This window comes from Alteromonas sp. KUL106, assembly GCF_009811415.1.
Taxonomy (GTDB): Bacteria; Pseudomonadota; Gammaproteobacteria; order Enterobacterales; family Alteromonadaceae; genus Alteromonas.
In genome coordinates this window covers 1-42447 of sequence record NZ_BLIG01000043.1, presented here as the reverse complement: position 1 = coordinate 42447, position 42447 = coordinate 1, and the positions used below count along the sequence as shown (strand labels likewise).

General features: G+C 45.4%; 38 protein-coding genes. 14 read left to right on the top strand and 24 right to left on the bottom strand.

Annotated elements, in window-relative coordinates:
- Window positions 1-252: 252 nt before the first annotated feature.
- Both GVO63_RS14930 and GVO63_RS14925 read right to left on the bottom strand, forming a co-directional pair.
- Window positions 253-555, bottom strand: a complete 303-nt coding sequence (locus GVO63_RS14930) for a 4a-hydroxytetrahydrobiopterin dehydratase (RefSeq protein WP_159492749.1) — start codon at window positions 553-555, stop codon at window positions 253-255.
- 163 nt (window positions 556-718) lie between these two features.
- Window positions 719-3412: a TonB-dependent siderophore receptor gene (locus GVO63_RS14925; RefSeq protein ID WP_159580932.1), complete on the bottom strand. Its 2694-nt coding sequence runs from the start codon at window positions 3410-3412 to the stop codon at window positions 719-721.
- Window positions 3413-3830: 418 nt separating this feature from the next.
- Here GVO63_RS14925 and GVO63_RS14920 point away from each other — a divergent pair, with 418 nt between their 5' ends.
- The gene (locus GVO63_RS14920; RefSeq protein ID WP_159580930.1) at window positions 3831-4817 is read left to right on the top strand and encodes a mechanosensitive ion channel family protein; all 987 of its coding nucleotides are present in this window, start codon (window positions 3831-3833) and stop codon (window positions 4815-4817) included.
- Between the two features lie 17 nt (window positions 4818-4834).
- A complete protein-coding gene (locus tag GVO63_RS14915) occupies window positions 4835-4999 on the top strand; it encodes an entericidin A/B family lipoprotein (protein ID WP_159492752.1) in 165 nt (54 codons plus the stop codon).
- A gap of 160 nt (window positions 5000-5159) precedes the next feature.
- Here GVO63_RS14915 and GVO63_RS14910 read toward each other — a convergent pair whose 3' ends face one another.
- Window positions 5160-5624 carry a MaoC/PaaZ C-terminal domain-containing protein gene (locus tag GVO63_RS14910; protein WP_159580928.1) on the bottom strand — a complete coding sequence of 155 codons (465 nt, stop codon included), beginning with the start codon at window positions 5622-5624 and terminating at the stop codon, window positions 5160-5162.
- Window positions 5625-5856: 232 nt separating this feature from the next.
- On the opposite strand from GVO63_RS14910, the gene GVO63_RS14905 reads away from it, so the two are divergent.
- The 4 genes from GVO63_RS14905 to GVO63_RS14890 all read left to right on the top strand — a co-directional run bounded on the left by GVO63_RS14905 (window position 5857) and on the right by GVO63_RS14890 (window position 8954).
- Window positions 5857-6759: a LysR family transcriptional regulator gene (locus tag GVO63_RS14905; RefSeq protein WP_159580926.1), complete on the top strand. Its 903-nt coding sequence runs from the start codon at window positions 5857-5859 to the stop codon at window positions 6757-6759.
- Between the two features lie 169 nt (window positions 6760-6928).
- Complete coding sequence (locus GVO63_RS14900; protein ID WP_159492755.1) at window positions 6929-7321, top strand: DUF3718 domain-containing protein; 393 nt, start codon at window positions 6929-6931, stop codon at window positions 7319-7321.
- A 605-nt stretch (window positions 7322-7926) separates the two neighbouring features.
- Window positions 7927-8325, top strand: a complete 399-nt coding sequence (locus GVO63_RS14895) for a DUF3718 domain-containing protein (RefSeq protein ID WP_159580924.1) — start codon at window positions 7927-7929, stop codon at window positions 8323-8325.
- A 230-nt stretch (window positions 8326-8555) separates the two neighbouring features.
- Window positions 8556-8954, top strand: coding sequence for a DUF3718 domain-containing protein (locus GVO63_RS14890; protein WP_159492757.1), 399 nt, complete (start codon window positions 8556-8558; stop codon window positions 8952-8954).
- Between the two features lie 93 nt (window positions 8955-9047).
- Here GVO63_RS14890 and GVO63_RS14885 read toward each other — a convergent pair whose 3' ends face one another.
- The 4 genes from GVO63_RS14885 to GVO63_RS14870 all read right to left on the bottom strand — a co-directional run bounded on the left by GVO63_RS14885 (window position 9048) and on the right by GVO63_RS14870 (window position 15348).
- Window positions 9048-9932, bottom strand: coding sequence for an alpha/beta fold hydrolase (locus GVO63_RS14885; protein WP_159580922.1), 885 nt, complete (start codon window positions 9930-9932; stop codon window positions 9048-9050).
- Window positions 9933-10084: 152 nt separating this feature from the next.
- Window positions 10085-11884, bottom strand: coding sequence for an acyl-CoA dehydrogenase C-terminal domain-containing protein (locus GVO63_RS14880; RefSeq protein ID WP_159580920.1), 1800 nt, complete (start codon window positions 11882-11884; stop codon window positions 10085-10087).
- Between the two features lie 9 nt (window positions 11885-11893).
- On the bottom strand, window positions 11894-13075 hold the full coding sequence (locus tag GVO63_RS14875; RefSeq protein WP_159492760.1) for an acetyl-CoA C-acyltransferase: 1182 nt from the start codon (window positions 13073-13075) through the stop codon (window positions 11894-11896).
- Between the two features lie 152 nt (window positions 13076-13227).
- Complete coding sequence (locus tag GVO63_RS14870; protein ID WP_159580918.1) at window positions 13228-15348, bottom strand: 3-hydroxyacyl-CoA dehydrogenase NAD-binding domain-containing protein; 2121 nt, start codon at window positions 15346-15348, stop codon at window positions 13228-13230.
- A 246-nt stretch (window positions 15349-15594) separates the two neighbouring features.
- Here GVO63_RS14870 and GVO63_RS14865 point away from each other — a divergent pair, with 246 nt between their 5' ends.
- From GVO63_RS14865 to GVO63_RS14855, 3 genes are all read left to right on the top strand, one after another.
- Complete coding sequence (locus tag GVO63_RS14865; RefSeq protein WP_159580916.1) at window positions 15595-16527, top strand: haloalkane dehalogenase; 933 nt, start codon at window positions 15595-15597, stop codon at window positions 16525-16527.
- Between the two features lie 45 nt (window positions 16528-16572).
- Window positions 16573-17337 carry an SDR family NAD(P)-dependent oxidoreductase gene (locus GVO63_RS14860; RefSeq protein WP_159580914.1) on the top strand — a complete coding sequence of 255 codons (765 nt, stop codon included), beginning with the start codon at window positions 16573-16575 and terminating at the stop codon, window positions 17335-17337.
- Between the two features lie 238 nt (window positions 17338-17575).
- The gene (locus GVO63_RS14855; protein ID WP_159580934.1) at window positions 17576-17851 is read left to right on the top strand and encodes a hypothetical protein; all 276 of its coding nucleotides are present in this window, start codon (window positions 17576-17578) and stop codon (window positions 17849-17851) included.
- Window positions 17852-17937: 86 nt separating this feature from the next.
- Here GVO63_RS14855 and GVO63_RS14850 read toward each other — a convergent pair whose 3' ends face one another.
- On the bottom strand, window positions 17938-18303 hold the full coding sequence (locus GVO63_RS14850; protein WP_159580912.1) for a DUF4870 domain-containing protein: 366 nt from the start codon (window positions 18301-18303) through the stop codon (window positions 17938-17940).
- 382 nt (window positions 18304-18685) lie between these two features.
- Here GVO63_RS14850 and GVO63_RS14845 point away from each other — a divergent pair, with 382 nt between their 5' ends.
- The 3 genes from GVO63_RS14845 (at window position 18686) to GVO63_RS14835 (ending at window position 24543) form a co-directional block, all read left to right on the top strand.
- On the top strand, window positions 18686-20506 hold the full coding sequence (locus GVO63_RS14845; RefSeq protein ID WP_159580910.1) for a M2 family metallopeptidase: 1821 nt from the start codon (window positions 18686-18688) through the stop codon (window positions 20504-20506).
- Window positions 20507-20658: 152 nt separating this feature from the next.
- Window positions 20659-23613 (top strand): ligand-binding sensor domain-containing diguanylate cyclase, encoded by a 2955-nt coding sequence (locus tag GVO63_RS14840; protein WP_159492766.1) that lies wholly within the window; start codon window positions 20659-20661, stop codon window positions 23611-23613.
- A 297-nt stretch (window positions 23614-23910) separates the two neighbouring features.
- Window positions 23911-24543 carry an SDR family oxidoreductase gene (locus GVO63_RS14835; RefSeq protein ID WP_159492767.1) on the top strand — a complete coding sequence of 211 codons (633 nt, stop codon included), beginning with the start codon at window positions 23911-23913 and terminating at the stop codon, window positions 24541-24543.
- Between the two features lie 161 nt (window positions 24544-24704).
- On the opposite strand, the gene GVO63_RS14830 is transcribed toward GVO63_RS14835, so the two are convergent.
- The 14 genes from GVO63_RS14830 to yceD form a co-directional block, all read right to left on the bottom strand.
- Window positions 24705-25262 (bottom strand): pyridoxamine 5'-phosphate oxidase family protein, encoded by a 558-nt coding sequence (locus tag GVO63_RS14830; protein WP_159492768.1) that lies wholly within the window; start codon window positions 25260-25262, stop codon window positions 24705-24707.
- A gap of 35 nt (window positions 25263-25297) precedes the next feature.
- On the bottom strand, window positions 25298-26080 hold the full coding sequence (locus GVO63_RS14825) for a TatD family hydrolase (RefSeq protein WP_159580908.1): 783 nt from the start codon (window positions 26078-26080) through the stop codon (window positions 25298-25300).
- Window positions 26081-26140: 60 nt separating this feature from the next.
- Window positions 26141-27028, bottom strand: a complete 888-nt coding sequence (holB, locus tag GVO63_RS14820) for a DNA polymerase III subunit delta' (RefSeq protein WP_159492770.1) — start codon at window positions 27026-27028, stop codon at window positions 26141-26143.
- Window positions 27028-27702: a dTMP kinase gene (gene tmk, locus GVO63_RS14815; protein WP_159492771.1), complete on the bottom strand. Its 675-nt coding sequence runs from the start codon at window positions 27700-27702 to the stop codon at window positions 27028-27030. Before tmk ends, holB begins: the two co-directional genes overlap by 1 nt.
- Window positions 27703-27774: 72 nt before the next feature.
- Window positions 27775-28794 (bottom strand): endolytic transglycosylase MltG, encoded by a 1020-nt coding sequence (gene mltG / locus GVO63_RS14810; RefSeq protein ID WP_159492772.1) that lies wholly within the window; start codon window positions 28792-28794, stop codon window positions 27775-27777.
- Window positions 28795-28951: 157 nt separating this feature from the next.
- Window positions 28952-29803: an aminodeoxychorismate lyase gene (pabC, locus tag GVO63_RS14805; RefSeq protein WP_159492773.1), complete on the bottom strand. Its 852-nt coding sequence runs from the start codon at window positions 29801-29803 to the stop codon at window positions 28952-28954.
- A 323-nt stretch (window positions 29804-30126) separates the two neighbouring features.
- Entirely contained in the window at window positions 30127-31365 is a 1239-nt protein-coding gene (gene fabF / locus GVO63_RS14800) for a beta-ketoacyl-ACP synthase II (protein ID WP_159580906.1), read from the bottom strand.
- 79 nt (window positions 31366-31444) lie between these two features.
- A complete protein-coding gene (gene acpP, locus GVO63_RS14795) occupies window positions 31445-31684 on the bottom strand; it encodes an acyl carrier protein (protein ID WP_012518211.1) in 240 nt (79 codons plus the stop codon).
- A 199-nt stretch (window positions 31685-31883) separates the two neighbouring features.
- Entirely contained in the window at window positions 31884-32624 is a 741-nt protein-coding gene (gene fabG / locus GVO63_RS14790; RefSeq protein ID WP_159492776.1) for a 3-oxoacyl-ACP reductase FabG, read from the bottom strand.
- 9 nt (window positions 32625-32633) lie between these two features.
- A complete protein-coding gene (fabD, locus tag GVO63_RS14785) occupies window positions 32634-33563 on the bottom strand; it encodes an ACP S-malonyltransferase (protein WP_159492777.1) in 930 nt (309 codons plus the stop codon).
- A 68-nt stretch (window positions 33564-33631) separates the two neighbouring features.
- Window positions 33632-34597, bottom strand: coding sequence for a beta-ketoacyl-ACP synthase III (locus tag GVO63_RS14780; RefSeq protein ID WP_159492778.1), 966 nt, complete (start codon window positions 34595-34597; stop codon window positions 33632-33634).
- Entirely contained in the window at window positions 34594-35619 is a 1026-nt protein-coding gene (gene plsX / locus GVO63_RS14775; RefSeq protein WP_159492779.1) for a phosphate acyltransferase PlsX, read from the bottom strand. Before plsX ends, GVO63_RS14780 begins: the two co-directional genes overlap by 4 nt.
- A 15-nt stretch (window positions 35620-35634) precedes the next feature.
- Window positions 35635-35805: a 50S ribosomal protein L32 gene (rpmF, locus tag GVO63_RS14770; RefSeq protein ID WP_012518206.1), complete on the bottom strand. Its 171-nt coding sequence runs from the start codon at window positions 35803-35805 to the stop codon at window positions 35635-35637.
- A 3-nt stretch (window positions 35806-35808) separates the two neighbouring features.
- Complete coding sequence (gene yceD / locus GVO63_RS14765) at window positions 35809-36342, bottom strand: 23S rRNA accumulation protein YceD (RefSeq protein WP_159492780.1); 534 nt, start codon at window positions 36340-36342, stop codon at window positions 35809-35811.
- Window positions 36343-36484: 142 nt separating this feature from the next.
- On the opposite strand from yceD, the gene GVO63_RS14760 reads away from it, so the two are divergent.
- Window positions 36485-37105, top strand: coding sequence for a nucleoside triphosphate pyrophosphatase (locus tag GVO63_RS14760; RefSeq protein ID WP_159492781.1), 621 nt, complete (start codon window positions 36485-36487; stop codon window positions 37103-37105).
- 51 nt (window positions 37106-37156) lie between these two features.
- On the opposite strand, the gene GVO63_RS14755 is transcribed toward GVO63_RS14760, so the two are convergent.
- Together GVO63_RS14755 and rluC are read right to left on the bottom strand one after the other, a co-directional pair.
- The gene (locus tag GVO63_RS14755; protein ID WP_159492782.1) at window positions 37157-37864 is read right to left on the bottom strand and encodes an HAD family hydrolase; all 708 of its coding nucleotides are present in this window, start codon (window positions 37862-37864) and stop codon (window positions 37157-37159) included.
- Window positions 37865-37867: 3 nt separating this feature from the next.
- Entirely contained in the window at window positions 37868-38809 is a 942-nt protein-coding gene (gene rluC, locus GVO63_RS14750; RefSeq protein ID WP_159492783.1) for a 23S rRNA pseudouridine(955/2504/2580) synthase RluC, read from the bottom strand.
- A 790-nt stretch (window positions 38810-39599) separates the two neighbouring features.
- Here rluC and rne point away from each other — a divergent pair.
- Window positions 39600-42447: ribonuclease E (gene rne / locus GVO63_RS14745; protein WP_159580904.1), on the top strand; the 2848-nt coding region annotated here is incomplete at its 3' end.

Genomic DNA, 42447 nt, shown 5'->3' with positions numbered 1-42447 from the left:
AGAAAATAATCGTTTAAAGCGAATCGTTTAATGCCTCGCCTCAACGTGGTGCGTATTATACATAGGGACTTACTCAACACAAGTGCTTAACAACGAAATATTTCATTTTTCTGACTGTTCGCAGCTTAATTGAGCAATATGTGCAAAGTTAGTACTACAACGCGATTTTTATTCCTTAAAACCTAGGGCGTGTTGAACTTTACAGCAAAAATGCACAGCAAAGTTCAACACGCCCTAGAGGACTACGCCAATTTATTTAAATTTTTCCATCTTTTCAGCCAGTGAAAAGTCGAGTTCAGTCAGCCCACCGGCATCATGAGTCGTTAGCGTCACCTCTACTTTGTTATAAACGTTAAACCACTCGGGGTGATGTTTAAGCTTTTCGGCCCAAATTGCTATTTGCGACATCCATCCAAATGCTCGGATAAAACTTTTAAATTTGAACGTTTTTTTTATGCTGTCGCCATCTCGTTCCCAATGCACATCATCGGTAACTAGGTCGTTCAGCTCATTCAGTTTGTTAGCAATAGCATCATCTGCTAGTTTCGTCGGCATGCTCATCTCCATGTATCTTTTTTTGTAAGTCTTGTATCGTTACTTTAAATAATGTGAATGAGATTAGAAAACAGATGCACGGAAAACGTGAAAAGATGTGTGGTGTATTTAGTTTACAAAAAAGCCGGCTTTAAAAGCCGGCTTCATCTAACAAGCAATAAACTTAAAATTCTATTGCTAACCTTGCGTAAATTTGACGACCACGTGGATCGTGTACTTTCGAATCGAAGCCACTGTTTGTAAACACTTGCGGTGGTTCTTCATCAAATAGATTGATTCCACCCAACGTCAGTACATAACTTTGATCCGTATCAAATACGCTACCTAAGTCAATGTTGTACTGAGCATCAACCGTCAACATGCTGTCAATTTCATAGAAACCATTTGCACATCCACCGGTGTTACTCGTGCCATCTGCACAGTTTTGATCATCGTCGTAAGAAGAGACATAACGCAAGAACAGGTTTGCAGCATGTACATCATTCTGCCAGTTGAGGCCAATATTCATGCGTAACTCTGGCGATGAAACACCGATGTTATTAAAGTTACGGCGACCCGCACCATCGATATCCCCGGCTTGAGGATCGTTCAAGTCATACTTGGTAATGTAAGTAGCTTGAATGGTAGGTGTAAAGTTCCCAAGCTCTGTTTCCATTTTGTAGCTTGAAACGAAGTCTATACCCGATGTTTCCAGTGAACTTGCATTAACATACGTGTTGTTAATCTGTAATACTGGCCCTGATACAGGGTCACCTGCACGTACAATCCGCGTAGTATCGGTCGGATCAGCATTCAGCAACGCTTGCGCGTTTTCTTGAATGATCAAATCTTCAAATTCAAAGTTCCAATAATCGACCTCAATTGATAAGTCTCTGAACGGCTCGTAGGAGAAACCTATATTGTATGCTGTAGATTCTTCAGGTTTTAAGTCCTCATTACCTGATGTACGCACAGCAACAAATGCCTGTGCACCTTGGACGGGGTCAACAACTTGTTGTAAAGAGGTAGCGCCCCCTTGTGCTAGGAATACAGTCGGAGCTCTGAACGATGTAGATATAGAGCCGCGTAGTGAAAACTCGTCGGAAGCGCGCCATGATATCGCTAGCTTAGGATCGACTGTACTACCGATGCTACCGCCGTAATCTTCATAACGAACGGCCAACTGCACATCGAGTTCGTCATTTACCGGTAATGCTAGTTCTCCAAAGGCTGCCCAAACATCTTGGCTTCCATCTAAATCAGGGTTACCAATGACAAAGGTAAAACTATCTTGGTTCGATAACTCATCGTAATCCTGTCTCAGGCTGTTTTCACGATATTGAACCCCGAGTGCAAGCGCTGCATAACCGCCGCTCATTTCGAAGGTATCGAACGAGGTAAACGCTTCGAATACCTCTAAATCAGACTTAGAGTCAATAACTTGCTTGCCCGTAAACGAACTAATTACATAGTCTGAATTAGGCGCGCTCGTGTAAGACGTTGCAAATGGATTGAAGAACTGGCAGCTCCCCTCACCTGGCGTTCCCAATACTGGGTTACAGTCTGAACCACCGAAACCTAACAACGCGAGTTGAAATTCAGTGTTCATTACATCGGGTACTGAAAATACAAAGTCATTGACTGCTCTTGTGTAACTGACTTCCCAGAAACCGCTGTCAGTAACACCCTGTAAGTTTGTGCTAAAGCGGAAAGTATCTGACTCAGTGTTTGCAGCATCACCAGGCTGTCCATTCCCTTCAGCTCGGCCAAAGAATGCAACAGAACGTCCAAAGGGGTTTTGTGGGTGATAATCTGGCACCACCGGTGCAGTCAAAATAGGGAAGCTCGGTGCACCGCCGCGCTCAGCGCGGTTTCGTGCCATGCCAATTTCGGTTGTCCATGTGATGTCGTCTGTAAATTCGTACTCAGCACGTGTGTACGCATTGATACGGCTTTCATCAGGCACATAAGAATAGTAGGGCCCAAAGTCGAAACCACAGAGGCCAACATCAAGCCCAGGAATTGTGCCTGCTGGCGCTAATACTTGCGGGAAACCTCCGAACTCTTCACACCCAAACGGATCAATAACAGGCACGCCTGGCGCGATGAAGAAACTCGCAGGATTACCCAGTGCACTGGTATCATCTTGGGGGCGGCTTAAGCGTCTATCGCTAATGAAGAGTGGAGAGCGATTCGTATAACTAATAGCGGCTATGACATTACCTTTGTCGCCCGTTGCGCCCCACAGACCCTGAAGGACATATTCTTTATTATCGCCGTGTGCACCATCTTGGTAGTCAACACTTACCATAGCACCTTCGTAATTTCGTTTGGTGATGAAGTTCACCACACCGGCGACAGCATCAGAGCCGTACAACGCAGAAGCACCGTCTTTCACTACTTCCATACGATCAATAGCTATCATAGGAACTAGTGAACTCGTATCGACAAAGTTTAGACCTTCGTTTGTTGGCTGAGCGTTAACAACCTGACGTTTGTTGTTTAACAATACTAATGTAGAGGCAACGCCAAGACCGCGAAGGTTAATATTCGATGTGCCCGCAGTCGCATTTTGCGTAAACGCGTCAGGGTTATTTTCCGCGCCTGTATTAATGGTGAGTGTTTGGGTGATATCGGCGATGTTTTTCGCACCAATAGAATCAATGGCGACACTGTCGACAACCGCTAGCGGCGAAGGAGATTCAAAATTCTCGCTTCGACGAACAAAGCTTCCGGTAACAAGAATGAGTTCAACGTCTTTCTTAGCTTCTTGCTCGTTTTCTACTTCAGCTTCTTGGGCTGATGCAAGATAAGGAGAACAAAATAAAGCAGTACCAACCATGGCGGCAACTGCTGTCTTACGCGTTTTAAATTTCATAGTGTGATTCCAAATCTGGGCTTATCACTACCGGCACTACTACCCACACTTTCCGCTAGCAACAGGCTGTTCGATTTTGTGTTGTTATATTGATAGGCCATCCACAAATTGTGACCTACCCGATTGATACTATGCCCGATATCCATGTTTGTAAATTTATTGTGAATAATATGTTTACATTAATTTTACACATGGTCAGACCAGATAGACTTATGGCTAATACCGAGACGTTTCCTATAAAACCTCCAACACGTTTATAGGAACATGTTTCAATACGTCGGTAATTCATACACACCTGCTTTTCTCCAACGTCCGAAAAATAAAATAAAACAATTAAATTTCAGAAGGATAGAGAATCTAAATTGTAGGAATGAAATTTGAAAGATATGGGTTAATTTAGACGGTGATTGAGAGGGTTATGGAGTTTCCAAAGGTCGATGAGGTATATAAGCTCTTAAGCGAAAAGCTTGAAAGTTGGGTCGAAGGAGGCATTACACTGCTCCCAAATATCGTGGTCGCTTTTCTTATCGCTATCTTATTTGGCATTGTTGCAAAGGTCATAGGCAATGTGGTGGGAAAGCTTATGCGACGTACCTTCGAGTCACGTCAAATAGCAGGCCTCCTCACGTCTATCATCAAAGCCATTATTCTGGTCGCAGGTATTTTCATTGCGTTAGATTTTGTTGGCCTCAAAGGGACCGTAACATCACTTTTGGCCGGTGCGGGTATTGTCGGCTTAGCCGTTGGCTTCGCTTTTCAAGATATGACAGAAAACTTTATTGCCGGTGTAGCAATGGGAATCAGAAAACCCTTTGACATTGGTGACGTCATAGAGGCTGAGGGCGTGTTCGGAAATGTGAAAGAAATCAACCTCCGAAACACATTGGTTGAGACGTTCTACGGACAGTTAGAAGTTATTCCTAACAAGATATTATTTCGCAATATATTAACCAATTACTCATATTTGGGATACAGAAGAATAGAGGTGCCGGTTGGTATCTCTTATGCAGATGACATTGAACAGGCAGCAAAAGTCATCACAGAGGCAATGAATACTAAAGATTACGTTATTAAAAAAGAGGAAACCGCGGTTTACGCAGAATCTTTCGGCGATTCTAGTATAAACCTCCTCCTTTGGTTTTGGATTCGATATCCAGGTGACCCTGGCTTCATGGTGGTTCGCCATGATGCCATTAGCACGGTTAAGACGGTATTAGAGGAAAACGATATTCTTATTCCATTTCCTATCAGAACATTGGATTTCAATGCCAAAGGCGGCGACAAGCTTGATGCCATGATCAATCGACAACAAGCACGCGAAACAGTTAGTAATAGTTCAACTTCGACACAATCAAGGTCGGAAAAAAAAGCAGGTAACGATTCAAGTCAACCTAGTGAAGAGTAAATAGAAAGGAGAAACCCATGGAAATGTTAAATTCAAATACACGTAAGCATGCATTCCTAGCGCTTATCATTGCAGCAAGCCTAGGTAGTTTTGGTGGCTGCGCAACAATTGAAGGCGCAGGCAAGGATATTCAGAGCGCTGGAGAAGCGGTAGAAGAAGGCGCGGAAGAAGCTGCAAATTAAACCTCGTGAAACGCCCAAGTGCAGAGGGCAATTCATTAAAAAAGCCTGAAGAGTAGCGCACGCCTCAGTCAGGCTTTTCTATAAGGCCATCCCCTTAGACAAACCATAAAAATGGGTACACGAGTACAAAGGGATATCCGTTCACAACGGGCCGTAATGTTTATCTATGCGGACTGGTATTGTTCAAAACTGCTAGCATCAAAAAGCTGCCGACTAAAGCAGGGTTGCCACTCGACTTAAGCAAACATGATGCATCAACTTTGAACAGTTTACCCTGGGGCTTTTCAGTCACCTCGACAAGACTAAACTGGTATTTGATTGAATCATTGCTTTTAACCGGTTCAAGGAAGCGCAATTTGTCGATGCCATAGTTTATCATTGAAGCAATCATATCACTGGGTGCTATCACTTCAGCAAATGCCTTCGGCATAAGACTAGCGCTTAGAAACCCGTGCGCAATTGTAGACTTAAAGGGGCTTTCTTGTTCGCAACGAGCGGTGTCTAAGTGGATCCATTGATGATCGCCTGTTGCGTCTGCAAACTGGTTAATCATGTCCTGAGTCACCATTAGCCACTCAGGCTGTTCTAGCTTCTCACCTATCGACAAATCCAAAAGTGTTTTCATTTTCACGTCTCATTTGTATTCAATAATATCAAAACTACTATTATTCACTTGAATGTTTCAATTAACTTTTAATAATAGGTATTTATAAATATTCTTGTTACACTAAGGTAAATTAATCGTAGATGCTATGTAGCAATACCGTAATGTGTTGCAATTATTTACGCTGAGCCGTTATCCAGCGCTTTTTCATCTATTGGCTTTTTTCAGGGCATTCGCTCTTAAAGGATTAGTTATGAATCTCAATAGAATTGACTTGAACTTATTCGCAGTATTCGACGCCATCTATACGGCGGGGAGCTTAACCAAGGCTGCTGATGTATTGTGTATCACCCAACCGGCGGTGAGTAACTCTCTAGCAAGATTGAGAGAAATGCTCAACGATCCGCTTTTCGTACGAACTGGGCACAGCATGACACCTACACCCGTTGCGCAAAATATCATTGTACCTGCGCGACAGGCGTTAGCGCTTCTTCGAAAAAGTGTGCAGGAAAGCCACACGTTCGATCCACTTACGGCAGAGAAGTCTTTTAATTTTGCCAGCCGAGATTTACTAGAGGCCAGTATCATGCCTCGATTAGTTGCAAGACTTCAAAATCTGGCTCCAAACATAGGCTTAACCAACTACGAAATCCCCCGAAGCCAAGTGGTATCTGCTATGGCAGCGGGAACACTCGATTTTTTTGCGGATGCATCAACCTTTACTGACCCTCATTTGTGCAAGGAAAAAATAGCGCAGGACAGGTTTGTTGTCTTGGCACGTAAGAATCATCCTGCACTTAAAAACGGTTTAGACTTAAATACTTTTCTTCGATTAGGTCATATTAACGTTTCTCAACGGAAATCCGGCGCAGGTCCTATTGATGTTGCTCTAGACAAAATGGGAAAGAGAAGAAAAGAAGTCATGCGCGGTCAGCACTTCCTTACTGTCCCAAGCACAATTGTAAAAACCGATTTGATAGCGTGCTTGCCATTTCATTTAGCGAAACATTATGACCTTGCTATTTATGAGATGCCCTTCGATCTTCCTCCGGTGGAATATTATTTATATTGGCATGTCAGCGCAGACCATGATTATGCACACATGTGGATGCGTGAACAGATAATGGAAGTCGCGAGCAACTTTAAGCCGCACTGATTGTGTCTTGATGTATTCTATAACGCCCCACTGGGGCGTTTTTTGCCTCCAAAAAAAGGGTATACAACGGTATACCTGAGTATCACCCTCGTTGTATTCAAGCGTTTAATTATGTCGTTTAATCTTCGCCAACAAATAAACTAACTTTGAAATACCTGAGGAATTAACCATGTTGAAAATCGTTAAAACTTCTCTTGTTATCGCTGCGACATTCGGTGTGTCGGGCGTGGCACAGGCTGACTTGAGCGAGGCGCTTGCAAATATATGTACCATCGTGCAAGCAGACGATAAAGGCGAACTGCGCAAAAAAATGCGTTCTGTAGAATCAGATTATCGCATGAAGCTGAAAGACTATTACTCAGGTATTAGCTGCAGTGGAAACAGTCTCATTCGCACAGCACTTCTTAGCAATGCTGTTGAAGCTGGCGAACTACTCGTTAAAAAAATGCCGAAAAGTGATTTAGAAGCACCGGAAGCTGACGGGAAGACGCTACAGGCTTGGGTGGCTGAAAATGGTCTTCAAGACAACCCTATTGCAGCAGTAATTAAAGATCGACTGTAACCTTTTTCACACCATGTGAACCCATTCAACATGGTTGCAGAGTAATCTGCACTTTAAAGGCGACCTTCGGGTCGCTTTTTTCTTGGCTATATACACTTCAAAAGCCTATCGCAAGACAGCTGCTTTTTTGTACCAGTTTTTCTGTATAAGGCTTTTGGCGCTCGGCTCTTAGCACACAGCTTTATACGCTTGGCTATCTTAACAATCTTATCGAAGTATTATCATCAGACTGCCATAACTTGTTTTCGACATACTTAGATTGAATTGCCATGAAAACGTCGCTTTCGTCCAAGCTCCTTTTGTTATGGATACATGCTCTGTTTGTTTTTGTTTAGTGCAAATAACGCGAAAAAAACAAAAAAACCTTGTTTTACACATCTTATGTCTACTTTTTCGTCGGCGCCTTTCCTTAACAAAAAAAGGGTCCAGCCCTTTAATACTAAAGGCTAAGAGCAACATATCTTCTCTATAGCCTTTAGTATAAGGTATAAAGCTCTATACCCTGTTATTCAAGTGGCTATTTTTCATTCATTCTGGTTGTTTTTTAATTAGAGGCGAACAAACAAACTCTCTGATCAAACTAAACAAACGAAGGAAATTTAACCATGTTGAAAATCGTTAAAACTTCTCTACTTATTACTGCATCAACACTTGCTTTCTCTAACGTTGCTCAAGCTAACGACATAAATGAGGCGCTTGCTAATATTTGTACTATCGTTCAAGCCGATGACAAAGGCGAACTTCGTAAAAAGATGCGTAGTGTCCAGTCGGACTTCAAGTTAAAGCTGCGCGATTACTACTCAGGCATTTCTTGCGGTGGTCAGAGTTTAATTAGAACTGCTCTTAGCAGTAATGCTGTTGAAGTAGGTACGCTTCTTGTCAAACAAATGCCAAGTAAAGACCTCTCTGAGCCAGAGGCAGATGGTAAAACACTGCAAGCTTGGATTGCTGAGCAGGGTCTACAGGATTCTCCAATTTCTGCCGAGCTTAACGATAGAATCTAGGTAAAATTTCACACGACCATGTGAACTGATTCAACATGGTTGCAGCGAATGCTGCGCGCTAAGGCCCCACTGCTACGGGGCCTTTTTTATTGGTCTGATATCGCTTGATGCTTAGAGTATACTTTTGTATACCCTGTTATTTTACCGCATGTTTTTCAATCGCTTAGATTAGGGTTTAATACATCTCAACGAACAAACACTAACTTAACAACAACCGAAGGAATTTAACCATGTTGAAAATCGTTAAAACTTCTCTAGTAATTGCAGCATCAACTTTAGCTTTTTCTAACGCAGCGCAAGCCAACGATATTAACGAAGCACTTGCAAACATCTGCACTATCGTTCAAGCGGATGACAAGGGTGAACTTCGCAAGAAAATGCGTAGCGTTCAATCAGATTACAAATTAAAGCTTCGCGATTACTACTCTGGCATTTCATGCAACGGCCAAAGCCTTATTCGCACCGCCCTTACTAGCAACGCTGTTGAAGTGGGTACGCTACTTGTAAAGCAGATGCCTAGTAAAGACTTGGCAGAGCCTGAGTCAGATGGCAAAACACTACAAGCTTGGATCGCTGAGCAAGGCCTTCAAAGCTCTCCAATTTCGGCTGAAATAAACGGCAGAATTTAATAAAAAATATAGTCACACCATGTGATGCAACACTTCAACATGGTAGCGGCAGGATGCCGCACTAGAGGCCCCTTTTAGGGGCCTCATCCCTTTCTAAAGCTTCAAAAAACCTGTTATCTTTTGCGCGACCCAATCGGTCTCTTCTCTATGTAACCAATGCGAAGCCGATTTATTAAAATGCTTTTCTAGCGATGGCACATAGTGCTCAATATTGTCCAACACGCTCAAATCAAAGGCGTCGTCCTGCTCACCCCAAAGCAATAAGACAGGCAGATAAATAAACACCTCTGGAACGCGGAGATCGTCAAGTTCTGTTTGTGTGGCGTTTAAAGGAGGCACTTGCTGTGGCATTTGGCGATAATAGCTGAGCATTGAATTAAGCGTATGAGGTTCGCTCCAATCTTCAATCAAAGCCTTCCCATACTCTGTATTTTCCTCAAAAAGCGATGCGCCTATCATTCTTTTCAATAACTCAAAATTTGTTTCATTGAGCGTTTGCTGCGCAGTGTCATCTATTAGTGCGTGGATATACTGACTTTTCTCTCGCTGAAGCGGAGAAGTTTTAAGTGAATGAGTAAAGGTAGACGGGTGGGCAGCATTAATAATGATTAGCTTTTTGAAAAGATCTTGGTGAAACGCAGCTAAAGGCCACGCTATTGCACCACCCCAATCGTGACCGAGCAAAATTACGTCTCTATCTTCTTTCACTAAACGAATGAAGGAAGCAATTCGCGTTATGAGCAAAGGAACTTGATAATCTGTTTCACGGTTCAAGGGGCTCGATAAGTGATACCCGGGTAAATCTGGCGCAATCACGTCAAGCGTAGACGGCAATACGTTTATCAATGATTCCCACGTCTGCGCATTTTCGGGAAAGCCGTGAAGCAAGACTAATAGGGGATTGCTTGTCTGCGTTCCTTCACGAGACAGATAATGAATGGCACAACCACCTACCTCAATATATTTAGACGCTATCACAGCCACCTCTTTTCTTTCTCTTTGTTTTAATTAAAAACAAAAAACCGAGCTAAACAATGTACCCAAATATCACTTGGTTACCTCATTTGCTCGGTTTTACGTGCGCCTTTCAATGGCGCACCAATTTTACACTGAACCTTGTTACTGCGCGGTTACTCGATAGCAAACATACTTTCTGGCATAGACATTAAGTTGTCTGCGCCCGATTGCATTGCAGAAACAAGAGAGCGAGTGCGTGTTAACAAACGGTCGAAATAGAAGCCCGTCGTCAAAATCTTACTCTTATAGAATTCAGTTTCTGTGCTACCCGCATCAAGCTGCTCTTGCGCTTTCACTGCCATTTTAAGCCAGAAGTAAGCCACGGTGACATAACCTGAGTACATTAGGTAGTCAACAGATGCCGCACCAATTTCATCTGGATTAGATGCTGCAGCCTTACCGATGTCCATCGTAATTTGCTGCCACTCGTCAAGGTGCGAGTTAAGCGCATTGGTCCAAGCACTAAATTGCGCCCTGTCCCGCAATGAATTACAGTAATCACGGACTTCCTGCACAAACACGTTAAGCAATTCACCGTTAGAGCCCATCACTTTGCGACCCAATAAGTCAACTGCCTGAATACCCGTAGTCCCTTCATACATAGTACAAATGCGGGTATCGCGCGCCAACTGCTCCATGCCCCACTCTTTAATGAAGCCGTGACCACCGTATACCTGCATGCCGTAGCTGGTTGACTCTTGAGCGGTCTCAGTTAAGAAAGCCTTCACGATAGGCGTCAAGAAGGCAAGCTTCGCTTCCGCAACTTGCTTCTCAGCAGCGTCATCGCCGTAAAGGGTAACGTCTACTAACTGCATACAGTAGGCTGCGAGTGCGCGGTTGCCCTCTGCAAACGCCTTTTGCGTTAACAGCATACGTCGTACATCCGGGTGCACAATGATAGGGTCGGCTGGACCATCCGGGTTTTTACGACCGGTGAGAGAACGGAACTGAATACGATCTTTCGCGTAACGTAACGCGCCTTGGAAAGCCGCTTCAGACGCTGCTAAGCCCTCAAGCCCTGTACCAATGCGCGCTGTATTCATAAAGGTGAACATGCAGTTCAAACCACGGTTAGGTGGTCCAATCAAAAAGCCTTTCGCACCGTCGAAGTTAATCACACAGGTGGCGCTAGCTTTAATACCCATCTTATGTTCGATGCTGCCGCAGCTCACAGCATTTCTGTCTTGCTTTTCACCCTCTTCAGATACATTGAATTTAGGTACGACAAATAATGAAATGCCTTTGGTGCCTTCGGGTGCGTCAGGCAAGCGAGCCAGTACGATATGTACAATATTTTCTGACATATCATGCTCACCAGCAGAGATAAAGATCTTCGTACCGGTTAAGCTGTAACTGCCATCATCCTGGGGCTCGGCACGACATTTCAGCATGCCTAAATCCGAACCGCAGTGCGCTTCAGTCAGACACATTGTGCCTGTCCACTCGCCGCTGATCAGTTTTTCAAGAAACATTTTTTGCTGCAGCTCGGTACCGTGCGCTTTTAGCGTTTCCATACAACCCTGGCTCAGACCAGGATACATTGCCCAAGAGTGGTTTGCGCCTGAGAACCACTCAGCAATAATAGAAGACAACGAGTACGGTAGCGCCTGACCGCCGAACTCTTCTGGATGAGACATACTCGGCCAGCCGCCTTCAACGTAAGTTTTATACGCTTCTTTGAAACCTTTTGGCGTAGTGACTTCACCATCAACCCACTTACACCCTTCTTCGTCACCCGAGGCGTTAATAGGTGCTAATACATTTTCTGAAAACTTGGCCGCTTCGGCAAAAATGGCCGACACCAAATCTTCGGAAGCTTCGTCGAAACCCAGCTTTTGATAATGATTTTGATAGTTCAGTAGCTCATGCGTTACAAACATGGCGTCACGTTGTGGAGCTTTATAACCTTCCATACCCAATACCTATATAACTTCAAATAGACCAGCAGCGCCCATGCCGCCACCGATACACATGGTGCAAACAACATACTTCGCACCGCGTCGTTTACCTTCGATGAGTGCGTGACCCACCATGCGAGCACCGCTCATGCCGTATGGGTGACCAATAGAAATGGCACCGCCGTTAACATTTAATAATTCGTCTGGAATGCCTAACTTATCGCGGCAATACAGTACCTGTACCGCAAACGCTTCGTTAAGCTCCCATAGACCGATATCGTCCATGGTTAATCCATGCTGCTTTAATAGCTTAGGGATGGCAAAAACAGGGCCAATTCCCATCTCATCTGGCTCGCAGCCTGCTACTGCAATACCGCGATAAATACCAAGCGGCTGTGCATTCCCTTTTGCCGCTGACTGCTCATCCATGATGACAGTTGCGCTTGCGCCGTCAGAAAGTTGGCTGGCATTACCTGCAGTGATGCAGCCGCCTTCGATAACAGGGTTCAACGCTTTTAAACCTTCAAGGGTAGTTTCTGGGCGATTACCTTCGTCTTTTGACAACGTCACCTCACGTTCAGAAGTTTCACCCGTCTCCTTGTTAAATACAGCTTGCACTGCTGTAATCGGGACGATTTCATCGTCAAATTTTCCGGCCTCTTGTGCAGCTGCCGTGCGCATCTGACTTTGATAACCGTACTCGTCTTGTACATCACGACTGATGTTGTAGCGCTTACCCACCACCTCAGCAGTTTGAAGCATAGGCATGTAAATATCTTTGTGTTTTGCAACGAGTGCAGGATCCACGGCGCGGAACATATTCATGTTCTTGTTTTGCACCAAAGAAATAGAATCTAAACCTCCGGCAACCATAATGTTGGTATCGCCGGTTCGAATCGAATTTGCAGCCGTGGCAATGGCATACATCCCAGAACTGCATTGACGGTCAAGAGTCATGCCCGCTACAGTCACAGGTAATCCGCCAGCAAGGCCCGCTAGGCGGCCGATGTTCATACCACCACTGCCTTGGGTAAGTGCTGCGCCCATTACCACATCATCAATACTGGCCGGGTCAATGCCCGCTCGAGCAACGGCATGTTTGATTGCATGGCCACCTAAAGAAGGGGCTGGCAGGTTGTTAAGTGCGCCTTTGTAGGCTCGCCCTATGGGAGTACGTGCTGTACTTACAATAACTGCATCACGCATTGTTACATTCCTTTCAGTTGGGCTGAAAGTTCAGCCAAAATTTAGTTAGCGCTACGCTCTTTTATCAGTGACCTAGCGCTATTAATTGATTATCGAATCGACAAGACGCAACGAATATTAGCTACGTCTTTTACTCTCTAAACCTTTCTCTGTTACGCTTTATAACTTTTAAACTTGCCGCCCTCTTGCGCCAACTTCACTAGAAGATCACTTGGCTCAAGCCACATCTTTCCGTATTCGCCAAGCTGGTCACGATAGCTGGTAAGCTTATCGAGAATGGTGCCAAGCCCTACTTCGTCAGCGTATTGCATGGGGCCTCCGCGATAGACAGGGAAGCCATAGCCGTAAACATAAATGACATCGATATCGCTAGATTTTGCTGCAATCCCTTCTTCCAAAATGGCTGCACCCTCGTTTATCAATGAATACATCACGCGAACAAGAATTTCCTCATCAGTGATGTCTGAACGCTGGGTTACACCTAAACGCTCAGCTTCTTGTTTCGCTATTTCAAGGACCTCAGGGTCAGGAATAGGAACGCGACTGCCAGGCTCATAGTTGTATGCACCACGTCCTGTTTTCAGTCCGTTTCTGCCCATTTCTACTAAGCGATCTGCAACCGCGCCGTAAGCGGGGTCATGTGAGATATGTTCTTGGCGAGATTGACGTACGTAATAACCGATATCTAACCCAGCCATGTCGCCCATGGTGAACGGTCCCATTGGCATGCCAAATTCAGTTAATACGCGATCAACCTGCTCAGGTGACGCTCCTTCAAGCAATAAGCGGTTAGCTTCACGACCATAAGGCTCAATCATGCGGTTACCCACAAAACCGAAACAAACCCCGACGAGCACCGCTACTTTCTTGATGCGTTTCGCCATCTTCATACAGGTTTTGATGACTTCAGCAGACGTTTTCTCTGCTTTTACCACTTCTAACAGCCGCATTACATTCGCGGGCGAGAAGAAGTGAAGACCAATCACATCTTCAGGGCGCGAAGTAGCTGTCGCAATTTCGTCAATATCCAGCGTTGACGTATTCGAGGCCAAAATAGCACCAGGCTTACATACTTTATCTAGCGCAGAAAACACGGTTTTCTTGACTTCCATCTTCTCAAACACGGCTTCAATGACAAGATCAACATCAGCGAGATCATCATACGACGTCGTGCCAGAAAGTAGCGCCATTCGGCTCTCTACCTGCTCTTGGGTCAACTTTCCTTTCTTCGCCGAGTTTTCGTAATTCTTTCTAATGAGCGCTAACCCCTTCTCTAGCGCTTCTTCTTTAAGCTCAAGCATTGTGACCGGGATGCCAGCATTCGCAAAATTCATCGCGATACCGCCACCCATCGTGCCAGCACCGATAATTGCTACTTTTTCTATACTGCGCTCAGGGGTATTTTTATCGAAATCACTCACGTGACCTGCTGCGCGTTCGGCGAAGAAGAAATGCTGTTGAGCACGCGCTTGCGGCGTATTCATGCACTCCATGAAGAGTTTACCTTCATTTTTAAGGCCGTCTTCGAACCCAAGCGTATAAGCACCGCGCACGGCTTCAATACATTTTAATGGTGCAAAAAAGCCACGAGACGCTTTTTTAGTTTGTGCCGTTACAGCATCGAACACGGCCTCAGTCTCTTTGGACATAGTCAATGTGATATCACACGTGCGCTTGACCGCCTTCTCTGGCGTCAACGCTTGTAAATACGCTTTTGTATCTTCGAGTAAGTGATCAGGTTTATCTGAAATTTTGTCAAACACACCAGGGAGCTTTAGGACTGACGTCGGCTTTCCGGTAACAATCATCTCCAATGAGGTTTGAACATCGGCAAGACGAGGAAGTCGCTGAGTTCCGCCCGCACCAGGAAGAATACCGAGATTAACCTCGGGCAATCCCACCTTATTGTCTGCAAAGGTAATGCGATGATGACAAGCAAGCGCTACCTCTAAACCACCACCAAATGCAGGCCCAGGAAGCACAGCAATAACGGGCTTAGACGCATTTTCTATTTTGTCGAGTACTTCAGGCAACATAGGAGATAGGTCGCCGCCGGAAAATTCACTAATATCAGCACCGCCGGAAAAGATGGGCAGTGAAGAGGTAATAACAATCGCGCTAACGCTATCATCGTGTAATGCGTTGTCGATCCCTTCAATTAGCCCTATTCTGATAGCGCGTGACAGCGCATTGACCGGCGCACTTTGCATTGTTAGTGTGGCGACGCCTTGTTGTACCGCATAATCGACGGCTTTATTTCCTATCTCTGTCATAACCATGTCCTGTTTATCACGTTAACTGGATGTTATTGCAGTGTTGCCAATCATCCAAGTTTATTGGTGTTATAGACATTTATCATAATATTTAATATTTACCGCCAGCCCTTTTGTGAATTCATTTCTCTACGCAGAGCTTGTCTTTCCTCGCCTTAGGTTTATTTGACAGAGAATAAAACCAGTGTTTTTGTTAACTAAGCACCACTTGTTATTACATTTTATTTACAATAAGGATGATTGGCTATGCAAGTGCTCAAAACACCGGAAAGCGCCTTCGAGAAGATCACAGACTTTCCTTACTCCCCCTGTTTCACAGAGATAACAGACACAGTAAGCAGTGAAATAACCATGGCGCATTACCAAAGTGGGCCAGTAGACGGCCATACCGTGCTTTTGATGCATGGCGAACCAACATGGGCATACCTTTACCGCAAAATGATGCCGCTACTTGCTAACGCTGGGTTCAATGTCGTAGCACCTGACTTAATTGGTTTTGGACGCTCAGATAAGCCCGTAAGAAAGGAAGATTACTCCTATGCACGTCACGTGATATGGCTTAAAGACTGGTTTTCTCAAGTTACGAAGGGCCCAGTAACCCTATTCTGCCAAGATTGGGGAGGACTATTAGGACTACGGCTAGTTGCTGACATGCCTGAGCGTTTTTCGGGCGTAATGGTGTCTAACACGGGGTTGCCAACGGGAGACCACCTTCCAAGCGATGCCTTCATCAAATGGCGCCGATTCTCGCAAGACGTTCCGATATTTCCTACATCAACGATCATTCAAAATGCCACCACATCTGACTTAGATGCGGCGACACTTGCCGCCTACGACGCCCCCTTTCCAGACGAACGTTACAAAGTGGGAGCGCGCATGTTTCCACTTCTTGTGCCTGCAAGCCCTGATAACCCAGAAGCGCAGGCAAATAGAAATGCTTGGGAGAAGCTCAAGCAATTCCAGAAACCTTTCATTACCGCTTTTGGTGATAGCGACCCTATTACAAAAGGGGGCGATAAAGTATTTCAAAAGCTCGTCCCTGGCTGTAACGACATGGCACATACTTCGATAGAAAACGGCGGTCACTTTATTCAGGAAGATAAAGGAGAAGAACTCGCTCGTTTACTTATTCAATTTATTGAACAAACACAACTGAATTCGTCACACGACATAGTCTAAAAAACACAATTTCATCAGTCACAAAATAAACAAGAGGAATTTACTATGGATGCTCTACTCGATTTTACAGGACAAGTTGTACTAATCACGGGCGCGGGCAGCGGCTTTGGCCGCTTACTGTCTCTTGGGCTTGCTAACCGAGGTGCTAAGCTTGTTCTTTCAGATATAAACGAAACAGCCCTCGAAGAGACGATGAAGGATGTAAAAGCCTTGACGGAGGTAGCAACACTATCGGGCAATATTGCAAGCGAAGCCCTTAACAAAGCATTAGTTGATACCGCAATGGATACCTTTGGCCGACTCGATATAGCCGTGAATAACGCGGGCATAGCACACAATCCTGCGCCCGTGCATCAGATGACTGAAGAGATCATGGATTCACAGTTTGCTGTAAACGTGAAAGGGGTGATGTTTGGAATGAAATACCAAATTCCCGTTATGCTTGCGCAAAAGCAAGGTCATGTACTCAACGTTAGTTCGCTCGCAGGGCTTGGCGGAGCGCCAAAGGGCGCAGCTTACGCTGCAGCTAAACACGCTGTGTCAGGGATAACCCGAACTGCCGCTGTAGAGTACGGTCGCAAGAATGTCCGCGTTAATGCTATTTGCCCGTTTTACAGTCCAACCAATATTCTTAACGTGGACGGTTACAACACACCAGAGGCACGCGAGCAACTTGGTATGGGAAGCCCAATGAAACGTCTTGGTGAACCCCAAGAAATTGTCAATACCATGATGCTTATGTTGTCACCGGGTAATAGCTATATGAATGGACAGACAATCGCCGTAGACGGCGGGGTTACAGCGTGGTAGTACCCTTACGTTGCTGAATAAGGAGTAATTTCAATCCGCATAAACGTAGAGAGAAAAAAGGTATCATTATTGATACCATGGTATGACACGTCATGTTTCGATCTTATTCTACTTTAGGTGTAATGGAGCGGAACAAACAAAGCCGACGAATGAGGCGGGTGCAACCGCCTCTGAAGTCATTTCTTACTGATGAGATATGCACAACGTTAACAGCGTTTAGCGTAAAGAGAAAAGTGTGATGAAAACGCAAAGTAAAAACATTTTTTTATCCATCGCGCTTAGCGTATTTGCATCTTGTTCTACCTCTGCCCTAGCGCAAGAAACGCCGCCCTCTTTAACTCACGTAAAAGACGTTACATTTAGCAAAACCATTAAGAAACAGCGCATCAACAAATCGCTGGCACTCAATGTCGTAAAGCAAAGCTTGTCTACAACGGCTCAAAGCAAAGGGCAGACAAACAGCCTGTTCCTCATTCATAGCGTTCTACCCAACCATCGCTCTAACGCGGAGTAATAGGGTATTTTAGAGAGTGTAGAAAGTCGCTCGAGCGTTTACTGAGCCGTATGTGCGCTTAAACGTCGGAAAAATTTTGTGACCCGTTAACGCGTTATAAACTGAAAGCTCAATGGGTATACCCAAAGCTCCCCTTTATTGGCTTTTACCGCTGCAACAATTGCGAAGATGATATTCATCAAGCCAAGTACAATGAACCCTAGCGCCCCGATTATAATAAAAGTCAGTATAAAACAGATCACTGAATAAACGAGTAAACTCAATAACCAGTTTACGGTCACTCTTCCATGCTGCTTGATATCTTCATTTTGATCTTTATGCGCAATCCAAAGCACAATGGGCAAGATAAAACCTAATCCGGGAATGACGAAGCTTGATAATTGAGAAACATGGATAAGCGTGCAATAACTTCGGGCGTTTAGCCCCCAATAAACCGGTTCTTCCGTTGACATAACGTTCCTTCCTATTGATTTTGTTTTATCGAGTATATCGTGGAGATTCGATAGTTAAAAGCTTACTCCCTTAGTTCTCCCCTTTCTATTCTAGACGTACACAGCAGCTCAATGCTCGAAGTGATGCGCTCTCGCCTATTGGCCGGTAAATTTTCAAAGTAAAATTCTACCGTCATGACATTCTCTACTGTTATCGGTGAGCGTTGAAAACCGCGCACAATAAGCAAATGTTAAGTCTCGCTGAGTGCATAATCATCTATGCGGACTGGATTATTTCAAATTTGTTTTACAAAACCTATGCCGCGTTACACAATGCAAATGCAAATGCATGTCTATGTGAACCTCGATTCACGTTAAAAACAAAATAATTATAGGACAACGTATGCTCAATCATAAACGTACTCTGTTAGCAGCATTGGTAAGCGTATCGCTTATGGGCTGCGGCGAAAGTACTCATCAGACAGAATCAAAACCAGAACTCACCGCGCAAGATGCAAAACAATTTTTACAACAAGTACAAGATGACATTGCAAAAATGCAGGTACCTGCTGCACACGCAGAGTGGAGCTATGCCACTAATATCAACTTCGATACCGCTGCGGTAAGCGCCTACTTTAATGAGGTGCTATCAACAAAAGTGGCTAAACTAGCCAAGGAAGCAGCCAAGTTTAATGATGTCGACGTTGACGCCGATACACGCCGACAGCTAGAACTGCTAAAAAACGGTCTTACTATGCCACCACCCGCAGATGCCCAAAAAGCAGAGCGTTTGGCGAAAATAGGATCAGAACTCAGCGCCATGTACGGTTCGGGTGAATATTGTAGCGATGACGGTACGTGCAAAAGCTTAGTTGAAATGAGTTCAGAAATGGCTACATTGCGCGACGCCGACAAACTACTGGAATATTGGACAGGTTGGCGTGAAGTCTCAAAACCTATGGCGCCACTTTATGCGGAGCAAGTTTCGCTTGCTAACGAAGGTGCAGCAGAGTTAGGGTTTGAAAACGTAAGTGCTCTGTGGCGTGGAAAATATGACATGCCCGCAGACGAGTTTCCAAAAGAACTTGATCGCTTGTGGACACAAGTTGAACCTTTTTATGAGTCTCTTCACTGCCATGTTAGAGCAAAACTTGGTGAGCATTACGGTGAAGACGTGGTCCCCCAAGATAAGCCAATTCCAGCACATTTGTTGGGAAATATGTGGGCGCAATCATGGGGTAATATTTACGATATCGTAAAACCACAACAAGAAATGAAGGTGCCTGATGTAACAGGCGCATTAGCGGCGCAAGGCTATGATGAAATCGCTATGGTTAAACAGGCCGAATCATTTTTCTCATCGCTAGGCTTTGAAGAACTACCAGATACCTTCTGGGAACGTTCTATGTTTCAAAAACCTGAAGGCCGAGACGTTCAGTGTCATGCTTCAGCATGGGATTTGGATGATAAAGACGATCTTCGAATTAAAATGTGTATTCAAAAGACCGGTGAAGAGTTTAATGTTATTCACCACGAATTAGGGCACAACTATTACCAGCGCGCCTATAAAAACCAACCGCTTCTTTACCGTGGTTCAGCGAACGATGGCTTCCATGAAGCCATTGGTGACACAATTGCACTGTCTATTACACCTAAGTATCTAAAGCAAATCGACTTAATTGACGAAATACCAGATGCATCAAATGACATTGGTATGCTGATGCAGGTAGCGCTCGATAAAATTGCGTTTATACCGTTTGGTTTAATGGTCGACCAATGGCGCTGGAAGGTTATGTCAGGAGAGGTGACGCCTGAACAATATAACCAGCTGTGGTGGGAGCTAAGAGAAAAATATCAGGGTGTCATGGCCCCAATTGACCGTGGTGCTGATGCCTTTGATCCCGGTGCAAAATACCACGTTCCGGCCAATGTACCGTATACTCGCTACTTCTTAGCGCATATCCTTCAGTTCCAATTCCACAAAGCTTTATGTGAAATTGCCGGTGATGAGGGGCCATTAAATCGCTGCTCTATTTACGGCAGTGAAGAGGCAGGTAAAGCACTTAATCAAATGCTAGAGATGGGTATGAGTCAGCCATGGCAAAATGCGCTAGAGACATTAACAGGCACGTCTAAAATGGATGCGAGCACCATCGCTGACTATTTTGCGCCGCTAAAAACGTGGCTAGATGAACAAAACGCTTCACGTCAGTGTGGCTGGTAAGTTCCCTGCCATTTCAGCATGAAATAGCCTGACATAAGTTGATAAGCCTCAAATATTTGAGGCTTTTTTATTTAAATTAAACTATTGTCCCATTGTAAGTTTGTATTAAAAGCGTACCGTTACAGTTTATCTAAAATTAAATTTATTTAAGCATGAAAGGTTTCTTCACTCGTTTTCTAATCACTTACGGCGCTGTCTTTAGCTTATCTGTCAATGCTGACGTGAAGACGGATCCCCTCGCCTTTCATGTATTCGATACCGAAAGTGGAATTACAAACGTTTCTATAGCCGACATAGCGGAAGACAAATATGGCTTTCTATGGCTTGCCTCCCAGTCTGGCATCGACAGATTTGACGGCTATAAGTTTTCTAACTTTGGTATGTGGGGTGAAAACAAAAAATCAGGATTAGAGACACTCACCGCCCTTCAGATAGAAGCGAGTGAAGATGGCCAGTACATGTGGGTTGGCACATTTAGTGGTTTGAGTCGTTTAAATGTAGACACCGAGGAATTTAAGCACTACGACCTCCCTGCGTCATCCCCTTTCACAAAAAATGTTATCAACCGCGTTAAATTAACGAACGATGGAAAGCTTTGGATTATTTCTGAACGTAATCTTTATTCTTACAATGAAGACACTGACAATATTGAGTTTATAAGCTTTTTACCTGACACAACGAGCACGCTTACCGATATCGAGCTAGTCGGAAAAACGCTTTATGTAGCCTCTACCGCGGGACTTTACAAATTTGACCCTATTAAAGGAAAACTCGAGTTAGCATCGAGTGAAAGGATTAACATAACAAGACTTCTCGCAGGTGAGCGCTCAACGCTTTTTTTAGGGACAGCCTCACGGGGTGTCTGCTTCTTTAATCCAAGCCGCAATGGACCATCAATTACTGCCCAGTGTACGTCAGAAATTCATGGGTTATCCGACAATTACGTAACCGACATTTTGCTTAGTTCAAACAGCGATATCTGGATTGGCACTGAACGTGGATTAAATATATTACCCTCTTTTAGTCCTTTCACAGTAGTGCAGACTCCAGTTACCAAAAAAGATGCGGGTAATGAAAGAATTTCTAGTCTTTATCAAGGTCGAACAGGCCTCGTGGTCGTGGGAACTAAAGATGATGGTTTTGCTATTAGCAACCCAGAACTGAGCAATTTTAATTCTATGGAAGTAGGTGACGGACGGATCATCGGTTCGATGACAGGCTATAAAAACAATAAAGTCTGGGTCACTAATGAAAAGGGACTATGGCTCTTCAATACCGTAAATTACGACTATGAGGGCCCTTTTACGTCAAGCGATGCCAAAGAGAGTGATGACAAATCAAGCGATAAGTTGATCGGTATTGTTTACGATGAAAAGAGAGACGAACTGTGGGTAGCGACGCGTTCAGGGCTTGCAAAGCTCAATAAACAAACCAATCAATTAGATATCGTCGCTATGCAAGGCAAAGCCGGTTACAGCGTTAGCGTAGATGCAGACGGAGATGTTTGGTTTGGCGGCTACAGTGATGGGGTGTTTGTATATCGTCCATCTGAAGAACGGATAGTAAAGCAGTGGCCGTTGTCGCTGACGACGCGCATCTTAATTGAAGACGGGGAAAGCGCGTGGCTTAGTACCGTTACTGGATTATACCTTGCTAACAAACTTACCGGTGAGATTGTCAGTATTGGCCAATTCACCGACAAAATCACGGACAAAACCGTGGTCACTTGGATCTCTCGTTCGAAACGGGGCGGTTACTTGGTAGGTACGCAAGCGGCCGGACTCTTTTTTATTACCAAAGAAGGGAATGACCTCTCCTCCATCAAAGTGACTCAGCTAAAACGAGAAAGTAGATTAAGTGATATTTCAATAGGTGCTATTGTCGAAGACGATGAATATGGCTTGTGGATTTCAACAATAGAAGGGATTTCCTATCTTGCGCCTAACCTCTCTACGCTGTCTTACTTTGGCGCCGAAAATGGTGCGTTAGCGACTGGATATTACATTGGCTCAGTATCTTTAACTCAAAATAACACCATTCTTTTTGGCGGCGCGGAAGGACTGACGCTGTTCAACCCAGCGGATGTCGTAAGCGTAAAATGGTCTCCCACTATTCACCTGACCAATATAGAGGTAGTGAGCAGAGACCAAGACAGTGGTGCGACTTATCAGCAGAGAGTTAGTTTAGGAGAAAGCATAGCGCTTGATTACTCTGACATTGCGCTATCTATCGAATTTGCGGCACTCGATTACATCAATGCAAGTGAGATTCGCTATGCATATAAGCTTGCGGACTTCGAAACCAGTTGGCGGTTTAGTGACGCTAAAACGCGGGTAGCAACGTACACTAATTTAGATCCGGGTCGCTACCGTTTTACAGTAAAAGCTATCAATAAAGAAAACGAATGGAGCAGTGACGAAGCGCAGCTTGAGATTGTTGTAGTGCCGCCTTGGTGGGATGAACCCATATGGCGAGCCGCTTTGCTGTTAACTATTTTGTTAATTTTATCCTCTGCGGTTTGGTTTAGGATCATGTCTTTGAAAAGGCGTTCCATTGAACTTAGTTTAAAAGTAGAGGAAAAAACGAAAGACTTAGAGGCTGCAGTAGAACAGCTCACCTTACTTTCTACACAAGATACGCTGACGGGTCTAAAAAACCGTCGCTATTTTTCACAAAGGGCAAGTGCTGAATGGCATGAATTTAAACGTCACCACCGCACTTTTTCTCTTCTCATTATTGATATAGATCATTTCAAACACATCAACGATACCTATGGTCATCAAGCTGGAGACATCGTGCTGGTAGAAGTAGCGCGAACGCTCGAGGATAATCTGCGCGAGAGCGATGTTATCTCCCGGTGGGGTGGCGAGGAATTTCTTATTTTACTCCCCTCTTTAAATGTACACGAAGCCTATTGGGTCGCTGAAAAATTACGTAAAAGTGTAGCGGATACTGTCATAGACATCCCGCCTCACAAAATTAACGTGTCTATCACCTGTGGCGTTGCCGATATTACGGACTACGATAGTATTGAAGCGTGTATCTACGCGGTTGACGAAAAACTGTATCAGGGCAAGGCGTCCGGACGTAACGCAGTCATTAATTAAATTTCAACATTGGCGAAAAGGAAGATTTTTCGCTAGAGCTTGTCAATCTTTGACGCAGAACAACTATGCCAGCAGTGCTGTTTCGCGATTAAAACGCTTTCATATAGCCCAAAATTCGTACAGCAAAGTTCAAAACACGCCCTAGTCCTGCGTTCTGTCTTTCACGAAAGACATCCAGTGTGCCTATGTCGTCAATCTCCTCATCATGCAATTAGTCGCTCTTTATGATCGCTTTATGCTCATCACCATTATCCATTACTAACGATTCGCTAAACAAAGAGAAAGGAGTTTAAGATAATGGCTAATGTATTAGTAATAGGCGCATCAGGACAAATTGGTAAACAGGCTACCGTTAAACTGCTCGATGCTGGACACAAGGTAATAGCGCCAGTAAGAAGCCCTGAGAAACTCTCAGACATTGAGCACGGTAATCTCAGTGTAGTGAAGCAAAACTTAGAAGACGATTTTTCAGCGCATTTTAAAGGTGCTGATGTCGTTGTATTTACTGCAGGGTCTGGCGGCAACACTGGCGCAGACAAAACCATTATGATTGACCTTTGGGCTGCACGTAACGCCGTCAATTATGCAAAAGACGCCGCTATCCCTAAATTTGTCATGGTCAGTTCAATTGGCGCTGGAGATCCTGATGCCGTTGCTTCCGAAATTAAACCTTACTTAGTCGCCAAACACATGGCTGACGAGCATCTAATTAATAGTGGTCTACATCACATTATTTTGCGTCCAGGAACCTTACTGAATGAGCCGGGTACGCATCTGGTTAGCACCAATATGCCGGACAACAAAGATGATGCTGTTATCCCAAGAGAAGACGTTGCAACCGCCATTGTTGAAAGTGTTGCCAGACAAGGCAGTGATAATGTCATTACTTACTTATTCAAAGGCGATACGCCAATTTCTCAGGTTTTCTAACCGTATTGAGGAAAAGGTGAGATGAACCGTGAGTTTGCTTGATTACTCACTAAAGAGGCCCTCTATTGTTCTCTTATGAAGCTATAGGTGGGCCTTTTTCATTAGGTTATATATCAAAACCAGTCACACGAGCTGGCAATAAAGGCGACTAACTCACTGCGTCATGGAATAAGGGATTGGCTTACCCAGTTACCCTGTTCATCTTTTTGATGCCATTCGCGATTTTGAGGGTTTCCTCTCAAATTCAAATAGTCTACGTTTTGTATGGTCAGCAACAGTGTGCAGAAATGAGAAGGAACTTGCTTGAAGTCCCCTTCAATGTGAAGTGCTGAGCCATCATTTCGAGGGGTGCCTGGCTCTCCCCAAAAAAATTGCTTTTTTCCTGCATCAGACAATTTATCCCATTGCTGCTTTACTAAAGTAAAATCATCCTTGGCTGTTACCACTGACGCTTCGCAAGAGAATCGATACTGCTCTCTGGTTTTTGAAAAATACCAGCATACCTGCGCTTTAGGATTTTGAGTAAGCTGGCCAAACTTTTCAGAGCGCGTGTCTGAAATAACGACCAGCTGATTCTCTTCCGTTATCCCCCTAAACACTACAGTTCGACAAAAAGGTTCACCTAAGTTGCTCACCGTAGCCAATTGAAAGTAGCGACTTTCGGGCATATTTCGCGTTTGATGCAAACTCTTTGTCAGTCCTTGTCGCCACTGGGGCATACTCACCTCCGGATGTAAACCAACTGCGGCTTTGGTTATGCCGCGTTTTTTTTTTCGGCTAAAGAAAACATTGTATAGAAGTTACGCGTGGTGATGTCGGCAAGTTCTTTTACCGACACGCCTTTTAGTTCTGCAATATATTCTGCTACTTCAACGACATAGCCTGGCTGGTTTTGTTTACCACGGTGGGGAACAGGCGCAAGCCATGGTGAATCAGTTTCAATCAATAGCCTGTCTAGAGGGATTGCTTTCACCACCTCGCGTAATTCATCGGCAGAGTTAAACGTCACAATGCCAGAAATAGAAATATAAAAGTCCATTTCAATAGCTGCCTGGGCCATCTCCAATGACTCGGTAAAGCAATGCAAAACACCTTTCGTGTGCGCGGCTTTGTGTTCACGCAGCAAATTGATGGTATCTTCGCGTGCATCTCGCGTGTGAATGATTAACGGCTTTTGGGTTTCGTTAGCTACCCTAATATGGTCGACAAAGGACGTTAACTGAATGTCCTTGCTTTCAGGACTGTAGAAATAGTCCAGCCCTGTCTCTCCTATTGCAACGACTTCCTTGCGCAGCGCTTTCTCTAACAACGCCTCATAACTGCACGCTTCATCTTGATGAAGTGGGTGAACACCACAGGATACCGAAACGTCTTCGAACTGTTCGACCGCTGCCAGCATGCTGTCGTAATCACCAACAGACACACACACGCACAGGAAGTGCTCAACACCGCGCATTCTTGCGAAATTTAACGTTTCAGCCAGTTCTTCTGGGCTTTGCTTTAATCGGTCTAAATGACAATGAGAATCTACGAACAAACTACACCTTTATTTTTTAGCCAATTAACGAGGCAAAAGACCGTTTCTTATGCCACGCCATTAACGTTGAAATTGTTTAAGTAATACAAAAAGCACCATTGATTTGTTTACCCCTGCATGCTGTAGCGTTTTTACCGCCTCAACGCAGGCTGTATAACGCTTGAAGTCTGCGACTTGCTGACGCTGCAGGTAATCGTCATGAGCCATCTGTTGGCACCATAATGCAACTTGCTGTGCTTTATCTTGCCACTTATTGGCAAGGGTTTGCGCTTGCAAATTAGCATCACCGGCGAGAAGCGCCTGCATCCCCTCACTAAAGTCGCGGAAGCTAAAATCGTCGTCACCTGATAAAGCGTCTTCTACGCGAAGTGGAGCATTACCATAGGCGGCGAGGAGTGCTTCACTGGCATCTTGTACGCCTTTGGTTTGCAAGTAGTTCAAACTCTCCGATACCGACGGAAGTGGCAGTGCTTGCCTTTCACAACGACTGAGTATCGTAGGCATCAGTCTGTTAATACTTTCTGCTATCAGGATCAAGAATGTGTTATTTGTGGGCTCTTCCAAAGTTTTCAACAGTGCATTCGCTGCTGCCTCTGTCATTGTATCGGCTCTTGGGATCAGCAACACCTTGTTCCCCCCCATTTGTGCGGTACCCGAGAGCTTAGTGATTCCTTCGCGGATTTTATCCACGCCAAGCTGCTTTTCACTTTCTAACACATGAAAATCAGGATGGTTTCCTGCTTGCCTTAAGTGGCAGCTTTGACACTGCTCACAGGGGCCTTCAGCGCTAAGTTGTTTACATAACAGGGCATTGCTAAGCTCTAATGCGAGTTGATTTTTACCTATCCCCCGAGGGCCCGTAAGCAATAACCCATGGTGCAGCTTTTGTGACCTATACCGCGACAGTAACGTCCTATAAGTTGCAGAAAACCAAGGCAGCACTTGCATTAACCATTTCCTTTTAGACTTTCGTCTTGAGCTTCATCGCCGCTTTCAATTCCAACCGCTGACACGTAATCGCTGATAATCGCAACGACCTCTTCATGCACCCTTTCCATCGGCTGCATAGCACTGACCACCACAATAGATTCATCGTCGTCTGCTAACGAAAGGTATCTAGCGCGTGTGCGCTCAAAAAACGCTAAACCTGCTTGCTCAATACGATCTAATTCTCCACGCCCACGCGCGCGCTCTAGGCCAACAGCGGGCTCAACATCGAGATATATCGTCAAGTCGGGCTTAAAACCATTAAGCGCAATGTCACTTATTGCTGACATCGTTTTTGCACTCACGCCACGTCCGCCGCCTTGATATGCCTGGGAGGATAAATCGTGCCTGTCGCCCACAACCCATGCTCCAGCATCGAGTGACGGTAGAATTTTATTAGTCAGCAATTGCACACGAGCGGCGTACATCAGAAGCAATTCTGTTTCTTCGCTTACAGTTTCATCCCAATCATGTTTTACACATTCTCGAATGGCTTCGGCCATGGGCGTACCGCCTGGCTCACGCGTTTGCTCCACGCGCTTTCCGGCATTTTTCAACGCCTTTACAATAAGCCCGATGACAGAGCTTTTACCTGCCCCTTCAAGGCCTTCTACTACAATAAACTTTCCGCGCATGACTTTTTAAACTCTATTTATACTTCAGTGTTTTGCGACACCTTGATGCACCCGTTAATTAATTTCACACCATTACCTTTTGAGCTGATATTTTCGCACAGCCGCGTTGTGCTCATCTAGTGTTGTGGAAAACTGATGGCTTCCATCGCCCTTTGCCACGAAATATAGCGCATCGGTAGTTAGCGGGTGAAGCGCCGCGTGTATAGCCGCTTTGCCTGCCATAGCAATCGGCGTAGGGGGTAACCCTTTAATGACATAAGTATTGTAAGGTGTTGCGGTGCGCAGGTGCTTGCGAGTGATATTTCCGTCAAACATGGGCCCGATGCCGTAAATGACCGTTGGGTCGGTTTGAAGGCGCATGTTTTTGTTAAGTCTATTGATGAACACCCCTGAAATCATGTCGCGCTCGTCAGGCACCGCCGTTTCTTTTTCAATTATGCTGGCCAAAATAAGCGCCTCGTAAGGTGTGGCTAAGGGCAAATCAACATCCCGTCGCTCCCATTCGCGAGAGACAAAATCAACCAGCGCACGGTGCGCTCTTTTTAAAACTTCACTGGCAGTGGTACCCTGGGTAAAGAAGTAAGTGTCAGCCAAATACATCCCTTCAGTGTGCGATACGCCTTCACAGCACCAGTCAACCCCATTATCTTGCGTTATCTGACTTAATTTTTCTTCGTCTACATCAAACACCAAGTCGCTATTTTGCTCGAGCACTACAAGCCATTGCGCAAGGGTAAGCCCTTCCACCAAGCTCACGGCAAAGAAATGCTCATCGCCTTGAGTAAAAAGTGTAAACGCATCCACTAACGACTGGCCCGGACGAAGCATGTAAGTGCCAGATTTCACCGACGTACTACCCGCGAAAAATTTTAGCCAAACTTTAGCCACAAACGGTGATACGTCGGTCACCTCCAGTTTGCGCAACTGTTTCACCGTACGATAAGCATTGCTCCCGTTTTCAATGGTGAACAGCATTTCACTCTCAAGCGTTAATTCATGTGTGACCCTGTCTGACACGTACATAACGCCAGATGCAGCGCCAACCCCGGTAAGCACCACAAGAAATAACAGGAAAATGACGCCCCTTTTCATACTCGCACTTTCCATTTCAGCATTGTTTTACATTCCATTTAAACTATTTCTCTCTACCCTTATTTCTTGACGCATACCAAGCGGTAACAAGCCCGTTTTTAAAGTGTATTTTTCAAACGGTCGGCATTGTGTTGGCTTTCTGGGAACCGTTTTTACATCAGCAACTTAATATTTTCTCAAGCCGACCTTTAAGCTCAACAATGGCATCGTTTGTCACATCATAGCTAACCGACGAGAAATCTGGCATTCGTATTTGCCGCACCGGCATCACGCCCATAAGCGCATTGGTAATAACCACGGCATTGGCTTTTTGTAAGTAAGATAGGTCGTATTGACCTACGTGAAGTGAACAATTATCGTTTAATAGCGAATCTATAAGGCACTGCCTCACAACACCATTTACCCCACTCCCTTTGAGAGAAGGGGTATACCATTCATCGTTAAGGTGGAAAAACACATTGCCTGCGCTCGCTTCAATGATGTTATCTTGTGTATCACAAACGATAGCGTCGTTGGCGCCGACCTCGTCCACTTCATGCTTGACTAAAACTTGCTCTAATCTATTTACATGCTTTACGCCCGCCAGCAGTGGCTGAATAGCGAGCCTTGTTTGAGCACAAATTACAGAGACACCTTCATCGGCCATACTTTCGTAGTGACTAGGATAAGGATGTTGGCTAAATCTAACTTGCGCTTCGCTGTCGTCACTTCGCGCATACCCTCTTCCCGCTTGACCACCAGACACATGGACTTTAAGCACATATTTCAGTGATGTTGCTTTGTCTGACGATGATTTGAACCCGCGAATTTGCTCTGCAATAGCATTTTCAAGCGTGTGAATATCAATATTGAGTTTAATAGCGGCGGCGTCATGCTCTAAACGCGAAAGGTGATAAGACAGTAAATCTGCTTGATGGTTGCGTACCAACAATGTGGTAAATATACCGTCTCCGTAATTAAACGCCCTGTCACTTGATGAAATAGGCGTAGCGCTGGGGATAATTCTCACTGCCTACTCTTGTTTGCTGTTCTTATGATTAACGGAAGTATACCAACTTGCGTAGGTGAGACAACTTCTAGCTGGTTTATACCAGTCCGCACAGATAATTACCCACTCAGCGAGAAGGTCTGGCAAGCTTCCTCGCTTCATTCTGGGAATGTGAAAGGGAACAGCCATTCCTGTATTCCCACGCTTGGCTAGGATACTTGCCAGCGCCTTCTGTGTGGGCAATAGTCTATGCTGATTGGTATGGATTAATATTTCGCACAATAAACGAAAAAAGGCAGCGAAGCTGCCTTTAAAATGATACGTGATGCCCACGTTAAAGTGCGTTAAACACGCTTGAAAATCAATGAACCGTTCGTACCGCCGAACCCAAATGAGTTACACAGTGCGTAGTCTTCACTGAATGCTTTGGCTTTGTGTGCGACAAAGTCTAAGTCGCAGCCTTCGCCTGGTTCATCTAAGTTGATAGTGGGCGGCGCCATTTTGTCACGCAGTGCCAAAATAGTGAAAATTGCCTCAACCGAACCCGCAGCACCCAGTAAGTGACCTGTCATCGACTTAGTTGAGCTTACAAGAAGCTTGTATGCATGATCATCGAACACGCGCTTAACCGCGGCTACTTCAGCAATGTCACCGGCAGGAGTAGACGTGCCGTGTGCATTAACATAGCCAATCTCGCTCGCCGCTATCTTCGCATCGTTTATCGCATTTTGCATAGACGCTGCGGCACCCTCGCCATCTTCAGGCGGAGAAGTCATATGATACGCATCACCGCTCATACCAAACCCAACAAGCTCAGCATAAATATGTGCGCCACGGGCTTTAGCCGCCTCATATTCCTCTAGCATGACCACGCCAGCGCCCTCACCCATGACAAAACCATCGCGGTCTTTGTCCCATGGACGGCTTGCTGCCTTTGGATCGTCATTACGAGATGACAACGCGCGCGCTGCGGCAAATCCAGCCATACCTAGCGGCGTAATAGACGCTTCTGCGCCTCCTGCAAGCATGGCATCTGCATCACCGTAAGCTATCGTTCTTGCGGCAATACCTATGTTATGAACACCGGTTGTACAGGCAGTCACAACGTTCAAATTTGGTCCTTTCAACCCTTCCATGATAGACAAAAAGCCTGAGATCATGTTGGTAATAGTTGATGGCACAAAGAATGGAGACACACGCTTTGGACCGCTATTTGTCAGCTTCAAGTGGTTTTGTTCAATTTGTTCTAAACCACCAATACCTGAACCAATAGCAACACCCACACGATGTGCATTATCTTGTGAAATAGCTAAACCAGAATCGACCAAGGCCTGTTTGCCTGCAGCAATACCCAGCTGGATAAAGCGGTCCATCTTTTTGGTTTCTTTCTTTTCAATGTATTCCTGCGGATCAAAATCATTGATTTGACCTGCAAAACGGGTTGAATAGTTACTACAATCGAAATGGGTGATTTCACCAATGCCGCTCTCGCCCGCGAGCAATTTGCGCCATGTGTCTTCGCTATTAAGACCTAATGGTGAAAGCATTCCAAGACCAGTAACCACTACGCGACGTTTTGTCACAAAAAGCCCTCGCTTTGGAACTAAGGTAGGAGATACAAAAACGGCTCTTGATAAGAGCCGTTTTGTCGCTACTTAAGACTTAAGCGTCTTTGTTAGCGTTAATGTAATCAATCGCTGATTGAACAGTCGTGATTTTTTCTGCTTCTTCGTCAGGAATTTCAGTGTCGAATTCTTCTTCCAAAGCCATCACTAGCTCAACGGTGTCAAGTGAATCAGCGCCTAAATCGTCAACGAATGAAGCTTCTGCTTTTACTTCTTCTTCTTTCACGCCAAGTTGTTCAACGATGATTTTCTTAACGCGTTCTTCAATGTTACTCATAATTCTAGGTTTCCCTTAAACGTCACTAGATAATAAAAGTGCCGCTAGTTTATTTTGCAAGGTGCATCCTTGCAAGCACCAGTTTAAACAAATTTTCTGGTCAAACCAGCGACATTCGAAATTCGTAAAATACTATTTTTACATCCAAGTTCGGGTAAATACCACCCCAAACTGAGGAAAATTCGCAATTTTTGCGAATTTACCCCATATACATACCACCATTAACATGGATGGTTTCGCCTGTTATATAGGCTGCGCCATCGCTCACTAAAAAGGCAACAGTGGCTGCAATTTCATCAGGCTCACCTAAACGGTTAGCCGGAATATCTTTAAAAATGGCTTCTTTTTGGTCTTCACTTAGCGCTTTTGTCATATCCGTATCGATAAAACCAGGGGCGACAACGTTAATCGTAATACCACGAGAGGCCACCTCTCTTGCCATTGATTTAGAAAAACCAATAACGCCAGCTTTCGCCGCAGCATAGTTAGCTTGGCCAGCGTTACCTGCACTGCCGACTACAGAGCCAATATTCACTATGCGTCCGAAACGCTTTTTCATCATACCGCGAAGTACAGCTTTTGACAGCGTAAATATTGAAGTTAAATTCGTATCAATAATATCCTGCCACTCGTTATCTTTCATTCGCATTAACAGATTATCACGCGTGATACCGGCATTGTTCACCAATATATCGATACCGCCGTGCGCGTCATTAATAGCTTTTATAGTGGTTTCTACGCTTTCTTTGTCTGTTACATTCAGAGCCAAACCCTGTCCGCCAAATTCAGAAAGATAGTCACTAATTGCTTGTGCGCCACTCTCACTCGTGGCCGTGCCAACAACTGTTGCACCTTGTTGAGCAAGCTGTGTGGCAATTGCTTTGCCTATACCTCGGCTTGCGCCGGTAACAAGCGCAACTTTACCGTCTAATTGACTCATTGCGTTTCCTTATTGTTTTAATGCTTCAACACCATCAGGTGTATTTACTGCAAGAGACTCAAGACTCTTATCAATACGTTTGTTCAACCCAGTTAGCACTTTGCCCGGCCCTACTTCAATAACGCGCTCAACGCCCGCTGCCGCTAAGTACTCAACGGTACGTGTCCATTGAACTGGGCAGTAGAGTTGTCTCACTAATGCGTTTTTGATTGCGTCACCTTGCGTTTCAATAGTGACATCAACATTGTTCACAATATTGATGACAGGCTCATTAACATTCAGTGACGCTAATGCGTCTTCTAACTTGTCCGCGGCTGGACGCATCAATTCACAGTGTGAAGGAACGCTTACCGCAAGTGGAAGTGCGCGCTTAGCGCCCGCTTCTTTACACGCGTTAGCAGCTTGCTCGGCAGCGTTCTTTTCCCCGGCAATAACCACTTGACCCGGAGAGTTAAAGTTAACTGGCGCAACCACATCGCCTGTGGCTATCGCGGTTTGCTGACAGATATCAGCAATGGCAGCATCGTCTAATCCGATAATGGCATACATGGCACCCGCGCCTGCTGGTACGGCTTCTTGCATGTATTTACCGCGGGCTTCTACGAGCTTGATTGCATCGGAAAAATCCATCGCGCCGCCGCAGACTAACGCAGAATACTCACCTAGGCTGTGCCCTGCTAAATAATCCACGTCTATACCTTGCTCGCGAATAACACGCCATATGGCGACACTGGCTGCCAGCAACGCTGGTTGCGTAACGTGTGTTTCGTTAAGCTTGCCATCTGCATCGTGTTGAACTAAATGCCACAGGTCGTAGCCGAGAGCGTCAGAGGCTTCTTTAAACGTCGCTTCGATAATCGGAGACGTCTCTGCGAGTTCTTTTAGCATGCCTACGCTTTGAGAACCTTGTCCTGGAAATACACAGGCTGTCTTTGTCATGTCGATTCCTTATTATTGTTTTACTAGAAACGAGAATACATTAAAAAATAGTGAGGTATTTGCCTAGATTAGTAGCGAACAAGCGCCGATGCCCAAGCAAACCCACCTCCAAATGCTTCTAGTAATAAATGCTGTCCGCGCTGAATACGCCCGTCTCTGATAGCTGTATCAAGTGCTGTGGGTACGGTGGCTGCGGATGTATTCCCGTACTGCTCCAAGGTAAGCACTACTTGGTCAAGCGACATATTCAGCTTTTTCGCTGTAGCTTTAATAATTCTAAAGTTTGCTTGGTGCGGTACTAACCAGTCAAGATCAGATTTTTCCATGCCGTTGGCGGCAAGGGTCTGCTCAACCACTTCTGAAAGCTTTGTTACCGCTACTTTAAATACTTCATTGCCGCGCATCACGCCCCAGTTCTCGTGGACTGATTGCTCATCTCCCCGGGTAGGATTACCCACATATAAAAGGTCGCCATGAGAGCCCGATGCATTGATATGCGTCGATAAAATACCGGGTTCGTCACTTGCTTCTATTATTGTCGCGCCTGCCGCATCCCCAAATAGAATTACCATGGTTCTATCTTCAGGGTTAATCAGCCGGCTTAAGCAATCGGTACCAACGACAAGAATGCGTTTTGCCATTCCCGACTTAATATATTGATCGGCCACACTTAATGCGTAGCAATAACCAGCACACGCAGCTGCTACGTCAAATGCCGGGATACCGTCAATATCCAAAATACGTTGAATTTCACATGCTGTGCTGGGAAGCGCATATCGACCGCTAGTGGTCGCGCACACAATCATGTCGATAGATTTTGGGTCAATGCCTGCCATTTCGATGGCTTTTTTACTGGCTTCTGCCCCCATGGTAGCAGCGGTTTCATCTGCTCCAATAATGCGTCGCTCTTTTATCCCGGTACGGTCAGTGATCCATTCGTCACTGGTGTCCACCATCAATTCTAAATCGGCGTTTGTACGCACGTCGCTGGGATAATAGCTACCTGTTCCTATAAAGCGTGAATATTTGCTCAAAGCTGCTCCAACAATACCGTTTCTATCTTTGTCTTTATCTTTTCAGGTAAATGCATCTTTGCTTCTTTCATTGCTTGCACGATGGCGTAATAAAAGGCGTCTTTTTGTGCATTTCCGTGACTCTTGATAACAATGCCGCGCAATCCTATCAGACTCGCACCGTTATACTGGTCGGGGTTCACGCTGTTATAGATAGATTTCAGTAGTGGGAAAGCAATTTTTGCTAATAATCGGGTATATAAATTCTTTTGTGATTGGCGTTTTACTTCATTTATCACCAGCTTAGCCAGACCTTCGCTCGATTTAAGCGCAACATTTCCGGTAAAGCCGTCCGTTACCACAACATCGGCATGATCGGTGAAAATGTCATCACCTTCGACATAGCCAATATAATTTATACCTGGGGCATCTTTGAAAAGCTGGTCGGCGGATTTTACCTGCGCGTTACCTTTGATGTCTTCTTCACCTACGTTTAGTAACGCGACCCGTGGCGATGCTATGCCCGCGACTTCTTGCGCCAAGACTGACCCCATGACGCCGTATTGGAAAAGTATTTCAGGCGTACAGTTAACGTTAGCGCCTAAATCTAGGAGAAAGACATTGTGGTGTCCTGTCGTGGGCATCATATTAATGAGAGCGGGTCTATCAATGCCTGATAATGTCTTCAACAAGTAAAACGATAAGGTAAGTAGTGCTCCGGTGTTACCAGCACTCACGCAAGCATCAGCCTCGCCACTTTCAACAAGCTCGATAACACGGCGCATAGAAGAATCTTTCTTGTTTCTCAATGCTGAAGTGGGTGCTTCGCCCATCTCGACAACCTGAGAACAATGGCTGATGGTAACGCGACTACGCTCGTTGTCGGTTAAACTTTGGATACCAGATTGGATAACGTTTTCATCGCCGCAGAGCACGAAATGCACATTGGGATGAAGTTGGATAGCCTTGACGGCTGCAGAAAGGATAACAGGGGGACCATGATCGCCCCCCATGATATCTAACGCGATGGTTAGTGTAGACAAAATGTAGTCGCCGTATTACGCGCCGATTACTTTCTTGCCTTTATAATAACCGTCAGCAGTCACATGGTGACGACGGTGAGTCTCGCCTGACGTTGAATCGACAGACAAAGTCGCGCCTGTCAATGCATCGTGTGAGCGACGCATACCGCGCTTTGAACGCGTTTTACGATTTTGTTGTACTGCCATAACTTACTCCTGGTCTCGCTTAAGTTCTTTCAAAACCGCGAAAGGGTTTTGTCGCTCTTGTTCCGGTTCAATCTTTCCGAACGACATGTCGTCCCGCTTCACTGTACACTCCGACTCTGCATGAAGGGGTACAATGGGCAAAGATAACAGCAGCTCGTCTTCAAAAATTTGAAGCAGACTAACTTCTCCGTGGTCGTTGACCTCTACCGGTTCGTAAGCCTCGGGAATGATGTCATCGCTTTCCTGCTCTTCTCCCTGCACTGGAGTAAAACAGAATTCCGCTTCCACGGGATAATCAAGTTCACCATTACACCTTTGACAGATAAGTGTTACCTGCGTGGCTAAGCGGCCGTGAAAGACAGTAAGACCCTGCGCGTCTTTTTCGAACTGTACTTCTGCGTCCACATAGTCACTGCATCGGACAACTGCTTCACTCAATCGTTCCATATCTTTAGACGCAATCACGCCCCGATAATCGGAACGTTTCATGGCACTTTTAGTCGGTTCAACCGAATGAGGGAGTTTCACTTTCTGCATAGGGCGCGCATGATAAAGGGTCAACCCCTTTCTGTCAAAGCAAAATTACGTTTTAAACTATAATAAAAGCCGGTATATCTCGGATAACATTGCCCTACTCAAAGATGTAATGCAACATACTGATTTTATGTAAGGAGTATTTGTGGCCCAGCTTATTCTCGCCTCATCATCGCAATACCGAAAAAGGGTGCTTGCCAATATTGGTATTCACGTGGATACGCACGCCCCAAACATTGACGAAACGCCTTTTAACAATGAGAGTCCTACTGCACTTAGCGTGCGCCTTGCCGAAAATAAAGCGCGTAAGGTTGCGACTGAATTAGGTACTTTGGATAACGACGCCATTATTATCGGAAGCGATCAAGTTGCGCTTGTACAGACTGACACGGGCCCACAGCTGCTAGGCAAGCCGGGTAATGTTGATAATGCGGTGAAGCAACTTATGGCATGCCAAGGTAAGCGGGTTGGATTTTATACTGCACTTTGCCTTCACCAGCCCAGTACCAATAAGACCATCACGCAAGTAGATGAAACCCGTGTCTTCTTTCGCTGTAACAGTGAGCCAGCCATTCGCGCTTATGTGCAAAAGGAACAGCCACTAGACTGCGCTGGCAGTTTTAAAAGTGAAGGCATGGGCGTTTTACTTTTTGAAAAAATTGAAAGCCGCGATCCTAACAGTTTAATAGGACTTCCTATAATGCTGCTAAATGAACTACTGGCCGCTCACTTCGATGTCGATTTATTAGCAATGGCTGCACAATAAACCACTAATTCTGTCAGAGCAGCTCTATCAAAGCAGTGCTACAAAGCAGCGCTATTTAAATAGCGCTGCCTCTAGCTCACTTATAGAATGAACCAGTGCCACGGGTGACAGTGCTTCCAAATGCACCTGCGCATGTACCCCGTATGAGACCCCTACCCTGTCCATACCAATTGTTTTCGCCATCTGCATGTCGTAGGTGGTATCTCCAATCATAACGGCGTCGTTTGTTTCAAATCCAAGTTCATCAAGAAGCTGCAACAGCATATCCGGGGAGGGTTTAGACTCAGCCTCATCAGCGGTACGTGACGCACTGAAAAAATGGCCCGTACCTGTTTGCGCCCAGGCTCGGTCGAGACCACGGCGTGCTTTTCCTGTAGCAACAGCCAACGTACATCCCGCTTCTTTCAAATTGCTGAGTAACTGTTCAACGCCGTCAAATAACGGACAAGGTGTTGTATCACGGCTTACAAACGCATCTTTATAGGCAGCGACTAAACGCTCGGCTAACTCATCATCTTCAATGTTAAAAAGCTGTTTAATTGCTGGCTTTAAACTTATACCAATGATGTGCCCCACTTCGTCGTAGGTTGGGATGGGCATGTCGCAATGCTCAGCGGCAAGCTGCATACAACTCACAATTTTCGCCGCCGAATCCATTAACGTACCGTCCCAATCGAAGATAACGAGCTTGTAACGAGGTTGCTTTTCATCTAATGAAGATGAAGGCTGCGTATCAGCAGCCTGATTTTTTGAATGCATAACTTAGAGTGCTTTAAGCGTATTTAAAAGAGTGTCGTCTAAAGGCGCAGTAAATGTTACGCGCTCTTCCGTAGCGGGATGCAGCAGTGAAATACTGCGAGCGTGCAGAAACAGTCTGTTTAAGCCCTTTTGACGCATCGCTGCATCAAAATCGGCATCGCCGTATTTAGAGTCACAAGCGATGGGGTGTCCCGCATGCAAACAGTGAACGCGAATTTGATGGGTTCTTCCTGTTATGGGAGACGCTTCAACCAAGGTTGCACCCGGGTATGCTTCCAATATGCGATAGCGGGTTTCTGATGGTTTACCCTCTTCACTTACGCTTACCATACGTTCGCCCGACTGCAGCACATTCTTACGAAGCGGTGCTTTCACTTTAAATCGGGTCTCGGGCCATTCACCGGCAACCAAGGCATTATATCGCTTGTCCATTTTACCCGTGCGCAGTTGCTCGTGCATGTGGCGCAGCGCAGAGCGCTTTTTGGCAATTAATATGCACCCCGACGTATCCCTATCTAGGCGATGCACCAGCTCCATAAATTTGGCGTCAGAACGTAATGCTCTCAATCCCTCAATAAGTCCGAAGCTTAAGCCGCTTCCACCATGAACGGCCGTGCCTGACGGTTTATTGATAACAAGAAGGCGGTCATCTTCAAATAAAATGTGCGACTCTAACGAGGCAATTTTATCGAGTTTTGGTGAAGGTGCAGGTGCGCCTTCCGACACACGAACAGGTGGAATTCTAATTAAGTCATCAGTCTGAAGCTTATACTCAGGCTTAACGCGACCTTTATTCACACGCACTTCGCCTTTACGCACAATGCGATAGATCATGCTTTTTGGCACGCCCTTTAGTTCTGTGCGCAAAAAATTATCGATGCGCTGACCGGCCAAATCGGCTTCAACGGTGACAAAACGTACTTTCTGTGGAGATTCTTCTTTCATCCTTCAAGTATACATCAATGCGAATTCTCTCGGCTAACTGAAAGTCACAAAATATTAAAAATAACACTTAACGCTGCATTTTTGACCAAAGCGGCGGTTTCGAACGCAGACCAGTGGGCGCCTTCAAAGATATACACAATTTATTCACTTGCTTTCCTTGCTAAAAATGGGGTTTTGGTGCGATACTTAACGGCGTTTTTGGCACGGAATAATTCACACTCTATTTTTGGTAGCAGGCGGTTTTTACCCCCTACCTTAAGAACGTGAAACTCAGCGTTATAAAAACAACAAACAAGACCGAATCAGCGAAAATTAATAACGCGATTCAAACTTGTAAACGAAAAAGCTTGGCGATCGTGTTGGTGGCATCCGCAATGAAAAAGTACTTTTCATACCAACCTAGCTAGAGAGGCAACGACTACACTGCCGTAATAAAGCAACCGCCATTGCTTGCGAACATAAAATAAGTTTGCCGTTAAAACAGAATTAAATGACACGTGAGCACAAAAAATTGCTTGCGAAAATGAATACAGTAATAAGGGCAAGTCGCTCCCGACATCCTTAAAGCAGTGTGACCATAAAGATTCACCCACCATGTCGTCTGAGTTTAAGACCAGGGTGATATTGAGTAACTTAAGACGCTAAAAACGGTGTCAAAATGGTCAACCACCAAGGATAATGCGGCGTTACAACAAAGTCCCCGTCCAGCCGTGAGGTTGCGCGGTGAGGGTTTGCACATGTCACTTTAATTTTGTGTCTTAACGGCTGTACTAAAACAGAGTTAGATACAATGAAAAGAATGTTAATCAATGCAACTCAGCAAGAAGAGTTGCGCGTTGCCCTTGTCGATGGGCAGCGATTGTACGATTTAGATATAGAAAGCCCAGGGCACGAGCAAAAAAAAGCGAATATTTACAAGGGTAAGATAACCCGCGTTGAGCCTAGCTTAGAAGCCGCTTTTGTTGACTACGGCGCAGAACGCCACGGTTTCCTCCCCCTCAAAGAAATTGCCCGCACTTATTTCCCTAAAGGTTACAAATTCGAAGGCCGCCCAAACATCAAAGATGTGATTAAGGAAGGCCAAGAAGTTATTGTTCAGATTGATAAAGAAGAACGCGGTCAAAAAGGCGCTGCTCTAACTACCTTTCTATCATTAGCAGGTAGTTATCTGGTACTTATGCCAAATAACCCTCGCGCTGGCGGCATATCTCGACGCATTGAAGGCGACGAGCGCACTGAACTTAAAGAGTCACTGAGCAAACTTGAACTTCCAGACGGCATGGGTCTGATTGTTCGTACTGCTGGTGTAGGAAAATCTTACGAGGAATTGGAGTGGGATTTAAAAGTCCTTCTCAAGCATTGGGAAGCCATTTCTGACGTTGCTGAAGAGCGTGAAGCTCCCTTCTTAATTCACCAAGAAAGCAATGTAATCGTACGTGCAATTCGCGACTATCTGCGCCGCGATATTGGCGAGATTCTTATTGATAAAACCAGTATTTACGAACAAGCACTGCAGCATATCCAACTAGTTCGCCCTGATTTCGCTAGCCGCGTTAAATTGTATCGCGGTGAGGTACCGCTATTTAGTCACTATCAGATTGAAAGCCAAATTGAGTCTGCATTCCAGCGCGAAGTGCGCTTACCTTCTGGCGGTTCAATTGTGATTGACCCAACAGAAGCGCTTACCTCAATTGATATCAACTCTGCCCGCGCAACAAAAGGCGGCGATATCGAAGAAACAGCGCTAAACACCAATTTAGAAGCGGCAGACGAAATTGCTCGTCAGTTACGTTTACGTGACTTAGGTGGCCTTGTTGTTATCGATTTCATTGATATGACACCAGTGCGCCATCAACGTGAAGTTGAAAACCGTATGAAAGACGCGGTAAGAAGTGACAGAGCCCGTGTACAACTGGGCCGCATTTCTCGCTTTGGTCTTCTAGAGATGTCTCGCCAGCGTTTACGTCCTTCCCTTGGCGAATCAGCGCATCATGTATGTCCTCGCTGTTCGGGTCACGGAACTATTCGGGGCACCGAGTCTTTGGCGCTTTCTATTCTTCGTATTTTAGAAGAGGAGAGTATCAAAGAAAACACGGGCCAAATTGAAGCACAGTTGCCTGTGCCCGTCGCAACTTACTTGCTTAATGAAAAACGCAAGTCTATTCAGCTTTTAGAAAAGCGCCATGGTGTTGATTTACTGCTTATTCCAAATGCTAATTTAGATACGCCACATTACCAGGTATTGCGCCGTCGTCCTGATGACGTGCTGTCAGACGCTAGCTACGAAATTGAATTAATGCCTGCCGTAGAAGCCGAAACTGACGTATCCACTTCTACGCCCGTTAAGCGAGAGGAGCCTGCACTTAAGGGCTTAGTTGCACCTACCGCTGCACCTGTTGTCGCGCCAAAAGAAGAGCCTGTTAAGAAGGCTGACGATGTGCCGACTTTATTTGCTCGTATCGGAAAGTGGATTAACGACTTGTTTGGCTCACAAAGCGATGAAGCAACAGGCCAAGATAAAAAGCAGCAGTCAGACGATAGTGCTAAGTCAAGAAATAACCGTAGCCGTAACAACGACGATCGTCGCCGCAAGCCACGCAATAAGAACAACCGTCGAGGCAGTCAATCTCAAAATAGAGATCAAGCCAAAGACCAGAGTCGCAATGGCGAGCAGCAAGAAAATCGTAAACCGCGTGACGAGCAGCGTTCAGACGCAGACGACAAACGCAACAATAAAGGTCGCAAGCCGCGTAAGGCTCAGCAACCTCGTGAAGAGCAGCAAAAGCCTAAGCAAGAAAATCAAGAAAGCGAGCAGCAAGAAAATCAAGCGCAGAAAAAGCGAGAAGTCGCTGAGCGAAGAAAACGTCGTGATAAACGCCGCAGCGTTCGTGTGAATAAAGAGGACGTTGCGTCTGATATTGTCGAGCAGACTGATGCAAAAACGCCATCAGAACCAAAAGGTAATGATACGGTAAAAGCCCCTCAGCAAGAGACGAAAGCGCAGAGCACCCCTAAGAGCGATGCGAAGCCTCAAAAAGCCGCAAAACTTGATGAAGCAGAGGAAAAAGCAGAAAGCGCGACAGAGCAAAAGCAACAGCCTAAGAAACCAGCTAAAAAAGCTGCAGAGACAGCAGTAGACGCTAAAACGGCATCTGACGTTGAAAACGTCGAGCAAAACTTAGCTGAAGCGGGTGATTCAACCGACGCTAATGCTGAAGAAAACGGACAAAAACGAGAAGGCCGTGGACGTTCACGCCGCTCTCCTCGTCACGTTCGTGCAGCGGGACAACGTCGCAAGAAAGAGTCGCAACAAGCCGATGAGTCTGATACACAGGCTAAACAGCCAGGCGAACTTGAAGCTCAGGATCCAAAAGCAAGCGCGCAGTCGTCTAACAAGCCAGCAGCGCCTGTTATTGAAGAAACGCAAGCTCAAGAGCCGGGGCAGTTAGCGTCAGCTGACGAGCAACCTTCTTCACCTCAAGAGAAGAAGCAAAGTGCTAAACTTGACGTTGAGGCTGTTCAGGATGAACTCCAGTTTGATGCAGAGCCTTTAGCGAAAGATGAGGAGCCTTCAGCGGATAACGAAGCCTCTTCAGCGGATAACGAAGCCTCTTCAGCGGATAACGAAGCCTCTTCAG

Excerpts from the sequence above, each read along its gene's own strand:
- GVO63_RS14860 (WP_159580914.1), top strand. The coding sequence starts at position 16,573 with ATGGATGCTCTACTCGATTTTACAGGACAAGTTGTACTAATCACGGGC.
- GVO63_RS14845 (WP_159580910.1), top strand. The coding sequence starts at position 18,686 with ATGCTCAATCATAAACGTACTCTGTTAGCAGCATTGGTAAGCGTATCG.
- tmk (WP_159492771.1), bottom strand. The coding sequence starts at position 27,702 with ATGCGCGGAAAGTTTATTGTAGTAGAAGGCCTTGAAGGGGCAGGTAAA.
- GVO63_RS14905 (WP_159580926.1), top strand. The coding sequence starts at position 5,857 with ATGAATCTCAATAGAATTGACTTGAACTTATTCGCAGTATTCGACGCC.
- mltG (WP_159492772.1), bottom strand. The coding sequence starts at position 28,794 with ATGAAAAGGGGCGTCATTTTCCTGTTATTTCTTGTGGTGCTTACCGGG.
- rpmF (WP_012518206.1), bottom strand. The coding sequence starts at position 35,805 with ATGGCAGTACAACAAAATCGTAAAACGCGTTCAAAGCGCGGTATGCGT.
- GVO63_RS14755 (WP_159492782.1), bottom strand. The coding sequence starts at position 37,864 with ATGCATTCAAAAAATCAGGCTGCTGATACGCAGCCTTCATCTTCATTA.
- GVO63_RS14925 (WP_159580932.1), bottom strand. The coding sequence starts at position 3,412 with ATGAAATTTAAAACGCGTAAGACAGCAGTTGCCGCCATGGTTGGTACT.
- fabG (WP_159492776.1), bottom strand. The coding sequence starts at position 32,624 with ATGAGTCAATTAGACGGTAAAGTTGCGCTTGTTACCGGCGCAAGCCGA.
- GVO63_RS14875 (WP_159492760.1), bottom strand. The coding sequence starts at position 13,075 with ATGCGTGATGCAGTTATTGTAAGTACAGCACGTACTCCCATAGGGCGA.
- GVO63_RS14870 (WP_159580918.1), bottom strand. The coding sequence starts at position 15,348 with ATGACAGAGATAGGAAATAAAGCCGTCGATTATGCGGTACAACAAGGC.
- GVO63_RS14910 (WP_159580928.1), bottom strand. The coding sequence starts at position 5,624 with ATGAAAACACTTTTGGATTTGTCGATAGGTGAGAAGCTAGAACAGCCT.
- rluC (WP_159492783.1), bottom strand. The coding sequence starts at position 38,809 with ATGAAAGAAGAATCTCCACAGAAAGTACGTTTTGTCACCGTTGAAGCC.
- GVO63_RS14850 (WP_159580912.1), bottom strand. The coding sequence starts at position 18,303 with ATGTCAACGGAAGAACCGGTTTATTGGGGGCTAAACGCCCGAAGTTAT.
- GVO63_RS14880 (WP_159580920.1), bottom strand. The coding sequence starts at position 11,884 with ATGGAAGGTTATAAAGCTCCACAACGTGACGCCATGTTTGTAACGCAT.
- GVO63_RS14915 (WP_159492752.1), top strand. The coding sequence starts at position 4,835 with ATGGAAATGTTAAATTCAAATACACGTAAGCATGCATTCCTAGCGCTT.
- holB (WP_159492770.1), bottom strand. The coding sequence starts at position 27,028 with ATGCAAGTGCTGCCTTGGTTTTCTGCAACTTATAGGACGTTACTGTCG.
- GVO63_RS14920 (WP_159580930.1), top strand. The coding sequence starts at position 3,831 with ATGGAGTTTCCAAAGGTCGATGAGGTATATAAGCTCTTAAGCGAAAAG.
- GVO63_RS14930 (WP_159492749.1), bottom strand. The coding sequence starts at position 555 with ATGCCGACGAAACTAGCAGATGATGCTATTGCTAACAAACTGAATGAG.
- GVO63_RS14900 (WP_159492755.1), top strand. The coding sequence starts at position 6,929 with ATGTTGAAAATCGTTAAAACTTCTCTTGTTATCGCTGCGACATTCGGT.
- GVO63_RS14890 (WP_159492757.1), top strand. The coding sequence starts at position 8,556 with ATGTTGAAAATCGTTAAAACTTCTCTAGTAATTGCAGCATCAACTTTA.
- fabD (WP_159492777.1), bottom strand. The coding sequence starts at position 33,563 with ATGACAAAGACAGCCTGTGTATTTCCAGGACAAGGTTCTCAAAGCGTA.
- acpP (WP_012518211.1), bottom strand. The coding sequence starts at position 31,684 with ATGAGTAACATTGAAGAACGCGTTAAGAAAATCATCGTTGAACAACTT.
- yceD (WP_159492780.1), bottom strand. The coding sequence starts at position 36,342 with ATGCAGAAAGTGAAACTCCCTCATTCGGTTGAACCGACTAAAAGTGCC.
- GVO63_RS14835 (WP_159492767.1), top strand. The coding sequence starts at position 23,911 with ATGGCTAATGTATTAGTAATAGGCGCATCAGGACAAATTGGTAAACAG.
- GVO63_RS14830 (WP_159492768.1), bottom strand. The coding sequence starts at position 25,262 with ATGCCCCAGTGGCGACAAGGACTGACAAAGAGTTTGCATCAAACGCGA.
- GVO63_RS14840 (WP_159492766.1), top strand. The coding sequence starts at position 20,659 with ATGAAAGGTTTCTTCACTCGTTTTCTAATCACTTACGGCGCTGTCTTT.
- GVO63_RS14895 (WP_159580924.1), top strand. The coding sequence starts at position 7,927 with ATGTTGAAAATCGTTAAAACTTCTCTACTTATTACTGCATCAACACTT.
- GVO63_RS14855 (WP_159580934.1), top strand. The coding sequence starts at position 17,576 with ATGAAAACGCAAAGTAAAAACATTTTTTTATCCATCGCGCTTAGCGTA.
- GVO63_RS14865 (WP_159580916.1), top strand. The coding sequence starts at position 15,595 with ATGCAAGTGCTCAAAACACCGGAAAGCGCCTTCGAGAAGATCACAGAC.